This window comes from Sporolactobacillus sp. CQH2019 (assembly GCF_028765345.1).
In the GTDB taxonomy this organism is placed as follows: Bacteria; Bacillota; Bacilli; order Bacillales; family Sporolactobacillaceae; genus Sporolactobacillus.
Map to the genome: position 1 here is coordinate 1 of NZ_JARAJZ010000014.1, position 57,671 is coordinate 57,671.

General features: G+C 45.5%; 52 protein-coding genes, 1 pseudogene and 1 riboswitch (1 of these 54 running past the window's edge). Of the genes and pseudogenes, 31 read left to right on the forward strand and 22 right to left on the reverse strand.

Features of this window, described 5'->3' with window-relative positions:
• Positions 1 to 533: 533 nt before the first annotated feature.
• A riboswitch (Fluoride riboswitch) is annotated at positions 534 to 602 on the forward strand.
• A 58-nt stretch (positions 603 to 660) separates the two neighbouring features.
• The 4 genes from eno to OYT88_RS16985 all read left to right on the forward strand — a co-directional run bounded on the left by eno (position 661) and on the right by OYT88_RS16985 (position 3,310).
• Positions 661 to 1,926 (forward strand): phosphopyruvate hydratase, encoded by a 1,266-nt coding sequence (gene eno, locus OYT88_RS16970; protein WP_274401544.1) that lies wholly within the window; start codon positions 661 to 663, stop codon positions 1,924 to 1,926.
• A gap of 406 nt (positions 1,927 to 2,332) precedes the next feature.
• The gene (locus OYT88_RS16975; RefSeq protein ID WP_274401545.1) at positions 2,333 to 2,656 is read left to right on the forward strand and encodes a putative PII-like signaling protein; all 324 of its coding nucleotides are present in this window, start codon (positions 2,333 to 2,335) and stop codon (positions 2,654 to 2,656) included.
• A 22-nt stretch (positions 2,657 to 2,678) separates the two neighbouring features.
• Complete coding sequence (locus OYT88_RS16980) at positions 2,679 to 3,095, forward strand: fluoride efflux transporter FluC (RefSeq protein ID WP_274401546.1); 417 nt, start codon at positions 2,679 to 2,681, stop codon at positions 3,093 to 3,095.
• A gap of 53 nt (positions 3,096 to 3,148) precedes the next feature.
• Entirely contained in the window at positions 3,149 to 3,310 is a 162-nt protein-coding gene (locus OYT88_RS16985) for a hypothetical protein (protein WP_274401547.1), read from the forward strand.
• A gap of 247 nt (positions 3,311 to 3,557) precedes the next feature.
• On the opposite strand, the gene OYT88_RS16990 is transcribed toward OYT88_RS16985, so the two are convergent.
• Together OYT88_RS16990 and OYT88_RS16995 are read right to left on the reverse strand one after the other, a co-directional pair.
• A complete protein-coding gene (locus tag OYT88_RS16990; RefSeq protein WP_274401548.1) occupies positions 3,558 to 4,115 on the reverse strand; it encodes an NADPH-dependent FMN reductase in 558 nt (185 codons plus the stop codon).
• Positions 4,116 to 4,391: 276 nt separating this feature from the next.
• Entirely contained in the window at positions 4,392 to 5,813 is a 1,422-nt protein-coding gene (locus OYT88_RS16995; RefSeq protein WP_274401549.1) for an MFS transporter, read from the reverse strand.
• Between the two features lie 437 nt (positions 5,814 to 6,250).
• Here OYT88_RS16995 and iolB point away from each other — a divergent pair, with 437 nt between their 5' ends.
• The 12 genes from iolB (at position 6,251) to OYT88_RS17055 (ending at position 20,861) form a co-directional block, all read left to right on the forward strand.
• A complete protein-coding gene (gene iolB / locus OYT88_RS17000; protein WP_274401550.1) occupies positions 6,251 to 7,069 on the forward strand; it encodes a 5-deoxy-glucuronate isomerase in 819 nt (272 codons plus the stop codon).
• Positions 7,070 to 7,936: 867 nt separating this feature from the next.
• Complete coding sequence (locus OYT88_RS17005) at positions 7,937 to 8,716, forward strand: DeoR/GlpR family DNA-binding transcription regulator (RefSeq protein ID WP_274401551.1); 780 nt, start codon at positions 7,937 to 7,939, stop codon at positions 8,714 to 8,716.
• Positions 8,717 to 9,898: 1,182 nt separating this feature from the next.
• Positions 9,899 to 10,348 carry a DMT family transporter gene (locus tag OYT88_RS17010; RefSeq protein WP_274401552.1) on the forward strand — a complete coding sequence of 150 codons (450 nt, stop codon included), beginning with the start codon at positions 9,899 to 9,901 and terminating at the stop codon, positions 10,346 to 10,348.
• Positions 10,349 to 10,367: 19 nt separating this feature from the next.
• Positions 10,368 to 10,859, forward strand: a complete 492-nt coding sequence (locus OYT88_RS17015) for a DMT family transporter (protein ID WP_443217541.1) — start codon at positions 10,368 to 10,370, stop codon at positions 10,857 to 10,859.
• Between the two features lie 416 nt (positions 10,860 to 11,275).
• On the forward strand, positions 11,276 to 11,746 hold the full coding sequence (locus OYT88_RS17020; RefSeq protein ID WP_274401553.1) for a MarR family winged helix-turn-helix transcriptional regulator: 471 nt from the start codon (positions 11,276 to 11,278) through the stop codon (positions 11,744 to 11,746).
• 275 nt (positions 11,747 to 12,021) lie between these two features.
• Positions 12,022 to 12,564: a DoxX family protein gene (locus OYT88_RS17025; RefSeq protein WP_274401554.1), complete on the forward strand. Its 543-nt coding sequence runs from the start codon at positions 12,022 to 12,024 to the stop codon at positions 12,562 to 12,564.
• Positions 12,565 to 14,062: 1,498 nt separating this feature from the next.
• Entirely contained in the window at positions 14,063 to 15,511 is a 1,449-nt protein-coding gene (locus tag OYT88_RS17030; protein ID WP_274401555.1) for a sigma-54 interaction domain-containing protein, read from the forward strand.
• Positions 15,512 to 16,193: 682 nt separating this feature from the next.
• Positions 16,194 to 17,657, forward strand: a complete 1,464-nt coding sequence (locus OYT88_RS17035; protein ID WP_274401556.1) for a 4-hydroxyphenylacetate 3-hydroxylase family protein — start codon at positions 16,194 to 16,196, stop codon at positions 17,655 to 17,657.
• Positions 17,658 to 17,686: 29 nt separating this feature from the next.
• Positions 17,687 to 17,986, forward strand: a complete 300-nt coding sequence (locus tag OYT88_RS17040) for a NifU family protein (RefSeq protein WP_274401557.1) — start codon at positions 17,687 to 17,689, stop codon at positions 17,984 to 17,986.
• Complete coding sequence (locus tag OYT88_RS17045; protein WP_274401558.1) at positions 17,983 to 18,249, forward strand: SelT/SelW/SelH family protein; 267 nt, start codon at positions 17,983 to 17,985, stop codon at positions 18,247 to 18,249. Before OYT88_RS17040 ends, OYT88_RS17045 begins: the two co-directional genes overlap by 4 nt.
• Positions 18,250 to 18,254: 5 nt before the next feature.
• Positions 18,255 to 19,586 (forward strand): acetyl-CoA hydrolase/transferase family protein, encoded by a 1,332-nt coding sequence (locus OYT88_RS17050; protein WP_274401559.1) that lies wholly within the window; start codon positions 18,255 to 18,257, stop codon positions 19,584 to 19,586.
• A 336-nt stretch (positions 19,587 to 19,922) separates the two neighbouring features.
• Positions 19,923 to 20,861, forward strand: a complete 939-nt coding sequence (locus OYT88_RS17055; protein WP_274401560.1) for an aldo/keto reductase — start codon at positions 19,923 to 19,925, stop codon at positions 20,859 to 20,861.
• A gap of 588 nt (positions 20,862 to 21,449) precedes the next feature.
• Here the strand turns inward: OYT88_RS17055 and OYT88_RS17060 are convergent.
• Positions 21,450 to 22,502 carry an SDR family oxidoreductase gene (locus tag OYT88_RS17060; protein ID WP_274401561.1) on the reverse strand — a complete coding sequence of 351 codons (1,053 nt, stop codon included), beginning with the start codon at positions 22,500 to 22,502 and terminating at the stop codon, positions 21,450 to 21,452.
• Between the two features lie 1,180 nt (positions 22,503 to 23,682).
• On the opposite strand from OYT88_RS17060, the gene OYT88_RS17065 reads away from it, so the two are divergent.
• Complete coding sequence (locus OYT88_RS17065) at positions 23,683 to 24,591, forward strand: AraC family transcriptional regulator (protein WP_274401562.1); 909 nt, start codon at positions 23,683 to 23,685, stop codon at positions 24,589 to 24,591.
• Positions 24,592 to 24,747: 156 nt separating this feature from the next.
• Positions 24,748 to 25,617: a DUF2231 domain-containing protein gene (locus OYT88_RS17070; protein ID WP_274401563.1), complete on the forward strand. Its 870-nt coding sequence runs from the start codon at positions 24,748 to 24,750 to the stop codon at positions 25,615 to 25,617.
• A 152-nt stretch (positions 25,618 to 25,769) separates the two neighbouring features.
• Here the strand turns inward: OYT88_RS17070 and dapB are convergent, their stop codons facing one another.
• Positions 25,770 to 26,591 carry a 4-hydroxy-tetrahydrodipicolinate reductase gene (gene dapB / locus OYT88_RS17075; protein ID WP_274401564.1) on the reverse strand — a complete coding sequence of 274 codons (822 nt, stop codon included), beginning with the start codon at positions 26,589 to 26,591 and terminating at the stop codon, positions 25,770 to 25,772.
• A gap of 227 nt (positions 26,592 to 26,818) precedes the next feature.
• Here dapB and OYT88_RS17080 point away from each other — a divergent pair, with 227 nt between their 5' ends.
• The gene (locus tag OYT88_RS17080) at positions 26,819 to 27,451 is read left to right on the forward strand and encodes a GntR family transcriptional regulator (protein ID WP_274401565.1); all 633 of its coding nucleotides are present in this window, start codon (positions 26,819 to 26,821) and stop codon (positions 27,449 to 27,451) included.
• A 124-nt stretch (positions 27,452 to 27,575) separates the two neighbouring features.
• Here the strand turns inward: OYT88_RS17080 and lgt are convergent, their stop codons facing one another.
• From lgt to OYT88_RS17095, 3 genes are all read right to left on the reverse strand, one after another.
• On the reverse strand, positions 27,576 to 28,385 hold the full coding sequence (gene lgt, locus OYT88_RS17085) for a prolipoprotein diacylglyceryl transferase (protein ID WP_274401566.1): 810 nt from the start codon (positions 28,383 to 28,385) through the stop codon (positions 27,576 to 27,578).
• 80 nt (positions 28,386 to 28,465) lie between these two features.
• Positions 28,466 to 28,849, reverse strand: a complete 384-nt coding sequence (locus OYT88_RS17090) for a DUF1634 domain-containing protein (protein WP_274401643.1) — start codon at positions 28,847 to 28,849, stop codon at positions 28,466 to 28,468.
• On the reverse strand, positions 28,843 to 29,634 hold the full coding sequence (locus OYT88_RS17095; protein ID WP_443217543.1) for a sulfite exporter TauE/SafE family protein: 792 nt from the start codon (positions 29,632 to 29,634) through the stop codon (positions 28,843 to 28,845). Before OYT88_RS17095 ends, OYT88_RS17090 begins: the two co-directional genes overlap by 7 nt.
• Positions 29,635 to 29,859: 225 nt before the next feature.
• Between OYT88_RS17095 and OYT88_RS17100 the strand changes: the two genes are divergently transcribed.
• The 6 genes from OYT88_RS17100 to OYT88_RS17125 all read left to right on the forward strand — a co-directional run bounded on the left by OYT88_RS17100 (position 29,860) and on the right by OYT88_RS17125 (position 33,156).
• Complete coding sequence (locus tag OYT88_RS17100; protein WP_274401568.1) at positions 29,860 to 30,744, forward strand: LysR substrate-binding domain-containing protein; 885 nt, start codon at positions 29,860 to 29,862, stop codon at positions 30,742 to 30,744.
• 327 nt (positions 30,745 to 31,071) lie between these two features.
• Positions 31,072 to 31,641, forward strand: a complete 570-nt coding sequence (locus OYT88_RS17105; protein WP_274401569.1) for a class I SAM-dependent methyltransferase — start codon at positions 31,072 to 31,074, stop codon at positions 31,639 to 31,641.
• A 25-nt stretch (positions 31,642 to 31,666) separates the two neighbouring features.
• A complete protein-coding gene (locus tag OYT88_RS17110; protein WP_274401570.1) occupies positions 31,667 to 32,053 on the forward strand; it encodes a DUF302 domain-containing protein in 387 nt (128 codons plus the stop codon).
• 37 nt (positions 32,054 to 32,090) lie between these two features.
• Positions 32,091 to 32,453, forward strand: a complete 363-nt coding sequence (locus OYT88_RS17115) for a rhodanese-like domain-containing protein (RefSeq protein WP_274401571.1) — start codon at positions 32,091 to 32,093, stop codon at positions 32,451 to 32,453.
• A 148-nt stretch (positions 32,454 to 32,601) separates the two neighbouring features.
• Positions 32,602 to 32,868, forward strand: a complete 267-nt coding sequence (locus tag OYT88_RS17120) for a hypothetical protein (protein ID WP_274401572.1) — start codon at positions 32,602 to 32,604, stop codon at positions 32,866 to 32,868.
• 54 nt (positions 32,869 to 32,922) lie between these two features.
• Positions 32,923 to 33,156: a glutaredoxin family protein gene (locus OYT88_RS17125; protein ID WP_274401573.1), complete on the forward strand. Its 234-nt coding sequence runs from the start codon at positions 32,923 to 32,925 to the stop codon at positions 33,154 to 33,156.
• A gap of 368 nt (positions 33,157 to 33,524) precedes the next feature.
• On the opposite strand, the gene OYT88_RS17130 is transcribed toward OYT88_RS17125, so the two are convergent.
• A complete protein-coding gene (locus tag OYT88_RS17130) occupies positions 33,525 to 34,160 on the reverse strand; it encodes a plastocyanin/azurin family copper-binding protein (protein ID WP_274401574.1) in 636 nt (211 codons plus the stop codon).
• 666 nt (positions 34,161 to 34,826) lie between these two features.
• On the opposite strand from OYT88_RS17130, the gene OYT88_RS17135 reads away from it, so the two are divergent.
• Both OYT88_RS17135 and nifJ read left to right on the forward strand, forming a co-directional pair.
• The gene (locus tag OYT88_RS17135; RefSeq protein WP_274401575.1) at positions 34,827 to 35,093 is read left to right on the forward strand and encodes a metal-sensitive transcriptional regulator; all 267 of its coding nucleotides are present in this window, start codon (positions 34,827 to 34,829) and stop codon (positions 35,091 to 35,093) included.
• Positions 35,094 to 35,542: 449 nt separating this feature from the next.
• A pseudogene (nifJ, locus tag OYT88_RS17140) lies at positions 35,543 to 39,079 on the forward strand (pyruvate:ferredoxin (flavodoxin) oxidoreductase); the annotation flags it as partial.
• 601 nt (positions 39,080 to 39,680) lie between these two features.
• Here the strand turns inward: nifJ and OYT88_RS17145 are convergent.
• The 9 genes from OYT88_RS17145 to OYT88_RS17185 all read right to left on the reverse strand — a co-directional run bounded on the left by OYT88_RS17145 (position 39,681) and on the right by OYT88_RS17185 (position 48,613).
• Entirely contained in the window at positions 39,681 to 40,226 is a 546-nt protein-coding gene (locus OYT88_RS17145; protein ID WP_274401576.1) for a helical membrane plugin domain-containing protein, read from the reverse strand.
• A 15-nt stretch (positions 40,227 to 40,241) separates the two neighbouring features.
• Positions 40,242 to 41,381: an NAD(P)/FAD-dependent oxidoreductase gene (locus OYT88_RS17150; RefSeq protein WP_274401577.1), complete on the reverse strand. Its 1,140-nt coding sequence runs from the start codon at positions 41,379 to 41,381 to the stop codon at positions 40,242 to 40,244.
• Between the two features lie 26 nt (positions 41,382 to 41,407).
• Entirely contained in the window at positions 41,408 to 41,641 is a 234-nt protein-coding gene (locus OYT88_RS17155) for a sulfurtransferase TusA family protein (protein ID WP_274401578.1), read from the reverse strand.
• 56 nt (positions 41,642 to 41,697) lie between these two features.
• A complete protein-coding gene (locus OYT88_RS17160; protein WP_274401579.1) occupies positions 41,698 to 42,105 on the reverse strand; it encodes a DsrE/DsrF/DrsH-like family protein in 408 nt (135 codons plus the stop codon).
• Positions 42,106 to 42,292: 187 nt separating this feature from the next.
• On the reverse strand, positions 42,293 to 43,393 hold the full coding sequence (locus OYT88_RS17165) for a Ger(x)C family spore germination protein (RefSeq protein WP_274401580.1): 1,101 nt from the start codon (positions 43,391 to 43,393) through the stop codon (positions 42,293 to 42,295).
• The gene (locus OYT88_RS17170; protein ID WP_274401581.1) at positions 43,390 to 44,499 is read right to left on the reverse strand and encodes a GerAB/ArcD/ProY family transporter; all 1,110 of its coding nucleotides are present in this window, start codon (positions 44,497 to 44,499) and stop codon (positions 43,390 to 43,392) included. The genes OYT88_RS17165 and OYT88_RS17170 overlap by 4 nt, the downstream gene beginning before the upstream one ends.
• A gap of 31 nt (positions 44,500 to 44,530) precedes the next feature.
• Positions 44,531 to 46,048 (reverse strand): spore germination protein, encoded by a 1,518-nt coding sequence (locus OYT88_RS17175; RefSeq protein ID WP_274401582.1) that lies wholly within the window; start codon positions 46,046 to 46,048, stop codon positions 44,531 to 44,533.
• 14 nt (positions 46,049 to 46,062) lie between these two features.
• Complete coding sequence (locus OYT88_RS17180; RefSeq protein ID WP_274401583.1) at positions 46,063 to 46,284, reverse strand: hypothetical protein; 222 nt, start codon at positions 46,282 to 46,284, stop codon at positions 46,063 to 46,065.
• A gap of 292 nt (positions 46,285 to 46,576) precedes the next feature.
• Positions 46,577 to 48,613, reverse strand: a complete 2,037-nt coding sequence (locus OYT88_RS17185) for a KUP/HAK/KT family potassium transporter (RefSeq protein ID WP_274401584.1) — start codon at positions 48,611 to 48,613, stop codon at positions 46,577 to 46,579.
• Positions 48,614 to 49,202: 589 nt separating this feature from the next.
• Between OYT88_RS17185 and OYT88_RS17190 the strand changes: the two genes are divergently transcribed.
• Positions 49,203 to 49,826: a hypothetical protein gene (locus OYT88_RS17190; protein WP_274401585.1), complete on the forward strand. Its 624-nt coding sequence runs from the start codon at positions 49,203 to 49,205 to the stop codon at positions 49,824 to 49,826.
• 105 nt (positions 49,827 to 49,931) lie between these two features.
• Here the strand turns inward: OYT88_RS17190 and OYT88_RS17195 are convergent, their stop codons facing one another.
• On the reverse strand, positions 49,932 to 53,099 hold the full coding sequence (locus OYT88_RS17195) for an MMPL family transporter (RefSeq protein WP_274401586.1): 3,168 nt from the start codon (positions 53,097 to 53,099) through the stop codon (positions 49,932 to 49,934).
• A complete protein-coding gene (locus tag OYT88_RS17200; protein WP_274401587.1) occupies positions 53,096 to 53,548 on the reverse strand; it encodes a MarR family winged helix-turn-helix transcriptional regulator in 453 nt (150 codons plus the stop codon). The genes OYT88_RS17195 and OYT88_RS17200 overlap by 4 nt, the downstream gene beginning before the upstream one ends.
• A 435-nt stretch (positions 53,549 to 53,983) precedes the next feature.
• Between OYT88_RS17200 and OYT88_RS17205 the strand changes: the two genes are divergently transcribed.
• From OYT88_RS17205 to OYT88_RS21020, 3 genes are all read left to right on the forward strand, one after another.
• Positions 53,984 to 54,418: an Lrp/AsnC family transcriptional regulator gene (locus OYT88_RS17205; RefSeq protein WP_274401588.1), complete on the forward strand. Its 435-nt coding sequence runs from the start codon at positions 53,984 to 53,986 to the stop codon at positions 54,416 to 54,418.
• Between the two features lie 11 nt (positions 54,419 to 54,429).
• A complete protein-coding gene (locus tag OYT88_RS17210) occupies positions 54,430 to 55,029 on the forward strand; it encodes a LysE family transporter (protein ID WP_274401589.1) in 600 nt (199 codons plus the stop codon).
• 463 nt (positions 55,030 to 55,492) lie between these two features.
• Positions 55,493 to 55,558, forward strand: coding sequence for a hypothetical protein (locus OYT88_RS21020; RefSeq protein WP_443217544.1), 66 nt, complete (start codon positions 55,493 to 55,495; stop codon positions 55,556 to 55,558).
• Between the two features lie 567 nt (positions 55,559 to 56,125).
• Here the strand turns inward: OYT88_RS21020 and OYT88_RS17220 are convergent.
• The 3 genes in view from OYT88_RS17220 to OYT88_RS17230 are tightly spaced (at most 9 nt apart) and all read right to left on the reverse strand, a layout consistent with a single transcriptional unit that may run on beyond the window.
• Positions 56,126 to 56,539: a PTS sugar transporter subunit IIA gene (locus OYT88_RS17220; RefSeq protein ID WP_274401591.1), complete on the reverse strand. Its 414-nt coding sequence runs from the start codon at positions 56,537 to 56,539 to the stop codon at positions 56,126 to 56,128.
• A gap of 9 nt (positions 56,540 to 56,548) precedes the next feature.
• Positions 56,549 to 57,406, reverse strand: a complete 858-nt coding sequence (locus OYT88_RS17225; protein ID WP_274401592.1) for a PTS system mannose/fructose/sorbose family transporter subunit IID — start codon at positions 57,404 to 57,406, stop codon at positions 56,549 to 56,551.
• Positions 57,399 to 57,671: the final stretch of a PTS mannose/fructose/sorbose/N-acetylgalactosamine transporter subunit IIC gene (locus OYT88_RS17230; RefSeq protein ID WP_274401593.1), read on the reverse strand. It continues 498 nt past the right edge of the window; the window shows 273 of its 771 coding nt (coding positions 499-771); its start codon lies beyond the right edge, outside the window; the stop codon is at positions 57,399 to 57,401. The genes OYT88_RS17225 and OYT88_RS17230 overlap by 8 nt, the downstream gene beginning before the upstream one ends.

Here is a 57,671-nt window from a genome sequence, read left to right on the forward strand (position 1 = left end):
CGCCCCGAAAAAAGAAAGAATCGCCCTAAAACAGCGAACAATCGCCCTAAAATGGTCGCCATTCGCCCTATTCTGGCGGAGTATCGCCCCGTCAGGAGTTTATCGCCCCGAAAAAAGAAAGAATCGCTGTTCGCATGAAAATTCAGAGTGCCATAGACCGCCGCTTGTACAAACCGATCGCTTTTCAGAGGAATAGACGGCGCTTCCACGCCGCAGCTTGACTGGATGCATGAGTTGAGAGGATACTCATTTTTATTTTTAAGAATTTGTTTTTTGGGGAGTCCCCGGAGGCAGAAAGGAATGCACGGACCCATTGGGCAGAAGTCAACATATCCGCGGGCAGGCAACATGCGCTAACATCATGGAACAGTTGCTATAAGCGCAGCACAGGCGGGAAGCTGACAGTATCCGCTCCCAGGCCTGGAACTTTCTCACCGGGACGCAGGGCATGAAGAGGGAGAAGAGATACAGTGCGGAAGTGTCTCATTTAATTGCACTTGCTTTCTCCAGCCGTTGTGATACAATGACGTCATAAATAAAGAGGCGATGGCGTTCGCCGTGAAGTGTTGTTCATACTAACAGCTAATAACGTCTACCTTAAGTTCTTCCCGGGAAGGATTAAGGTAGACGTTTTATTTTATTTTCAAGGAGGATATTGTGATGACTGCAAAAATTGAATCTGTTAAGGCAAGGGAAATTTTCGATTCAAGAGGCAATCCAACGGTTGAAGTGGACATTCGCCTGAATGATGGAACACTGGGACGTGCAAGTGTTCCGTCCGGAGCGTCAACGGGCGATAAAGAAGCCGTCGAGCTCAGAGACGGTGGAAAGCGCCTGGGCGGCAAGGGCGTTCTTCAGGCGGTCGGGAATGTAAATGGCACCATTAAGGACGCTATAATCGGCCATTCACCGTTTGATCAGGAAAAGATTGATCAGCTGCTTTTGCAGATTGACGGAACGCAAACAAAAAAGAAACTTGGCGCCAATGCCATGCTTGGCGTCTCGCTGGCGGTTTGCCGGGCCGCGGCATTATCTGAAGGTATTCCGCTTTACCGTTATTTAGGCGGCATCGATATTCAGCTTCCCCGTCCTTTTTTCAATGTGATTAACGGCGGCAAGCACGCAGATTCGGGGATTGATATCCAGGAGTTTCTGATCACGCCCATTGGCTTCAATCATTTCCGTGAAGGTGTTGAGAGCATCGCTGATACGTATCATACTTTAAAGAGCATATTGGCGAAGAAGGGGCTCGCCACTTCGGTTGGAGATGAGGGCGGTTTTGCACCGCATCTCGAGTCCAGTGAGGCAGCAATTGAGACGCTGATTGAAGCGATAACAACCGCCGGGTACACGCCGGGAAAAGATATCGCGATAGCCATTGACCCGGCCTCGAGCGAATTTTATAAAGATGGGACCTATCACTTTGAAGGCAAACATTTAAGTGCCGATGATATGATCGGCTACTATGCAAATCTGATTCAGCGATATCCTATTGTTTCCATTGAAGACGGGCTCTCTGAACACGACTGGGGAAATTGGCCCGCGTTTACACAACGTCTGGGGGGGAGCGTTCAATTAATCGGCGATGACATTTTTGTTACGAATCCGGCTATTTTTAAGGAAGGAATCGAAAAGAAAATTGCAAACTCGATTTTGATCAAACTGAATCAAATCGGAACCGTGACAGAAACCATTGAAACGATTAATATGGCACGCCGTGCAGGGTATACAACGATGATCTCACATCGTTCCGGAGAAACGGAAGATACCTTCATTGCCGATTTTGCCGTTGGCTTGGCAGCCGGGCAGATTAAAACGGGTGCCATGGCCCGGACCGAACGGATCGCTAAATATAATCAATTTCTAAGGATTGAGGAAGAACTGGGGCAGGACGCCGTGATGACTCCCTTTCCTTTTAAAAAATAATCGGTTTGTATGTCGGCACTCGTTGAGACATTCAACAAGTGCTTTTTTTACTTGAGGAGGTGCCTGAGATGATAAGCGGCTCAGGATTGTTGCCGGCGGGCGATCAGAAAATGTCCGGATGCTGAATTCTTATCAATGCAGCGGCTGCCGCATTTTTTTCGGCAGAGGGATCCGGGATGGGCGCCCCGCCTCAAAAGAATGATTTTAAATGATCGCGCAGACACAGAACCGACTGTTAATCAGCGCTTTGCTTTCATTTATCCACATTTTGGAGATCCAGGCATGAAACAAGTGGGCATCTATCATCGCAAGGGCAAGATGATAGAGAAATTTAAAAGTTTCGTCCGGATAAAAACCTATCAGGCAGAATCAGGCGAGCCTGACAAAAGGGGGGGAAGGAAACGACATGGACGGACATCAATATTTTACCGTCAAGGTTTATACGAAAGAAGAGAATTCATGGTTCAGAAAAGAAGAATATGAAAAAGTGCTGAGCTTTTTTCAAGAAAGAAAAGCCTGCTGGACATCGGTCACTCAAGGATTGGTCGGCTATGGCAGAGACCGGGTGATTCGTAAACAAAGTATATTTTCATTCAGTAAAAAAACGCCGATTGTCGTTGAAACCGTTGTCCCTGCCGATCACCTGCCCGAATTATTGTCCGGACTGCGGAAATTGGTTAAAAATGGGGCGATTTTTACAACACCTGTCCAGTTGATTGTAAGTAAATAGGCCATGCCTGAGGAGGATATTTGTGTATTATATTTTACTGGTTGTTTTTAGCATTCTAGGTGCACTTTCAAGATATTCGCTTGAATTACTCATCCATTCACAATCCTTTCCACTGGCAACATTGCTGATTAATCTGCTCGGCTGTTTTTTGCTGGCTTTTGTAACGCGCTTTTTAAGCTGGCTGCCGCAATTATCGACACGTGTCGTATCAGCCATAGGCACCGGATTTGTCGGCTCGTTTACGACTTTTTCCACTTTTGCCTTCGAAACCTTTCATTTATTTCAGGCGGGAAGCTATCTGCTGGCTTTTTCTTATCTGATGATCAGCAGTATCGGAGGTTTTTTTGCCTGCTCGCTCGGCTATCAGACCAGTAAATTTCTTTTGATTTTGATTAGAGAAAAAAGATCGCTGCAGGACGCCCGTGATGATGCAGTGTAAGAAAATTCTCGCTCAATCGTACAAATACGACTCATAAACGGGAGAGAAAGTCTATGTTCAGATCTCGCTCGGCAGTAACCAAATTGATCGCACGGTTAATGGGGATAGGAGCAGCTGCAATTGCTGTGTCGCTGTTAAGATTAAAAGTGAACTGGTCAATCATCCTATTTGCCTGTATTCTTGTCATCATCCTGTTTTTTAAAGAAGGTCACTAATGTTTTCCTGAAATCGCGTCCCCCCTCCGTTGCCTCGTTTGCTTTTGGCGGCTGCACAGCTCTGACCAGGGGGATTTTTGTATCATTTTCTGTGTGTTTCGCTATGTTCAGGCGATTAGGTGATTATTGGTTTTGTGCGATCATTTTTTGTAATACTTTCCTTTACTATTTGAAACCGGACAGAAACGGACCCCCGTGCCTTGAACAGCACAGGGGTCCGTTTTATAATACAAGCCGTTGATTAGCCTTAATTATATCTCCTGATCAGTTCTACAAAAGCATCAACGATTGTCTGGAAGAATTTCAGCGTGTTTTCATTGGTAATTTTTCCGTTCTCATCAATTAATGAAGCGACATGGCCGATATAGGCTTCCGGCTGCTGCAGTGTCGGCATATTGAGGAATGTTAAAGACTGGCGCAGATGATGGTTCGCACCGAAGCCGCTTATTCCGCCGATGGACACGCTGACAATTGCAGCCGGTTTTTTATCCCATACACTTTGTCCGTACGGACGGGAACCAACATCCAGCGCATTTTTTAAAACGGCAGGAACGGACCGATTATATTCAGGCGTGACAAACAGCACCGCGTCGATTGATTGCAACGTTTTGCGAAATGTCTGCCAGGATTCGGGTACACGGTTTTCATCGTCAAAATCCTGATTATAAAAAGACAGATCGTCCAACTTAATAAAATTAACGTGATAATCTTTTGGGAAAAGAGGGGCTAATGTTTTTGCCACCAGCCTGTTGTAGGAATCTTTTCTCAGGCTGCCGACCAGAACGCCGATATTTTTACCTGCCATAGAATTCGCCTCCAAAATATAGTAGAAAACTCAAGTTCAGTTTATCACTTTTAAAATTTTTTTACTCAAATCGTTACTTTTCATGCTTGCCGGCCCTTGAGCCGATCGGCTGATCCATTAAGATCAGACGCGCGATCCGATCAAGATGCCCCCTTGCGGAATCATGCTGTTTTCCGGACAGCCGAATAGGCGCAGAGTGTGGAGCAGCCGTGTCAGTAAGATATCCGCCCCGTCTTTTGATGATCCGGCGTTAGACACAAGGAGCGGTCCGCAATCTTATTCCGTTCTTGAGCTCTCGAAATCGCGTCCCCGCCTTTTGTAAAATCCTGCGCAAAGGATGAAAAAAGATACAGCCGTGATGGCGATGAGCAATAGGAACATCTGATGATAGGCAAAGATTAAAGGGCGGGGCATGCTCATCGCCTCTTTTGCCGGCGTGTATGCATAAGCAAGCATGGCGAACAGCGAACTCATTACCGAAGCACCGACGGTCAGTCCGAGATTACGCCCAAGTCCGAGCATGGAGGAGTACAACCCCCTTTTTGAATCAGGGGCTTTCTGCATAACGACCGCATTGTTCGGTGTTTGGAAAAAAGCCAGCCCGCCGTTAATGATGATGATTCTCCACACATAGCCCCATGCGCCGCTGGCGGAAGACAGGAGGGTCATTGTAAAATCTCCGATCAGAATGGCGATAATGCCAAATCCCATCAGTTTCGCCGGCCCGGTGTGATGCATCAGCCATCCGGCCAGAAATCCGAAAAGAGTCGTTGCTGCGGGACCGGCGGAAAAAACAAGCCCGATCTGTGCATCACTTAAATGGGAGACCCCTTTAAGGAAAAAGGGGGCGATCACTTGAACGCAATTCAGATTGCTGTAAACGAGAATGCTGACAATCAAACTGGCTGTTAATAACCGGTCGCTCCATAAAGAGAAGGGAATTAATGGGTGCTGCACCTTCTTCTCAATTGTAAAAAAGGCAAAAAGAAAAATGACTGCACCCATTATGAGTAAAAAGAAAAGAAAATTGCCGAATCCTTTATTTTCGGCGAGTTGCAGTGCCGAGACAAACAGAAACAATGTTCCGATGAGTGCGAGTACACCCAAGTAATCAAAAGAATCCCTGCTTTTGGCAGAATCCGGCCGGTAAACTTTCATGAATAAGAGAGATAAAACGCCAAGAGGAACATTAATGAAAAAGATGGCTCTCCATCCGAACAGATCGATGAGCGTGCCGCCGATGGTCGGTCCAATCGCAAATCCGAGCGAAACCATCGCCGTCAGGATGGTCATCGCCTTTACAGCTGTCTTTTTATCGCATGCATCCTGTGCAATGGCGAAACTGAGCGCCATGATGATTGCAGCACCGATTCCCTGAACAAAACGAGAAAGCGACAGGATAACGATACTTGGCGACAATCCGCAGATAAGCGATCCGATTGTAAAGGCGGCCAGACCGATTCCATAAACTTTCTTTATATCGAACAGATCGCCCAATCGTCCGACTGCAACAATAAGGGACGTGACAGCCAGCATATAACTGATGATAACCCATTGAACTTCTGAAAATGTACTGTCAAACGCTTTCACCAATGTTGGCAAAACGATGTTGACGACACTGGTATCGAGTGAAGACATAAAAATGGCTAAAGCAAGACCGCTTATGAGAATATTCATCCGAGTGTTCGTTTTCATCATTAAGAATGCCTCCGGAATCCATGGAATGATTCATAACTTTATAACGCAACCGCCCATTAATAGTACCAGAAAAAAGCAATTAATGGTCATTTTGTGATTGATATTTGATAACTATTGATTGTATCAAGTGTGCTTTGTGGGACGGGAACCCGAAAATCAGGTGAACCGCCTCTTCAAAGACGTTTTTGCCCCGAATGAATTTATCTGCTTTTTGATTTAAATCTCTTGATATTTTGAATAGGCTAGAATAAGATATAAATATAATCAAAATATATTCAACATATAATAATATTTCTGCACTAAGATGAGGATTAATGGCATTTCTATCATCTTGTAAGCATGTAAGCAGTCAAATGGGTGTTAAATGAAAACGCGTACACTATTTTTGCATTTTTATTTACGGCTGAAAAAATCATAAATAAAAGGGAGTCTTAACTGTGGGGAAATTGCAGTATAAACCTTCGTCAAAAGAATTGGCGCCGGGTGTCACTCTGATTCAGGATGTCAATGAGACAAACTCCGAGCTCAGATATGTTTCATTCAAATTGCTTGATTTAAAGAAAAACGCCCGGTATGAAGAAAAATTGGATAAAAAAGAAGTATGTATCGTTGTCCTGACCGGCCGGGCAACCGTGAACGACGGCCGCCGGACTTTTTTCGGAATCGGCAAACGGCAATCTGTATTTGATAAAATACCGACAGACAGCGTGTATATTACAAATGATAAGACATTCAACGTAACGGCGGATAGCGATTGCCATCTGGCTCTGTGCTACTCTCCTTCGGAAAAGCAGCTGCCTACGCGGCTGATTACAGCCAAAGATAATTCAATTGAGCGGCGCGGTAAATATAATAATAAACGTCTTGTACAAAATATTCTTCCCGATAATGACCCTTCGGCAAACAGCCTGCTTGTCGTAGAAGTGTATACAGAACCAGGCAATTTTTCAAGCTATCCGCCGCATAAACATGATCAGGACAATCTGCCGCAGGAATCTTTCCTGGAAGAAAGCTATTACCATGAGATCAATCCGAAACAGGGCTTTGTTTTTCAACGGGTCTACACGGATGACCGCAGCCTCGATGAAACGATGGCAGTTGAAAACGGCGATGTGGTAGCAGTGCCGAGAGGCTATCACCCGGTCGGCGTGCCCGACGGCTATACATCGTATTATTTAAATGTAATGGCCGGTCCGACACGCATTTGGAAGTTTCACAATGATCCGGATCATGAATGGATTCTCAACCGTAAGTAATTGAGCGATTGTTTTTTTTCAATTACTGTGATACTTGCCGGATCAGAATTGTTGATGGTGGCGCGATCGGCTATTTCGACTGGCCTGCCCTCCCTTCGTCTTGGGACATATATTACGGCAGCGGCCGTATATGTTCTCCGCGCTCGGAACCATTGAAAAAAAACGATAGAGCCTGAAAAAATGCCGGTATTCTTTCGTTAAATTAAAATCAAATCATCACATATAAAAAATAAGAAGAAGAGCCGCTTGTTCATTTCCAGGTCCGCTGCCGATGAGAGGATAGAAATGTCAACATTGCGGCTTTTTTGTATGAATCGAATCATCCGGGAAATCTTAATTTTACTCTTCCATTTTTCGACACGCAGTGAAAGGTGGGAGGCATGACTGTAGATGATATCATAAAGTGTATCTATTCCGGGCCTCGAGGTTTTTATAAAAAAAATAGGACTTCTGCTGCAAGTTTATCCATGCAGTTGATTCCGGCATTTTTCAGTGCCAGCCTTTCAGCGACTTTTTCATCTGAATCCTTACGGGCTTCATGCATGTCACGGTCCCGGGCTCTCCTTTATACCGGAACATGTCACAGATAGATACTCATGGGCGGGAAAGCGGACTTCAGAGTCAATGTTCTCAAATGGAAGTTCTTGATCCGGCCTGTCATAGGGCTTAGGGTCTGTTTTATGGCCGACGGAGAGGACTCCCATTTCAGTCGAATAAAATGGGAATACCTGCATACAAGGATGAATGATTTTATAATCATTTCAAAAGTTTTAATAATATAAATGGATATATAATGAATATATTTTGATTAATAAAATAATAAGTGATATATTTACCATAGATAGATTAAATTGTATAGGTGGTTATATGAAAACAAAACGGTTACAGGAAATCGAGGATTATGTTGTCAGGCATGAAACAGTAACGCTGGATGAATTGTGCAAACATTTTGACGTCTCCAAGAATACAATCCGGAGAGATATAAATACAATCCTGAAAAAGGGAACGATTAAGAAAGTCTACGGCGGTGTTACGATTGCAGATCCCGGGCTCATTCCTTTTTCGGACCGCGATACGAGCAATCAGAATGAAAAGATAGCGATATCGCGCTGCGCCGCGCAATTTATAGAAGAAAATGATATCGTCTTTATCGATTCCGGTACGACGACGCGTCACATTGTAGAGTTTATTCCCTCTACCCGGAATGCAACGATTGTGACCAATAATCTGGATGTTATCAACAGTGCGTCCCAGCTGCCCAATCTTCGTATTATTGTTGTCGGAAATGTTTATAAAAGGGACACCAATTCTTTTATCGGTTTAGATGGTTGGGACGTGCTGGAGAAATTTAATATTGATAAAGCATTTATGGCTACAACAGGTTTGTCGATCTCGAGAGGATTAACGAATACGGATATACTTGAGTATTCGATCAAGAAAGAGATTGTTAAAAAGTCTCATGTACTATACGTTTTGGCCGATCACTCAAAATTCGATAAGTATACATTGCTCACTTACGCGGAATTGGATCGCGTTGATGCCCTGATTACCGGGGCACCGCTGAAGAATGAGTACGCTATTTATTGCAAGGAACACGATATTAATGTATATCAGGCGCTTGCCGAAGAAGAAGCAGAGGATAAATAAATCGACTTCTGCGGACGTTTAAAATAAAAAAATGTCGGAGAAAAGGCTTGATGATGCCGTTATTCATCTGTCCGGAACCCGTGAGTACAGTTGATCGTTGTTCTCCTTTTTATAAATAACCGGTAAAAGATCCGTCAGAATGGTAATGTGATGATCATGTTGTGGCACTATTGAGACGCAGATAAAAGGGAGAAATTTAATCGTGCCACTGGTCAGATTTGATCTTATCGAAGGACGCACGGAAACAGAATTGAAAACACTCCTTGTTAAGCAGACAGTTTTCCAGAAAATATCGTATTTGTTCAAAGCTGGTCATAACATCCTCTTTTACAAGCTATGCGTTTTAACTATATCCAGTATGCACGATATCAATTAGGCAGGCTCCGGAATAGGGTCTATTATTCATATAGATAAAAGATATATCATATTTTTTTGCCTTTTTTTATAAGGATCTAAGAACGCTGTTTAGTGATTCATGGACGGGCAAAGACCGAAGGGGTATCATGAATCGATGGTGCCTTCGCATTTCGGATTATTTAATATTGGTCATGTAGAAGCGGACGGTTTTCTTCCGATATTTTATAATTATTAAGTTAGACAGGACGGGAACGAGGCTCGACTTTCAGTCCCGGAACCGGCGTTAAGAAGAGACGACTCAGATGCATGAAACCATGTATACGAGCCGCCTCTTTTGAGGTAACATTCATCAATGATGACGCGGTCGTTTGAACGGCGCAGCTAAATCATCAATTCCCAACTTCGATTATTTGTGCTAGTATTCGGGGTATTACGTACCGTTTTGAAATATGGCAGCATGAATCAGTATTGGCGGGAATGGTTCGGATATGTCCCGTCCCTTTGAGGTTATCAAGCTGAATGCGGATTAAATGGAAGGTCTTATATTTAAGGCTGCTTATGAAGCGATCGACTTGCCGGTGAGTCGCACTCGGCGGTTTGTGTGATGAGTAGTGTGTATTGTTGTTTTTAAAATTATCTTCATAAGAACTGCTCAGCAGATGTGTTTCATTATTCATGTAGCTGGATGGAATCGGCCCGGTATTTCGATAAGAAATGCACGGCTCTGTCCGCCTGAAGACGGAGGGCTTGGGGAGAAATACAGGGTCCAAATAATTTTAAAAGTAAGATTTCCAATCATTGGTTCACAAGGAGTATTGACTGCTGATGTTGATTTTATTATTGCTTTTCGGCCTTTTTGCCGGGATGGTCATTCCGCTTCAAACATCGATTAATTCACGGCTTGGTTTACGATTAAAATCTCCGTTTATTTCATCGGCTGTCTCGTTCTTTGTCGGTATGGTTTTCCTGTTCATCGTTTCTTTAATCGCCGAACCGTATTTTTTTTCCGAGGGCGCGCACCTTTTTTCCCTTCCTTTGTGGATGCTTATCGGAGGCGGATGCATCGGCGTTGTCTATTTGACTGCGAACATCCTTTTGCTGCCGCATCTGGGTTCGGCATTAACGGTCGTTGTAACCTTGCTGGGCCAAATGATCATGGCGCTTGCCATTGATCAATTCGGCTGGTTCCGTGTTCCGGTTCATGAGTTGAACGGTCCGAGGCTTCTGGGTATTTTGCTCATGTTGGCCGGCGTTTTTGTGGTGGAAAGATTCTGATGATTAGGGAGTCTGTCTTGTGAGAAAAAAAACATCGTCCGTTCATATCTTGCTCTTTATGTTTTTGGGAGTACTGGCAGGGACGCTGTCGCCTGTTCAGACATCGATTAATGCGGAACTGAGAGACGCGATTCACGCACCGCTTGCCGCGGCGTTCAATTCTTTTTTTGTGGGAACGATTGTGCTGATTCTTTTGATCTCTATTCTGGAACGGCGCCGATTATTCCGCAAAGATGTGATCCGCAAAGGAAAGGAAATCATCTCGAAGAGTCCGAAATGGATTTGGATCGGCGGATTATTAGGCGCTATTTTTGTATCGGCAAATATATTTCTCCTGCCTGTCGTCGGTGCTGCGCTCACCGTCGTGCTGACTTTCTGCGGCCAGATGGTCATCGCATTGATTATCGATCACTTCGGATGGTTCCATGTTCCGAAACGTCGGGTTAACGTGATGCGTGTTGTCGGAATGATTCTGATGGTGGCGGGGATCTTTTTCATTCAGCATTTCTGAGCAGGCGACCAGCAGTACGGCCGTTCACTTAAGATGCGCGAGCGGAGCTGCCGGAGGAACTAGGCGAGGGGCCGCCGGGAGAAGGCGTCGATTACGCCGGTGTCCGTTCCGAATGTTTACCGGCGAGGCGGGCTTGCTAAAACGGTTCGCTGCCCGCACGGCCCTGTACCTTGATTCTGCCGCACCGCTGCACCGGCCGCGGCTTTTTCTGGTTTTTCAGGGGTGAAGAATCGCGATGCAGTTCAGTCTTAAGCGTTACCGGATTTTACGCTTCCCGTTTAAGCAATATTTACAAATTTTTCGGGTGTTTCAGCCATGGACGGGTACCCATATGATATACTGCAAATAAAGCAAAAAGTACTTTGTTGAGCGTTCCTTGCCTGAATGAATATTTTTACTTTGGGGATTCTGTGACTATGAAAAATGATCAAAACCTGATGGAAATAATAGAGACCTATTATCAGCTGCTTAATTTAGACAGCGACAGTGATAAAGAAAAACGGTGGATGGCGGAGCATGTTTCTTTTAAATGGCCCCGGCTGACGACGCTGCATATGCATGTGCTTGCTTATATCTATACGCACCCGGACACCAATGGCAAATCCATCTGCTGCGCCTTGAACATTCTGCCAGGCACACTTTCGAAAATTACGAATCGGCTCAAAGAGGAAAAACTGGTGGACATTGCACAGGAAATGAATGATAAGAGAGGGCGCGTCTATCGGACAACGGCGCGCGGCAATGAGGTCTCCACGGTTCACGAAGGGCTGCATAAACTAAAAGATGCCCGCTTAGAAGACATGCTATTAGAATTTTCTGCGGATGAATTGAGGATTATTAAGAAATTTCTTGACAGAATCCTGCAAGTGGAACTGAAGAAATATTAAGGTGCTTCCATCCAGCTGCTTTCCCCTTTTTTGGCCTGCACACTCAGGCTTCCTTCCATGATCTGTTGAACAATCTGTTACCCTTTTGTGAAATTTAAACGAAACGTGCGTGACATTTTAAAGAAGAAATGTTTTGAGGCTATTTTGTTTGAAGGAACGACACTATAATTAAATTCGTAATAATTACATTCCATGGAAAGCAATTTTGGATAATCCGCTTTAACGAAGCCGCGATTGCCGCAAAATTGCAGACTATGCTGAGGAGTGAACTAATTATGGTACATTGGTTAAGAACGAATAAGTATGCATCTATTGTTCTGCTGCTGATCCGTCTGTATCTTGGCTACGAATGGCTTCTTGACGGATTTGCTAAGCTGTGGGGAAATGAAAGCCCATTCAGTGCAGCGGGATTTATGCAAGGCATCCTTAAGAATCCTGTTCTTAGTCCTGAGAAAACGGTTTTGTATCCGGTCTATAACGGATTCATCAAAAACATTGCGCTGCCTCATGCGCAATTGTTCAGTTTTCTTGTGTCCTGGGGTGAATTTCTGATCGGAATCGGATTAATCATCGGCGTCCTGACGACGGCGGCTACCTTCTTTGCTCTGTTCCTGAATTTTATCTATCTGTTTGGCGGCACGGTTTCAGTCAACCCGCTCTACATCTTGCTCGGATCGATTTTGCTGTACAGCGGCTTCAATAGCGGCAAAATCGGCGGGGATTACTGGGTCATCCCGTATATTCGCCGTTTCGCGCGCGAGAAACTGAACTGGGGAAATCATGAGGACACCGTGCAGCCGTCCCGCAAAGCTCAATGATCCGTCAGTACATTAGCGCACGTTGAAATAATTTTTAATTTTTATGTTTATAGCGGACTGATGCCGGTTCTGAGGCGGCACCGGCCCGCTTTATTTTGCTTTTGGTTGTATAAGCGGCCGGTGATTACGAGTACTGCGCCTGTCCGGCAGCGCAGGGCCTTGTCTGCACTTATGGCCCGACGAAAGCATGCAAATAAAGCCTTTGCTGCTTATTCAGGACAGGCGGTGTTGCGCAGTAGCCTCGCACTGTGCGGCATCAATAGGAATGAAGTGAAAAGCTGTAAAAATATGGAATACTGAATTTTTGCTACACTGATTCAGCCGGATTAGGAGGTGGTTCCGGCGCCATTGGGGCACAACAACCGATAAAGTTACTGCGCCGACCGATAGACGGGGTGCGCCGACCGATAAAGTTGCTGTGCCGACCGATAAACGAGGTGCGCCGACCGATAAAGTTGCTGTGCCGACCGATAAACGAGGTGCGCCGACCGATAAAGTTGCTGTGCCGACCGATAAACGAGGTGCGCTTACCGATACACATTCCTGAAACAGGCTGTTTAACGTTTCGGTGCAAGTTCAGCTGCATTCGGTGCGACTGATAGTTTTTCTCAGTTCCGACTCTACCTTTTTTGATCGGGTGCAGTTCTCTAAATCCGATCGGACTGTGCATGGAATTCGTCAACTAAGCAATAAATCTTTTTCTTACAGTTTATAATGTCGGGACAGGAGAGAACCCTTTTGTTATGAAAACCAGACTGAATCCAGGAACAATGCGTAAATAACTATTTTGACATGGAGATTAAATTCAACGGAAGCATGCGGCTTACATTGCTCCGATTGAACAACTTTATTCGTATTTATCTTTATCAGCCGGAGCCAGGTTTACGAGCATTCATACGCCCGTTCCCGGACAATTTTGTTTTTGGCCCGGAGACAATCATGAAGATGACAAACTTACAAGCAAAAACAGGCTGATCAGCAGATATCAAAGGGTAACAGCCACGGACTGGCTGTTTTGTGGCTATTATTAATATTGGCTATATAAAAAATCCATTCGTAAAAAAAACTAAATTGTTCTGATTATTGTCGGTGCTATTATATAACAGGAAGTAGGTAAATCTTATTAACAGAGGAATTGTATATTGCAAAAGAAAGACTGAAAGGTTTTATAATACAATTTGTGAAAAAGAGAACAAGTATGTCTGCTAAAAATTTTAAGATCAATGACGCACTGTTTTGTCCGGTCGTTCAAGCTTTTGTCAACCATGCGAACAGAGGTACACATTCATTGCCCGGGACAGCTATAAGTGGAATGGCGTTATGATCGCGCAGCGGCATCGAGCGTTTGAACAGCCGGATTGGCGGCTCGCTGAACTTTGAAAAAACAGTTCGGGGCTGAAGGAAAAGAAAACGCAGGGTGCTTGAGAAAGCAGATTCATAAACATTTTTGGCTCCGGGCCTTGTGATTGAGCAAAAGGCATTTGAGGGAGGCCATATCATGAAGGGAGAATTTGCTTGTCCGCCCGGCGCGGCGGAACTTGATTTTTTTAAAAATTTTAAAGACGATCCTGCCAAATTGATAGCCATACTTGAAAATTCTTTCGATGGAATCTATATAACCGACGGGAATGCCAATACCATCCTGATAAACTATTCTTATGAGATTATATCAGGCCTTACAAAAGAAGAAGTTATGGGGAAAAATATGCGGGATCTTGAACGGGCCGGCGTCATCTCAAAGTCGGCAAGCCTGATTGCGCTCAAGAGCGGCAGAGCCGCCACGCTGGATCAGGAGTTCAAGACAGGAAAACAAGCGGTCGTGACCAGCACACCGATTTTTAATCATAATAAGCGGATCGTCATGGTTGTTACAAATGTCCGCGATGTTTCCGAACTCTATCGTCTGAAGGAAAAGCTGGCTCAAAACGTTAAGCTTAATCAGCACTATCAGACCGAAATCAAGATGATCTGGAAACAGATTCTCGGCGATACGAACCTGGTAGCGAAGGACAGGAAAATGCTGGATTTGCTGCGTGTGGTCAAGCGGGTGGCCATGCTTGATACGGAAGTGCTGATTCTCGGGGAGACCGGGGTCGGCAAAGAAGTCATTGCTAATTATATACACCGGAACAGCCCGCGCTGTAAAGAACATTTTATTAAAGTAAACTGCGGAGCGATCTCCAAAAGTCTGATCGAAAGTGAACTTTTCGGGTATGAAGGCGGCGCATTTACCGGCGCGAACAAAGAGGGAAAACCCGGACTGTTTGAAGTGGCCGACAAGGGCACGATTTTCCTGGATGAGGTGGGCGATCTGCCGCTGAATATGCAGGTCAAGCTGTTGCGCGTGCTTCAGGAACAGGAAATACTCAGGGTAGGTTCCAGCAAACCGGTCAAAATTAATGTGCGGATTCTGGCGTCCACCAACCGTAATTTGAAGAAAATGGTTGCGGCGGGGACCTTTCGATCCGACCTCTATTATCGGTTGAATGTGTTTCCGGTCGTTATACCGCCGCTGCGCGAGCGGAAAGAAGATATTCCCGCCCTGGCAGAGAGCATGCTTGAGTCTTTTAATAAGAAATACGGGAAAAGCAAGAAGCTTACGAAAACCGCAATGGCGAGACTTAAAGAATATCACTGGACCGGTAACGTACGGGAACTGAAAAATGTGGTTGAACGGGCTTTTATTATGAGTGAGGAAGACACAATCACTGCCGCATCGCTGTCGCTTCGCACGCCGAGAATACCCCGGCCGGCTGATAACGGTGAAGGGATCGATTTAAAAAAGATACTTGAAGAAATTGAAAGCGAATACATTGATCACGCCTATGAAAAATATCATAATGTACGTGCCGCTGCCAGAAGCCTTCGGATGGATCCTGCCACATACACCCGCAAGCGGAAAAAATATTCAGGAAAAGTTCCGGCTCGGGAAAAAAGCGTGTTGTAGAATAAAACGAAACAGTACAAGGGAGAAAAAAGCGATCGTGAAAACGCGTTAAAATCGCCGGTCGGCTTGGGGTTTCTGATATCTCAGCGCGGCAAGGGCGGGATATGGGAGTCAGCCGCCCGGCGGCTGACCGTCAACCTGTCTTTTTCACGGATGTCCGGCCGATGTTTGTGATTCGGATAGACATACGGAAAAGCCATTCAGTACGTGTGGGCTGAGAAGAGCGGCTGAACGGTGAACAGCAGGGGTTCTTCTTCTCTCCGCTTATGAAGGCTCGATCCTTTTTTGATTTCACAGAAAGGAAACCGTCTTGTGACTGCGGGATTGCTGCCGTTGTCACTGTTTTAAAAATAAAACAATGATTTAAAAATGAAACACCGCTTAAACACGGTTAATCCTGTTTATGGCGGCCTTTTTATTTTTACATCCATTTTAAATTCGCAACGGGGAACACACTGCTTTTGGGAGATAAAAAAGAGGATATGCCGGGTTTAGGCCGTGATTCGGCACTTTTTTAGTGCTGTGCCTCATTTGGCATAATGCTTGCTTATGTAGTGTTGGAGGGAGAACACAGGTGGGACTAATTTTCGGAGGAGGAGGGAGTAAGCGGGAGTCCCGTCAGAAAGCTGTTTGATGTTTTCCCTGATGTTAAAAATAACAGGAATGAAAGGAGAAAATTGTCATGACACTGAAAACCGGGGAAGAATACATTGAAAGTATTCGCAGATTAAAAACACAGGTTTATTTATTCGGGAAAAAAGTGGAGGTTCCGGTGGACAACCCCATTCTGCGCCCTTCGTTGAATTCTGTCAGGATGACGTACGATCTCGCACAGAAACCGGAATATGAAGACTTAATGACGGCGATATCACCGGAGACCGGCCATCGGATCAATCGTTTCACCCACATTCATCGCAATACCGAAGACCTAGTGAAAAAGGTAAAAATGCAGCGGCTGCTCGGCCAGCAGACGGCGGCTTGTTTTCAGCGCTGCGTGGGGATGGATGCATTTAACGCGGTTTACAGCACGGACTATGAAATAGATAAAAAATATGGCACCAGTTATTTTGAAAATTTTAAAAAATTCATGGTTTATGTACAGGAAAACGATTTGACCGTTGACGGCGCCATGACGGATCCTAAAGGCGACCGTTCATTGGCGCCGCATGCCCAGCCTGATCCGGACATGTATCTTCATGTTGTAGAACGCCGTCCAGACGGCATTGTCGTAAGAGGTGCCAAGGCGCACCAGACCGGGGCGCTCAACTCTCACGAAATCATTGTCATGCCGACGATTGCAATGAAACCTGAGGATAAGGACTATGCGGTAGCTTTCGCCGTTCCGATCGATACTCAAGGTATCTTTATGGTTATCGGGCGTCAGTCGTGCGACACACGGAAAATGGAAAACACGGAAATCGATGTCGGAAACAGTGAATTCGGCGGAGTGGAGGCGCTGGTCGTGTTCGACAATGTGTTCGTGCCCAACGACCGGATTTTCCTAAACGGCGAGGCTGAATTTGCGGGTGTACTGGTAGAGCGCTTTGCCGGTTACCATCGCCAGAGCTATGGAGGCTGCAAAGTCGGAGTCGGCGATGTGCTGATTGGTGCGGCGGCCACTGCGGCCGATTACAACGGCGTACCTAAGGCCAGCCATATTAAAGACAAGCTTATTGAAATGACACATCTCAACGAGACACTGTACTGCTGCGGGATTGCTTGTTCGGCCGAAGGCAGCCCGACCGCTTCGGGCAACTATCTGATCAATTTGCTGCTGGCCAATGTCTGCAAACAGAATGTGACCCGATTCCCGTATGAAATTGCCCGCCTTGCGGAAGACATTGCCGGCGGACTGATGGTCACTGCACCTTCCGAAAAAGATTTGCGCGACGCAAAACTGGGCCCATACGTTAAAAAATATTTTAAAGCAAATCCGGAGGTTTCCACCGAAAACCGGATCCGCATTCTGAGACTGATCGAAAACTTGACTCTCGGCACGGCAGCCGTAGGATACAGGACAGAATCGATGCACGGTGCGGGGTCTCCTCAAGCCCAGCGGATCATGATTGCGCGTCAAGGCAATCTGCCGATGAAGAAGGAGCTGGCGAAAAAAATCGCGCATGTCAAGGAATATGCGCATGCGTAAAAAGTCAATCACTTCATCGGGGGTGGCAAATGATGGAAAACGAAATGATCGAGAAAATCGAAAGAACCCTGGACGAGAAAATCCGGCCGGCGCTGGCATTGCATAAAGGAAATGTGAAGATCGTTAACCTGAAAGGAAACGTTTTGCGGATGAGGATGCTGGGCGCGTGCCGTGGCTGTCCCTCCGCCACGCTGACGCTTGAATCCTTGATTGAAGATGAGGTACGGACCGCGTTTCCGAAAATAAGGAAGGTTGAATTTGAGAGCGGAGTCAGCGACAGCCTGATAAAACAGGCACGTTTCCTCATGGAATTCCGGCGTGCGCAATGAAGATACGCGTCAAGTTTTGCGGAGGCTGCAATCCTCGTTATGACCGCGGAGAAATTGTCCGGCAGCTCCGCACGGATTTCCCCGATATTGATGTTGTATTTTCCGGGGAAGCAGAGGCGGATCTGGTCGTGGTCATCTGCGGCTGCGAAGTGGCCTGTGCCGATCATGCCGCCCTGCACGGCATACTTGGGAAAATAATACTTGTACGGGCGGAGGATTATGCAGGACTCCGCCGCCTGCTTATTTCACTCAAAGGAGTGTGAGCCCTATGGATTGGAAAACGCTGTATAAAGACAAACTGATGACGGCCGGCGAAGCTGTCAAACGGATAAAATCCGGAGATCGGGTGGTTGTGAGCCACGCGGTCGGCGAACCCAGAACACTGATCAGCGCCATGGTCGAAAATGCTGATCAATATAAGGGCGTGGAAATTGTGCACATGGTTGCGATGGGAAATTCTCCGTACTGCCGGCCGGAGATGGAAAAACATTTCCGCCACAATAGCCTGTTTGTCGGCGCATCCACGCGCCAGGCGGTTGCCGATGGCAGGGCGGATGTCACACCGGTATTCTTTTCGGAAGTTCCGGAACTTTTTCGCACTACTCTGCCGGTCGACGTTGCTCTGGTGAATCTCTCGCCGCCGGATGAGCACGGCTATTGCAGTTTCGGCGTATCGGTTGATTACTCGAAACCTGCGGCTGAGGCGGCAAAATTGGTGATTGCCCAGGTAAATGCCAATATGCCCCGTACGTTCGGTGACAGTTTTATTCATATAAGCGAACTGGACTGTATCGTTGAGGCGGATGATCCGGTCATCGAACTTCCGCAGGGAAAGATCGGCGACGTTCAGCGGGCCATTGGCAAGAACTGTGCATCTCTGATCAACGACGGCGACACCCTCCAGCTTGGGATCGGTGCGATACCTGACGCGGTTATGCTGTTTCTGAAGGACAAAAAAGACCTGGGCATTCATTCGGAAATGTTTTCAGACGGCACCGTTGAATTGATGGAAGCCGGAGTGATTACTAACAAACGCAAGAATTTTCATCCGGGCAAAAGTGTCGTTACCTTCTTAATGGGTACAAAACGGCTCTATGACTATGTCAATAACAACCCGTCGGTGGAGATGTATCCGGTGGATTTTGTCAATAATCCGTACATCATCGCCGAAAACGACAATCTCGTTGCCATCAACTCCTGTATAGAGGTTGATCTTACGGGGCAAGTGGTTTCCACAAACATTGGCTTAACGCAGTTCAGCGGCGTGGGCGGACAGGTCGATTTTGTCCGCGGCGCGCAAATGAGCCGGGGCGGCAGATCGATCATGGCGATGCCGTCAACGACGAAAACGAAACGGGGCACAATTTCCAAGATCGTTCCATTAATCACTGAGGGTGCGGCGGTGACAACCAGCAGGGATGAAGTGGATTATGTGATTACCGAATACGGCATCGCCAAATTAAAAGGGAAAACCTTGCGCGATCGCGCGCGGGCACTGATTGAGATTGCCCATCCCGATTTCCGTCCGGATTTGATCGAAGAATATGAAAAACGTTTTCACAGCAAATTTCAGGACGCCCCGCATAAAGCCTATGCCTGACGCACCTTATTGACCGGCAGCGTCTTTCACGGCCAATCGAATCACAGAAAAAGATATTGAAAGAAGCGCACAGCTGCAACGGCAATGAGACGGCGACATTGTGCGCTTTCAATTTATGCTGCTCCGGTATCCGCGCGGAAAAAACAAAGGCTTATCTGCTTTCATTTCGTCTAAAGAAAGTTGATCCATTAAGGGACCGACCACCCGCGGATCGTTCATCGGCCTTTCTTTTTCTCAATCAAAGCACTTTGTACCGCTGACAGGCATAAAAACGGATTTTTATCAGCCGCTGTGCTATATTAATGGCGATAGACATGTTAGCGAGGGGGCATAATGATGGACAAGGTGACGATTGGAAAAAGCCGGGTCAAGACGGTACCGCTTGGACTGGGCACGAACAAAGTAGGCGGGCACAATCTGTTTGCCAATCTGTCGGAAGCAGACGGCCGGGAAGCGGTCCGCGCCGCGCTTGAATCGGGTATTCAACTGCTTGATACGGCGTTTATATACGGCAAAGGGCGCTCCGAAGAATTAATCGGCGAAGTCATTGCCGATTTTCCGAGAGATCAGGTGATCATTGCCGATAAAGCGGCCCACGATCTCTCAAGCGGCGAAGAAGTTATGAATAATGACCCGCAATTTCTGAAAAAATCGGTGGACGATGCACTCAAACGACTGAAAACAGATTATATCGATATCTTCTATATTCATTTTCCGGATGAAGAGACGCCGAAAAGCGAAGCGGTCGGCGCTCTTCAGGAAATGCGCGAAGCGGGGAAAATACGGGCAGTCGGCATTTCCAATTTCACGCCTGAACAGGCGAAGGAAGCGAACCGGGACGGATATGTCGATATCGTCGAGAATTACTACAGCCTGATTCACCGCGATGAGGAAGAAAGGCTGTTTCCCTATTTGAGAGACGAGCACATTTCTTTTGTACCGTACTTTCCGCTCGAATCGGGGCTGCTCAGCGGCAAGTACAGAAAAGATACGACGTTTGCCGAAGGTAATCCGCACAGCAGGGATAAAAGATTCAACGGCGCATTGTTCCAAAAAACGATGGAAGCGGTGGATACGCTGCGCCCGATTGCCGAACAGCATCAAGTGGGCGTGCTCCAGATCGTGCTGGCGTGGTATCTGGCCAATCCTGACTTGACCGCCGTGATTCCCGGTGCCCGCAATGCCGCTCAGATTCCGGGTATTGTGCAATCGCTGGAAGTCAAACTCACAAAAGAAGAATACGACTTGATTGATCGAAACTTCAAGACTGTCTGATGATTGCTGCCGCCATGGCGGCAGAGATTAGAAAAGGCGCTTCCGCATTTGGGCGGAAGCGCCTTTTCTGGGCGCAAGGATGATGCTCATTATTCGGCATGCGGGGAAGAAAAAAAGGAATCGGATTCGGCCCGGTATCGAATCCGTCGAAAATGCTGCGGAGGGCGCCTTGTTTGTGTCTGCAGGAAGCCCGATTGCTCAGGCCTCCCGCCGGATTATCGGGTACCTGAAACTCAACCGCTTCAAGGCGGGCGCTACGATTAATTGNATGCTGCGGAGGGCGCCTTGTTTGTGTCTGCAGGAAGCCCGATTGCTCAGGCCTCCCGCCGGATTATCGGGTACCTGAAACTCAACCGCTTCAAGGCGGGCGCTACGATTAATTGGAGGATGATCCCGCAAAAGCCGGTGACATTTTGAGTGCTTTTCTTGTTTCTTTATCTCTAACGGAACTGTCCAACGAAAGAAAACCGTGCCGCCCATTGTTCACAGGATTCTTTGTTTACTGGTCTGTCTGTTTGTTCTCATTAGTGGAAACATGACGGATGAAGTGTTGATTTTTCGCATACGGCTGATCGTCGGGCTGATCGATCAGAACGGCAAAACTTTTTCTTCCTTGAATTCGTCAAAGAGCCGGAGAAACATTTCTTCACTGCTCTCCACTTCGTGAAATCCGAATTTCCGCAGTTTGGTCGTGTCCGACATGACATCGTAATCGCAGTTAAAAATAAAATCGCCGAATCCCCAGGATGCCAGTTTCTTATATGGAATCGGGCGGAGGCGATATTTATCGACTATGCGCGACCAGAGCGGCTGTTTGTCGGCCATGACCTGCGCAAGCGGTATCGGCTGAGGCGAAGTGATTCGCATCTGAAAGCGGTCCGCAATGATTGGCCAGAGATTCTTCCAGCGGAAAAAATCGCCGTTGGTCACATTGAAGATTTCAAACGCACATTTTTCTTCCGTGGCTGCCCACGCCGTGCAGCGGGCGAGCAGCCCGGCATCGGTGACCTGAGCCAGGTATGGATAAGCTTTTCCGGGGAAGCGGAGTGGCAGCCCCAGCTCTTTCGAGATTGATGCATAGGTGCCGATGACCATGGCAATATTCATCGGATTTCCGAGCGAGAATCCGCAGACGACATCGGGGCGCAGGATCGTCCAGGACCAGGATTTTCCCTTTTGTTCTTCCTGCATATAATCTTCCTGATCATAATAAAAATTCGGCGGCATATGGCGGGGATCTGTTTCTTGAGCAGGGGTCTTAAATGGACCGAGGTGAACGCCGTACGCCTTGACACCCTGCATTAAAAGCACGCGTTCCAAAGCCGGCGAGGCCTGTTCGACTGCGTTCAGCACATTTCTGAACATGGCCAGATTGATCGAAACCTGCTGTTCCGGATCCGATTCATAATCCTGATAAGCCGCGTAGATGATATGGGTTACCTGATCCAGGCCGCTGAATTTTTTGCTCAATTCCTCCGGCTGCAGCAAATCTGCTTCAATATAACGGACCCCGTCGGATTTTTCCGGCTTTCTTCTCGAAACGCCGATGACGTCCCAGTCCTCCAGATTTTTCAGATGAGAGACAAGGTATCTGCCAATGACTCCGGTTGCTCCTGCAACGAGCGCTGTTTTCTTCGCCATCATTCACCCTCCGATTCAATTCTCTTATTGATGGAGCTCTAACGTTTCATTTTACTTACCTCTTTTGGTATACCCAAAAAAGCAGCAGGCGTCAAAAGAATTGTTTCTGTCCGTGAACTAAATGGAAATAAATTTCCAACAGTCTTTTTATACCTATGAGAAATGAGTGTCTGCTCAATTTATGTATACAGACGTGCCATGTTGTGAACATCGTCAATTTTTCTGAAAGGCCAATCATGCTCAGGGACGGGTATGACATGCGCAAGTGCCGCTCGTTTTTTGATCCGCCGTGTATCCACATGAAAAGTGCTGAAAATTGCCGGTAAATATGGAGATATAAAAAGCAGATCGCCGTTTATCATCAGCAGCGTTCAAAGATTCAACAACTTTGGGATGAGCAGGAGGGATCATCATATATTCTTATTGCGTATTGATCGGGAAACACTTAGAGTTAGCTATGGGAAGGGAATGACTCATGGATATAGTCCAGTCAACGTTCGGGACACCTTAATTAATAAGCGAATTCTCCGAATATTTAAGTTTGATGTCTTCAGCTTTTCGCCGCAATGCAGGAGAGGTACTCAAACCGCACATTACCGCCATGTCCGCAGAAATTAATTGGATTCGGTTTTTATTGCATGTGTAAGGAAGCGGAATGAGTATTGCCGACCTCAAACAGTAAATGGCAAGGAGAAGACGGCGCAGCCATTTCCAGGACCTGCAATTACTAAAGACGGCGCAGCCTGAATTCCGGACTCAATTCAATAAAGCGAAACGTCCTCTGCAAATATTAATTGGATAAAATAGCTGAAGCGCCAGGTCCCGCTCCGGCCCTTTCACAACTGGGGCGCGAGTGCTGGGCATCCTCCCGATTATAAAAGTATTATTCAAGTCCCCTATGATGTTCTGCAAAAGACTGAGTGAGAAAGAGTAAGGGTTCGGATACTGGCATTCCCAACTTAAACGTAAAAATATAAAGGCTTGTAACAATATTTCTCTCTGGAGTGTAGGAGGATCATGTAAAATGACAGATGAACCATCGGAAAGCAAAATGATCAAAAAACATATTGGGTAATATTACGAAGGATAAATTTTGGATCTGTTCAACGTGAGCCGGACATGCGATTAACGGCCGTCATTTATCGATTAAACTGCAGACAAAAAAAGGATGATCTTCTCAATGATACACTATTTAAAAAAGCAAATGCTTGCCGATACGGAATTTCCGTTCCATATCGGTATCGATAAGTACAGGAGCGGTGAATCCTGCAGATTGCACGATCATGATTTTACCGAACTGTTTTATGTAGCAGGCGGTGAGGGCGTACACCGCTATAAGGATCGGGAGACTTATCTCGGGCGGGGATGTGTGCTGATCATTCAGCCCGGGGTAGAACATTCCTATCAAGTAGCAAAGGGTTCGTATCTGAGAATTTATCAAGTTGCATTTTGCCAGGATCTGCTGGGCGGTGAATGGCCGGCTTTAGATCATGCGCTGAGCTATATTGATCCCTTTTTTATTGACCCCTCCATTGTAGGAAAAAAGGATTTCATCTCATATTTTACCCTGATTCCGAGTCAACGATTTGAACTGCTGATGCTGCTGGAAAAGATGTACAGCGAATACGACCAAAAAAAGTGGGGGTATCACTGTTTGATCCGCCTGCAGTTAATGGAACTGTTTGTCTATCTCAGCAGATGGACAAATGCCGGATCTCATCAGCCGGGAGATCCGGTTATCATGAAGCAGGATTTATATCAGGAGGTTTGCAAGTATATCAAGCAGCATTATATGAATCCGATCACTCTGGAACAAGTGTGTACTTATTGCGGAATAAGTCAATCAGCGTTTACACGCAATTTTAAGAGAGTAACCGGTCTTTCGTTTATTGAGTATCGCAATAAGGAACGTATTCAGGCGGCTAAAGATTTGCTGATCACAACAGACTTGACGATTATGATGATTTCTGCAAAAGTCGGTTTCAGCAATGTCAGCAATTTTGATCGGGTGTTCAAGCACTTTGAGGGCCTTTCCCCCTTGGTCTATCGAAAGCATCTCACAGCTTCTGATCGTAGCGCTTTTGTCTAATAACATTTATCATTGTACATTTTTTCGTCAAATACTAACTATTATATAGCAGATAAGTAAATTTCCTTGGTAAATTAGCCCAGCTATTTTCTGCCGTCCGTTCTAAGATAAAAAAGTAAGTTACTAAGAATTTATCCGGAAAGCGGGGGTAAGAAATTGGCAACACCTAATGTTTTCAACACATTTCATTTTCTGGTACTGCATTTCCCGATCGCTCTGATTGTCGTCAGCTTTCTTTGCGATCTGGTTGCATCGTTCGTCAAAAAGTCGAAATGGAACGCAACTCTGAAGAGAGCAGGATTCATGACACTGATTGCGACGTCGGTAATGGGCATTGTAACCTGTCTTGCAGGACTGGTTGCCGCAGAATCGCTTGGCTTGATGGCGCAAATCGGAGCGCATGCGACGAAGGCTATTATTTTTACTATTTATGTCACGCTATTGGCGGTTATCAGAATCGTTTTTTTCAAATCAACAAAGAAAGATTTCGGCGACAATTTGTTCTATCTGATCTTCTCGCTGATCGGTGCCATTTTGGCGTTCACGCTTTTTAAAGTTTATCGTTATCCGCACTGGGGCGTTCTGCAGTTCACCGTTCCGCTGATTATTATCGGCTTCCTTGCCGATCTGTCTGCAGTGATCTGGAAAGCAAAGAGCTGGGCGAAGAGTTTTCAGGACATCGGCTACAGCTTTCTTATTCTCGGTACGGTTGCGATTATTGCAACTGTCATTACCGGCTACATGAGAGCTGCAGAAATGCCGGCTCTGGCCCATGCCGCTGTGAATCCTGTGAAGTATAATCGGGCCGCCCTTGAGCTCCATGAAACCTGGGGTGTCATATCGATGATCGCCTTCATTATTCTCAGTGCAGTCCGTTCATACTTCCATTTTCACTTTGAGGCGAAAGATCTGCTTAAAGGAAAAACCGTTTACATTGTCGGTGCCGTTGTTTGCATCGCGATTATCTCGTTTGCCTCTCACCTCGGCGGTACGGTAGCGCTGTTCCCTGAATTATTCGGGAAATAAGCGTTTCGCCGGAGATCGGCAAAAGTTTCATAAGTGAGCTTCATAAGGGTCAAATAACTCATATCCTTTTAACTGGGTGTGAGTTATTTGATCGCTATTTTATGCTAACAGCATCGGCTCTTCTAGGATTGCCGTCTGATTGGCTGCAGCTGTCAGCTTTCACTGGCGAGTTCGCTGCTTTTATCGCTGTATTCGTGAAGGATTTTTTTCAAATTAAGAACATCTTTCATTTCATAGTATCCGGTTTTGTGATTAATAAAATTGATTGCTTTAATGGCTCCCTCAGCAAAAACTTTCCTTGAGGAGGACTCGTGACTGATTTCTATTCGATCATGTTTTCCGACTGCCAGAACCGTATGTTTACCAATGACACCGCCGGCACGAATCGCACTTATTGGAATTATTTTTGGGGGTAATCCTGACGAAGTAAACCCATCTTCTATTTCGTCCGAAATTTTTATCGCAGTACCCGAGGGTGAATCTTTTTTATCTTTATAATGCATTTCTACGACTTGAAAATCGTAGTTATTGAGTATTGCGGCTGCAATGTTGCTTAAGATCATGATGACATTGACACCTAACGTAATATTCGGGGCATAAACGATTCCGTTTTTGTATCGGTAGCACGTATCCTGGATCCTATTGATATCTTCTTCAGAAAAACCCGTTGTGCCTATGACCATATTCGTTTTCATCTCAGACAATATTGCGATATTTTTCATGGTCGATGACGGGCTTGAAAAATCAACGACTACATCGGGGCGGGTCTGAAAAATAATAGATTCTATGTCATCGGAAGTACTGATTATTACATCGGTTTTCTTAGTTTTAAGCAGATCGCCTAAGCGCATTCCCTTTTTTGGACTGTTTGGGCTGCATATTGCCGCTACGATTTCCATATTCCTTTGATTTAATATACCGCTTGCAAGATATTTTCCGGTTTTGCCCAATCCTATTAACGCGACTCTAATCAATCTAAAGACCTCCAGTATTTACTGATTTGATAAGTAACAACTTAAGTATATCATATAAATTGTTGCATGCCGTTCACTTTGAATAATAGGGGCCCATTTCAGCGATCTTTGCTGATTTACATCGCACAAAATATCATTTATACTGGTTGTTGATTAAGAAACCATCTTTTGATTTTTAATAAAGCGGAGGGGTATTTTCTTCAGGCAACTCCTGAAGTAAATTTAACATGTCAGCACAATACACAATGAAATCTGTCTATCAGAAGATAGCCATTGATATCGCCAATAGAATATTAAACGGTGATTTTTCGGTCGGTGATAAGCTGCACGGGAGGTCGTCTCTTTCAAGTCTTTATAAAGTTTCACCTGAAACCGTGAGAAAGGCCGTTATGCTTTTAAATGAGATGGGTATCGTAGAAGTCGTCAAGGGCAGCGGCATCATTATTAAATCCGTGGATAACTGTTTAAAATTTATAAATAAGTTTAAGAATATAGATGTTATTAATTCATCCAAGAGTGAAATTTTAGATCTACTGGATGAAAAAACATTATTGGACAAAAAAATTGAGACCAAAATTAATGAGATTGTCGATTATTCGGACAGATTTGCTAATACCAGCCCGTTTATGCCGTTTGAATTTAAAATATATGAAGATTTTGATATTGTCGGAAAAACGATATCCGAAAGCAATTTCCGGAAAAATACAAATGCCATCATAGTGGGTATAAAAAGGAATGGCAAATTAATGCTGTCTCCGGATCCTTACAACATATTTAAAAAAGGGGATACTTTGTTTGTTATCGGCGAGGAAGATTCCTATAACAGGGTGAAGCAGTTTCTTTATAAACAAAACAGATAAACAGACAAAATAATCAGCGCCGGGGAAAAAACAGGACTGCCGGAAGACAGGACTAGAATTCTAGAAGCATATAAAGTCTGGGCCAGGCACTCTATGATTTGAAATCAGTCCGAAAAACAGATAGTCAGTCAAAATAGCGAACTTTTGCATCGTTTCTTATTCGCCTGTAAACGATCAATATTATGCATAAAATGATCAGCAGAATAGAAACGACTTGTGCGATCCGCAGGCTGCCGGTCAGCATCAGACTGTCGGTGCGCAGCCCTTCAATATAAAAGCGGCCGACTGAATACCAGATAAGATAAGTTAAAAAAAGTTCTCCGCGTCCAAGGTTGGCTCTTCTTAGTATGATTAAGAGAATGAAGCCGAGAAAATCCCAGACGGATTCATAGAGAAAAGTCGGAACGTAATAAGTTCCGTTTATGTACATTTGATTGATTATAAAATTCGGCAGATGAAGATTTTCAAGAAAAAGTCGTGTGGTCGGGCCGCCGTGGGCTTCCTGATTCATAAAATTGCCCCATCGTCCGATTGCCTGGCCCAGTAGCACACTGGGTGCCGCAATATCCGCCACTTTCCAGAACGGCACACGGCGTACTTTGCAGAAGACAAGTGCTGTGGCGACCGCCCCGATGAGCGCACCGTGGATGGCAATGCCGCCATCCCAAACGGCAATGATTTCAGAAGGATGTCCTGAGTAATAGTTCCATTCAAAAGCGACATAATAGATTCGGGCGCATAGAATTGCAATCGGCGCCGCAAAAAGAATCAGATCCACAAACAGGTCCTTTGGCAATCCGCGTTTCCGTCCCTCTTTCATGGCCAGTAAAAGCCCCAGCAGGGCGCCGCAGGCAATAATGATCCCATACCAGTAAATGTGGATCGGACCGAGTCTGACAGCGACCCGGTTCAGCGGCTGAATAGATAGATTCATGATACGATTCCTCCGTTTGCGATGTTCATTTTCAATTCGTTCTGTTTATCTTAAAGAGACCTAAGCCTAAGGAGCAGCGGTTACCCCGCTTTGCCAATCGTGAAACTGATGATCAGGATTGAGAAGACAATGAGCGTAATCAAGGTATAAAGGTAATCTTTTTTAAGCAGAAAGGCAATAATGGAAACGCCCACACGAAAAACCGGCGTGAGCATCAGGAGCAGCAGCCCAGTCAGCGTAACACCGTAAGGCCTGAACGAGATAAAACCAAGCAGAATATCTTGAACATGTGTCGGGTAGTCATTTTTCGCATATCCTGTATCGCCTGTAACAAAAAACAGCAGCAATCCGCAGATAATCAGCACACTGCTGAACGTTATGCCGATTCTTAGCGTCCGGCCGATCATTATTTCCACAATATCTGTCTTTTTCTCTTGTTCCTGCATCCGGGGACGATTCACCATTTCCACCCCAATCCTTCAAGGATCATTTGAATGGCAATATAAGCAATGACCGGGACAAAAATAATCCGGATCGTTTTACTTTTCATTTTTTGCATGAGCTTCGTACCGACGACCGCACCTGCCAGCACACCGATCGCAATCGGTCCCGAGATTCCCGGATCGATATCGCCTCTCATTAGATAAACGCCCGCGCTTGCCGCCGCGGTGACGCCCATCATAAAATTGCTCGTCGCACTGGAAACTTTTAAAGGAAGCTTCATGAACAAATCCATCGCCATGACTTTGAAACTGCCGCTGCCGATTCCGAGCAATCCGGAAGCAACGCCCGCCCCGTACATTACGCCGAATCCGGCGGGGACATGGGCCGCATGATAGGCAACTTCCCGTCCGAACCGCTGATCGAAATAACTGCCGTTCAACTTGAATTTATCTGCGATTGTTTTCTGGGCATTCGCTTTCGGCTTTGCCGGTTTCTTCTTTTGCAGCATAGCCAGTGCCGAATAGAGCAGGAAGAGCCCGAAAATGATATACAAAAAGCTGGACGGGATCAATCCGCCGATAAAGGCTCCGGAAATCGCGCCGATCGTTGTCGCAATTTCCAGAAACATGCTGATCCGCAGGTTGGTAATCCCGTCTTTAATATAGGCGATCGCCGCTCCGCTTGATGTGGCAATCACGGCGATCAGACTGGCGCCGATCGCATGGTTGATATCAATGCCGAGCAGCAGGGTCAGAATCGGGGTGATAATGGTTCCGCCGCCAAGTCCCAAAATGGATCCGAACATTCCGGCGAACACGGCAACGAGAATCAAGGTGATGACAAGTAATGACAAAAGATCATCTCCGTTGGCAATTTTTTTCAATGACTCCCTGACCATTGCCGGCGGTCATCCTGGCCGTTGGATTGACATGAATGGTCCCCCAACGTTAACAAGTTTATGACTTGCCTATTAATAACGGAAATATTATTATTTTATTATTATCATAAGCAATCGGTTATGGAGGATAAAATGACATTCAGACTGCTGCAAATCTTCGTTGCTGTTTGTGAAAAATTGAATATGACTGCCGCCGCCGAATCGCTTTTCATGTCGCAGCCTGCTGTCAGTCAGGCGATATCCGAACTTGAAAGGCATTTCGGTGTCAGGCTTTTTGAAAGGCTGTCCAAGAAGCTTTATTTGACAAAAGCCGGAGACAATCTCTTGTACTATGCGCGTCATATTATTCAAATGAACAGCGAAGCAGAGAAAAAAATGCGTTCCATCAGCAAGAGAAGTTGCATTCGCATCGGGGCCAGTGTCACGATTGGTGCCTGTATACTGCCGAAACTGATTGTGAAATTCAAAGAGAAGAATCCGGATAGCACAATCGAAGTGATTGAAGACAACACCCCGAAAATTGAGAGGCTCATACTGAGGGATCAGCTGGATCTGGCACTTGTCGAGGGAGAAACCGCGTCGCCGGACATCGTCAAATCATCTTTTATGAGGGATGAGCTGCTGCTCATCTGCGGCGCCCGCCATCGATTTGCCGCGATGCCTTCGGTTTCTCCGCATGAGCTTGAGATCGAACCGTTCATTGTTCGCGAGAAGGAGAGCGGAACGCGCCAAAAGTTTGAAGCAATGATGTCTGACGCAAATCTGTCCTGGCATGCTTCCTGGACATGCAATAATGTCGATTCCATTAAAATGGCCGTCGCTGCGGGCCTCGGCATTTCGGTTGTCTCAAAGTTCTCTGTAGAAAATGAAGTCGCTTCCGGCACTTTATGCGTTAAGAAAATTGACGGCCTTCATTTCAATCGTTATTTTAAAATCATTTACCATAAAGACAAATACCTGACCTCAACCATGCAAACATTTATCAGGCTGTGTCGCTGCCCGGATCGGTACATGTGACAGTAATGCCTGAGTTTTACTGCCGCTGGGCCGGCTTCGGGAAGGAGACGGCCATAACATTCCGGGCAGTCATTTTTGTGGATTTCGTATACCCATATGGGTATAATAGCTGTTGAGGGATAGCCAGCGCTTTTCATTTTCAGTTATACGTATACGGGGCGGCATCAGAAAATACGGAAGGAGACGGGTACCAGGCAGGCTATTGAAATAAAAATGTGAGAAAGCGCCGGGCTTTCTGATGCCTTATTTTGCCTTCATAAGTTTCCGTCACGTCACGATTGCCGTGTTTTTTCAATAAATGGCTTCGATCAAAAAAGGAGGTTTTCCATGAGCCGCGGACGTCGTTTTCATCCGGAAAAAGCGGATCAATTATTAGATCCGCGCCGGAAAGAAAAGTACCCGCCGGAGAAAATTTTAGCGCTATTAGAACTGCGGGAAGGGGATGTGGTCGCCGATTTGGGTTCGGGCAACGGTTTTTTCACAGTTCCGATTGCTAAAAAAACCGGGACCACGGTTTATGCCGTTGACATTGAACCGATGATGCTCGAAGGATTAAGGGATTATGCTAAAAGAGAAAACGTACACACGATCCGGACGATCAGGTCCGATTTGGTCCAAATCGCATTGCCTGACGGCTCTGTTGATAAAATTTTCAGTTCTTTAGTGATGCATGAAGTTTCCGATTTGGACGCCATGATGAGAGAAATGAAAAGAATTGCCAGAGCTGATTGTAAGATTCTCATATTAGACTGGGAAGCGAAAGAAGGGCATGAAGGTCCGCCCTTAAGTGTCAGAATTCCTTCAGAGAAGTTAAAATCCTTTTTTGAAAAAAATAATTTCTCTGTAAAAAAACAAATGATTAACTCAGATGTTTATGCTCTAATGATGTCTATTTAAAATGATAAGCGAGGCGGGGAGAATCATGTTCCACATAACAATGGATTCTTCAAAGGGACTTAAGGAGACCATCGAATCCGTTACTGAAAAACTGAAAGAAGAGCAGTTTGGCGTACAATGGGTGTTTAATGTCAATGAGAAATTGTCGGCAAAAGGTTTCGAACTTGGGTCGCAATACAGAATACTGGAAGTCTGTAACCCTAAAGAAGCCCATCGGGTATTGAGCCGGAATCCGCTGGCCAGTTATTTTCTGCCCTGTAAGATTGTCGTCTATTCGGATAAAAGCGGAAAAGTCAAGGTAGGCATGCCGAAACCGACGGCTCTGATAACGATGACCGAGGATGATCATTTAAAAGATATTGCGGCCGATATTGAAAATCGGCTGGTCCGCTGTATTCAAAGCAGCCTGTAAAAAGCTTCTTTGACGGCTTAATTTAAGAGGTGTCGAAATGCCTGACTGGGTTATCTCTATTATTTTGGGCTTAATTATTGTATGGCTTATCTTCAAACGTACAGGGCCCATTAAAGGTGTAAGAAATATAACGACGGAAGAACTGAGACGTGAATTAAAAAATAAAGGGAAACAATTTATAGATGTCAGAACGCCTGCTGAATATAAGGGGAACCATATTCGTGAATTTAGGAATGTTCCATTGAATCAATTGCCGCAGAAACTGGATCAGTTTTCAAAGGATAAGGAAATTGTTGTTATTTGCCAAAGCGGGATGAGAAGTGCCAGAGCCAGTAAAATTCTAAAACGAAACGGTTTTGAAAAAATCACAAATGTTAAAGGCGGCATGAACGCCTGGTAAAAGAAAAGAGTGTATCATTTAGAAAGATGGTACTCCGCTTATCGACCGGTACCCCCGGCTTATCGGTCATTGCAGGCGATTTATCGGTCGGTACAGAGAGTTTATCGGTCGTGGCGCTCGGTTCAACTGTCACCGGGAGTTTATCGGTGTGGCACTCCGCTTATCGACCGGTGCCCTCGGCTTATCGGTCATTACAGGCGATTTATTGATCGACAAAGGCAGTTTATCGGTCATTGCAGGCGATTTATCGGTCGGTGCAGAGAGTTTATCGGTCGTGGCGCTCGGTTTATCAACCGTCGCCAGGAGTTTACCGACCGTCGCGGAAGTTTATGGATCGCGGAAACGCCCTTCGTCTTTCGAGAGATTGACGGTCAGGAAAAGTCGATCATCATTTGATGGAACAGCAGGAAAATAAGCTAAAAAGATACGCATAAAAATAAAAAAAATTTTCTAAAGGAGATGCAGGCACATGAACGAAATCACCGTGTATACCACAAGTACTTGCCCTTACTGCCATATGATGAAAAGTTTTCTAAACAAACAAGGGCTGCCCTTTAAAGAGGTGAACGTTCAATTGGATCCGGCGGCAATGCAGAAAATCGTTTCCGCAACCGGACAATTGGGCGTGCCTCAAACCCAGGTTAACGGCCAGTGGGTGGTCGGCTATGATCCGGACAGGGTCATGAGATATGTCCAGGCATAAGTATCTGCATGGCCGGCTCTGTTTTAGAAAGCCAATCCCGTTTTGTTAAAGGGTCAGACGGGGAGACCGGGCATCGGATGGGACCTTCGGCAGTGATTCACCAAGGATAAACAGACTGTTAAAACGGATCCGTATCCCGCCGGCTTGACGGGATACGGATCCGTTGTCTGTACAGCCTGTTTTAATAGCAGATCGGATGGTTTGCTAAACATTCTACTCCTAAAAATGAGTTTCTTCATCTTTAGGAAGATAATCTTTGAGCTTTCAGAAAGTAGGGAATTCTTCTATGCTTGCCGTCTGTGTGACCGTGGGGACAGGCGGATCATGAGTGAGCGAGGTCGTCCCCCTTTAATAATCAATTGTATTATTTATTCAACGATCATTTTCCCGTACATTCCCTTGGCGGCGTGGCCAGGATACTGGCAGATATAATAATACTGTCCGGGCCGGTTAAACCGAAACGCGGTTTGTCCGACAGGATATTGCTGATTATGAGCTTCGGGAAGAGGGGGTATTATCGAATTTCCGACTGCCGCCCCATCCATCATTGCCATTTGGTCATAGGGCGGAACGGCTGTAGTGACTTCAAATCCATGAGGGACATCTTTATCCTGATTGTCAAACTGCAGAGTAACAAAGGCATTTTCAGGAATATAAATCGTCGGATTCGCCATATTATCGATGACAAATTTTCCGTCATTTTTTCCGGTGCCGCTTTGAATGATTAAGTTCACCTGATTATGGGAATATGTGATTGTACTCTTTCCCCTATCTATTTTTGCCTGTCTTAAAGACCGTGCTGTTTGGTTTCCGATGTTCTCTGAGGACGTCACCTGATCATTTAAATAAAGCCGGTTCCCCTGCATCATATTTCCCATACGATAACCCCATGGATTTTGTGAAAACCAGCGCATGAAAGGATAACTGCTGTCCGTCCGGCCAATCCAGATACCCGCTAAAAGCAATACAGCGGCAAATACAATGATAAATAGCCATTTCTTCAATATAGTTCCCCCATTTCTATTAGTCTGTTCATGTTCATTATACCCGCATGGGTATAATGAATCCATAAATTGCATCATGAGCAAAACAACCTTGGATTAATCTTTCTTCAGCCCGTGAGAGGGATTAATAATTCTGACAGGGCTGCAGGTCGGGGATCATCAGCTCTCAATTGGATTCTACTGTTATGACGGTGGCGCAGCCCTCCGAAAATGAGCTGCGTGTATCTGCTATCAGACCATTCGCCTTTTTCCAAAGCTGAATCCTGTACCGGATATACTGGCAGGGGTATAATGATTGATGGACACTTTCTCATCGATTTTCAATACCATACTTTAATTCGGAAAGTTTCATTTAAGTGATGGGCGCGGCAGGATCCTGCTGATTAAGCGGAGAGAAAATGAAGCGTTGTGTATGAGAAAGAAGAACAGTTCTTCTTTGAAACTGAGGGCTTCCTTACAGGACGGGTTTACGATAAAAATATTCGAGCCGGCAGATAAGATAGGATCGGGATGCTGATCATGACATTCACGACCATGCCGCAGCGATCGAGATACTAATTATGGATGGCTCCCGGAACAGTTTACCGATGGTGTTCCATATCCGTTACTTGACGTTCCTAAAAAAATCGGCTAACATACCCTCGTAAGTATGAAAGGAGCCTATTTATGGACTATACACCGCAAATGAAAAATCGTTTGAAGCGAATTGACGGACAGGTTCAGGGAATTTTACGGATGATGAATGAAGGGGCGGACTGCCGGAATGTTGTCATGCAGATGACGGCGGCACGAACGGCGATGGACCGCGCGCTTGGCCTCATTGTCGGGAAAAATCTTGAAGAATGCCTGCGCAGGCAAATTGAAAACGGTGAAGGATCGACGGAACAGTTAATTGATGAAGCTGTGCAAATGCTGGTTAAAAGTCGTTCATAACGATGCATTATGATAAATGAGACTCATCGGATCCCGATGATCATTCTGAAAATAATGATTGAAGATTTTGTGAAAAGTTTAAAATAATTTTCGCACCTTCTCTTTCATTTGTCCTCTCACGCCCTCATTTCCTTTACCCCGTCGGGAATATCATCCTTCAGATCCGCTGTCCGCCCAAATGCCTCCTTTAGTGCATAAGCGCGGATGATTTCAATTAAAAAATAGATTACGGAAATATATCATGTTATAATATACTAATAGAATGTAAGCGCTGTTCCTATAGAGATGGTCACCGGAACGAGCTGTTCCGGACAGATAACGATCATCAGACTCGGGAGGATTAGAAAATTGTCCTGTCATTTTCATGCAAACAGTCCGTCTTTCAAAGGAGTCTATCCGCGAGAGGGACGGACCATGACTATAACGATTGGGTAAGGGGTGCGTAAACAATGAAAGTAAAAACAACGATGGATGGTAATACGGCAGCGGCCCATATTTCTTACGCATTCACTGAAGTTGCCGCCATTTATCCGATTACTCCGAGTTCGCCTATGGCTGAACTCGTTGACGAGTGGTCGGCGGCCGGCCGCGAAAATCTTTTCGGCAGCCCGGTGAAAGTCGTCGAATTACAGTCTGAAGGCGGTGCGGCGGGAGCCGTGCACGGTTCTTTGAAAACGGGGACATTGACTTCAACTTATACGTCCTCACAGGGATTGTTATTGATGATCCCGGACATGTATAAAATAGCGGGCGAGCTGCTGCCGGCTGTTTTTAATGTTGCGGCCCGCGCCGTTTCCGCGAATGCTTTATGCATTTTCGGCGATCATTCGGATGTGATGGCCACACGCCAGACCGGCTTCGCCATGGTTGCGGAAAGCAGTGTCCAGGAAGTCATGGATCTATCGGCTGTTGTCTATCTGGCAGCTCTTGAAGCTTCCGTACCTTTTGTGAATTTCTTCGACGGGTTCCGAACCAGCCATGAAATTCAAAAGATTGATGTGATTGATTACAGCGATTTAAAGAAACTCCTGAATAAAGATGCGGTGAACGCTTTTCGAAAAAGAGGGATGAGTCCGAATCATCCGGTGGCAACGGGCTCCAGTCAGAATCCCGATATCTTTTTCCAGCAGCGGGAAGCCGTTAACAGTTATTATGATAAAATTCCCGGAATTGTAAAACATTATATGAATGAAATTAATCAATTGCGCGGAACAGACTATGATCTGGTCAATTACTACGGCTCTCCGGATGCGACGCGTGTTGTCGTTGCCATGGGCTCTGTAACGCCGGTCATTGAACAAACGATTGATTATCTTCGTGAAAAAGGAGAGAAGGTCGGACTGCTCAATATTCATTTGTACCGTCCTTTCCCGACAGAAATTTTTCTGGAAAAGCTTCCGAAGACCGTAAAAAGGGTGGCTGTTCTGGATCGGACAAAGGAACCAGGAGCAACCGGTGAGCCGCTGCTTCTGGATGTTCAAAGTGCTCTCTATGAAAGTGCTCTTCGGCCCGAGATTATCGGCGGGCGCTATGGTTTAGGATCAAAGGATATCGTACCGTCGGACATCTTAAGCATTTATGCGCACCTTGAGCAGAAAAAACTGAAAAAGCGTTTTACGATAGGGATTGACGATGATGTCACGCACTTGTCGCTGCCCAAACTGCCCGACATGGATCTGACACCGGCGGGGACTTTTCAGGCCAAATTCTGGGGCTTCGGTTCGGATGGAACCGTCGGTGCAAACAAGGCAGCGATTAAATTAATCGGCAATCACACAGACTTATATGCTCAGGGGTATTTTTCCTATGACTCGAAGAAATCGGGCGGCTTAACCGTTTCCCACTTGCGTTTCGGCAAAAGGCCGATCCGTTCGACTTATTTGATTCAACATGCCGATTTTGTTGCCTGCCATACGTCGGCTTACCTGCGTTCTTATGATTTGCTGCAGGGTTTGAAACCGGGCGGTACGTTTCTGCTGAACACGATTTGGGATGATGACCGGCTGGACGCCCATTTACCGGCGGAAATGAAAACTTATTTAGCTGAAAACAAGATCCGTTTTTATACAATTAATGCGATGTCGTTAGCCGGACGCATTGGCTTGGGACGGCGCATTAATACGATCATGCAAACGGCCTTTTTCAAATTGACCGATATTATTCCGTTTGATCAGGCGATCGAATTGCTGCGCCAGTCTGCTGTAAAAACTTATGGCCGCAAGTCGATGGCCGTTGCTCAGCTTAATGTCGATGCGATTAACGAGACGGTGACATTATTGCATGAAGTGAACGTACCTGACTCTTGGGCCGATGCGGAAAAAAGTGAGAGGAAAGAAGCCGTCGCTGCCGGCACACGTCCGAGCTTCATCATGAATATACTGGAGCCGATGAACCGTCAAGAGGGAAACCGTATTAAGGTCGGCACCCTGCTGAAGGAAAACATGGCCGACGGTTCCCTGCCGTCCGGCACATCGGCCTATGAAAAAAGAAATATTGCCGTTGAAGTGCCGGAGTGGAATGCCGAAAATTGTACTTCCTGCAATTTCTGTGCGTTCGTTTGTCCCCATGCTGCCATCCGTCCGTTTTTAGCGGATGATGATGAAATGAAAGGGGCGCCTGAAGGTTTTCTTGTCCGTACGATGCGCGGTGCGGACGGCCTGAATTATCGTCTCCAGGTTTCCGTTGAAGATTGTACAGGCTGCGGTCTGTGCGTTCAAGCTTGTCCGCGATCAGGCAAGGCTTTATCGATGCAGCCGGCGCAAACGCAGAAAAAACAGACGGCGAATTGGGCCTTTGCCATGACGTTGAAACCGAAGGACAATCCGGCAAAAAAAGAAAGCATTCAGGGATCGCAGTTTGAGCAGCCGCTGCTTGAGTTCTCGGGAGCCTGCTCCGGCTGCGGCGAAACGCCTTATATCAGACTGCTGACACAACTTTTCGGAGACCGGATGATGATTGCCAATGCGACGGGCTGTTCCTCGATTTGGGGCGCTTCGAGTCCCGCATCTCCTTATACTAAAAATAGCAAGGGCCAAGGGCCGGCCTGGTCCAATTCTTTATTTGAAGATAATGCTGAATTCGGTTTCGGCATGCAGCTGGCGTTAAGAACACGCCGTGAGCGTCTGGCTGGACACATTCGCGAAGCATTGAAGGGCGGAGAGGTCAGCACTGCTTTGAATGAAACAATGCAAGCATGGTTAGAGCATATGAATGACGGGGAAGGGACCCGTGAACGTGCCGAGCAGCTGGCGCATGATTTGGTGCGCGAAAAAGAACAGGTCCCTCTGTTAGAAGAGATCTATCAGGACAAAGATCTTTTCATCAAAACCAGCCAATGGATGATTGGCGGCGACGGCTGGGCCTATGATATTGATTTCGGCGGTCTCGATCACGTCCTTGCCAGCGGCGAAGATGTCAACATCCTTGTGATGGACAATGAGGTTTATGCCAATACCGGCGGTCAGTCTTCTAAAGCCACGCCGGCTGCCGCTATTGCTCAATTCGCTGCCGGCGGGAAGCGGACGGCCAAGAAAGACTTGGGTATGATGGCGATAAATTACGGCAATATTTATGTGGCCCAGATCGCGTCCGGCGCCAACATGAAGCAGACAATCAGGGCGCTGACCGAGGCTGAAAAATTTCACGGACCTTCCGTTGTGATCGCCTATACCCCCTGTATCTCTCACGGACTGAAGGGCGGCCTGACGAACGCGTTGAAAGAAGCTGCCGCGGCTGTCAAGACGGGTTATTGGTCGCTTTACCGTTACAACCCGGAGCTGGCCGACGAAGGAAAAACGCCCATGCAGCTTGACTTTAAAAGACCTGCTTTCGATCAGATGATTGATTTTATGATGACGCAGACCCGTTTCTCAGCTTTAAAACAAGTTAATTCAGACGTGGCCGACCGGCTTTTTGCCAAAACGAGAAAGGACGCGGAAAGAAGATTTTTCAATTACGCGCGTCTGGCCGGTCAGGAGGAAAAAATCAGATCCGGACTGGCACCATCCGTTCATGAATAAAATGATTTTAACCAATTAATCAACAGCCATATGAAAAAGTTCTTTACTGAGAAGTCGCCAGTGAAGAACTTTTTTTGTCAGGATATTGCTTTCACAACGATTGCTGGTATTTAGGCTTATTTGGATGGCCGTAAGACCAGAAGGGGAACCGTTCCTTTGGCCATCTGGAGACAGAATATAGATTTTCGCTGCCCGTGAAGCCGGATAAAGTTCCACAAATTCGGCTTGCTGACGCTGGCCGATCATCTGATGAAGAAAGCCGAAAGAGATTTTGCCCGTGGAAAAGCTATTTTCCCACAAAGAAGAACCGGAGAGAAGTTTTTTACAAATTTCTCTCCGGTTCTTGAGCTTTTAGCAAATTGCCGGTCGTTCGCTACCTTTTCCCTTTGGACTGGCTGTCCGCTATCTATAGGGAAGAACTGAAAGATGCAGTCTCTGAATTTGCACAGAGAACTTCGAAGGTACCTGCAGAGAATCGGCGGATGAAAGCTAGTCCATTGTTTTCTGTTATTCATTTGACTCGGGAAGAAAACCTGGCGAGAAGCGTGAATTCTTTCTTTCCGGATCGTCACGCACTTTTCGGGAGTTCTTCCAAAAAGGCAAGAAGAAAGCTTAGATCTTGCCTTATATTAGGATCGGATAATGCACGTATGATTTTAAAAAGACTCATTGGTTTTTGGCCTGTCCGACTTTTTTTGGCAGTATCCAGTGCGGCGATCATTCCATCGAATGGAATTTTTTGCGCCAGATCGTCTGCTGTCTCTACGCCCCTGATGATTTTTTCGGCAGCTCCGGTGATCATTGGACCGGTTACTGATTTTTTCATAGCGTTGATCATTTCGCTGAGCTGGAACAAAGTATCCAGAGCTCCGCTTTCTTCAAGGCGTTTTGCTTTGTCCAGTATCTTTTCCAGACTTTCGCTCAACTCGGGCAGTTTCTTCATCAAATCAACTGTCTCAGGCTGGACAACGTCGTCCGCGAGTTCGATCATCCGGACGGCTTTCGCCGCCGTATCCTCGATCATTGGTGTGCTGACCGACTGCATTGCACCATTAATCAGACCCTGAATTTTTTCCGTGGTTTCGTTAGATTCCCTTTCAGATACGCTCTCCATCGAAAGTCATCCTCCTTATAGAATCCCTCTGGCATTGAGCCAGTATAACTCATTATATACAGCCTTAAACCAATGTATAAATTCGGAGGTGGCGGCCGGTTTGGGGGGATTCTTATAATCAAATGCAATCATACTTGCGTCGTGCAGGCTGTTTTCCAGGAAACAGGCTACTTTTCCATCATAGACAGCTGTCTCGGGACGGCCTTTAATCCGATTCATAAGGTTCGGAACAACTGTCTCCGTCTCATAGTGTGCCGTTGAACCGGCTTTGCTGATCGGAAGATTGGTTGCGTCACCAATGACATACACACAATCGGAATTTTCCATTTTCAATGTGTGACGATCTGTAGGGATAAAACCGTCTTCATCGCCTATGCCGGAGTCGATAATCACTTGTGCGCCCGTATGAGCGGGGACCGAAATCAGAATATCATACGGATGTTCTTCTCCATCCATAGTTATTGCGACTTTTTCCTTGGGGTCGACTTTTTCAAGATTGAAAAAGGTTTCGGACAGGATATGGCGTTTTTCAAATTCGGGCTCGGCCCATTTGGACACAGGTTCCAGAGAATGTAATCGGTTTATCGGATAAGTATATTTTAATTCGATCTTGTCCCGGACACCTCGTTTCCTGAAATACTCATCGAGCATTAAAACAAGCTCCAGCGGCGCGACAGGACATTTATGGGGCACATCGACAGTTATCAGAATTCGTCCTTTTTCTATATTTGCCAGCTGGTCACGTAATTTGATCGCGCCATCCAATGTATAGAAATTGCTGGCTCCCTCTGCCAATCCCGGAAGACTGTTAAAATCAGGACGTGATCCAGTTGAAATGACTAAATAATCATAGGGATAATGATTTTGCTTGGATTTCAGTACCTTCTTTTTCACATCGATTTTTTCGATACGATCGGTGATCAGCACGACATTGCGATGAACGATGCTGCTTTCTCTGCGGATAAAATGCTCGGGTTCTTTTTCACCAAGGGCTATATACATAAAGCCCGGTTGGTAAATGTGCTGATCCGTATTCGAGATTAAAACAACTTCTGCTTTTTTTGCTTTAATCTCATCCCCAAGCTGACGGGCAAGCCGATTGGCGGTCATTGTGCCGCCCGCCCCCCCGCCAAGAACAATAATTCTTTTTGTCACAAAAATTCCTCCCCGGATTTGGCGAATTATCTCATTTTACGAACGGCTATATAGTAATCTTCTCCGTCTTCTCTTTCGTTCGCAATCTCGTGACCCATTTTTTTCACCCATTCAGGAATGTCAACTTTAGATCCGCTGTCTGTCGAAATAACCTCAATCACATCACCGACAGACGCTTTTTTGATTCCCTTGATCAGCTCCATTAACGGGCCAGGGCAAAAAGATCCTCTTGCATCGATTTGTTTCGTAACTTTAACCATAATCAAATTCCTTCCTTTCTGAAACGTTTCTTGCTTATCCAGCTTTAAAAATCTGTTTACATTGTAATAACCTGTGCATTCTGAGACATTCCCAGAAATTTGTTGACACCGATCACGTCATCAAATACATCGATCATATCTTCTTTCTTCCATCCCATTAAATCCATGGCCATTGCGCAGCCGTAAACAGACATGTCGCCTAATTCTTTCCCGTTTTTGATGAGTTCGTTGAATAAAGGTATTTTCTTTGATAGCATTTCTTTGCCTACAGTGCCTGTTTTAAAATCCTGTTTGTTCACTGTCTCTTTTTTAAACGCTTTCAAAGCATTCATTGTTATAAAAAAGCTGACTTTCATCCCCGACATGGAAGCGACGGAACCGACCAGGGAGCCGGCATGCAGCTTTTCAAGATCCTCTGACATTAAAATAATCGCTAAAGATGGTTTCTGTTGTTCCTGAGTCATAATCAATTCCTCCTATGTGATCAATTTCCCTTACAAATCTATTATACATATAGGGGTATAGGTATAGAAGGGCTGTTGTATGAAATTATTATGAATAATAGATGGCGATATGATGGCAACGCCTTCATTTCCTGCTTCTAAAAAGGCTGGTATTCGTTCCTTTAAACCGGCTATTTTCGTGATACTCTTACATGGAGATGCCGTTCTGGGTGATGGTCAGGGAGACGTGACAATGAAACTGCGCGTTTTTGTAGCGGTCCGGCCATGATTTCCCGTGAAAATAGCGTGTATAACTTCTGGTCAGATCGCCTAGTCCCAGCGGGTCGATTCCTTTTTCCTGAAATCGTCTCACCATGGCGCATGCCCTTTTTTCAAGATCCTGTTCAATTTTATGCTCAAGGGCCTTATTCGGTCCTTCCTTGAGCAGGCCGGGAGCTATCTGTCTGACCTGCGCCTTGATCTGGACAGTCGCATAAATTTCGGGCCGGAAACTGTTGCCTTTTTTAACAGAGTATTGATGTCCGGTACCAATATTCCGAAGCGCGATATGCTGATTCGATGAGTACTGGTAGTCAAAGAAGCCCTGATTAAACGGTTCATACAGCATTTTAAAAATATACGTGTCATTTTCAGGAACAGACATTGCCATTTTTCCCTTTTTGAATAAAGCAATGCCGTCCATCTCAAGATGTTTTCCTCTTTTCTTAATCATCGGCATAAACGGATCCATATACGATCCGAAATAGCTGTATAAAATACTGTGCAAGGAACTGGATGGATAATTCTGCGCTTCACTCTGTTCGATCAGATTCGTTAAATAATCGGAAATGGGCAATTGTGTCTGATAGCTGCCGGTCAGCATCTGATTCGCGTTTCCGTCTGTAACGGCCAGATACATATCACCTCCCGTATCAGCATCGCGCATACGGTTCTCAATCGTTTTTTCAAGCCCGTGTTCCGCCATTTTCTTATCACACAGCATAATTCTGATTTTCCCGACCCTTGCCGGACGCTGACTTGCCTGCTGGAATCTGTCAACCAGGGATTTGCCGTCATAGGTCACACCCGACACGGAGCGCATGGTCGTCGTCATCGGCGGAGTACCTCCTCCGCTTGTGCCGCCGTTCGATAGGTTATTTTGGAAAACAACGGTGCCGTATACTTTATTCTGACCGATGTAATCATAACTTTCCGCTTCGATGATGAGAATCCTGTCAATAATGCTGGTTGGGAGGCACCCGCTTAGGAAAACGAGCACCATTATTATGGCAATCAGTTTTTTTTTCAAGAGCTTTTCTGCCTCACTTTGCCGCTGATCCACTGAATGAAGAAAAGACACGGAATATAGGCATACATAAAATAGAATGCCGCCTGCGTATAAAGTTGATTCAGCAGGATCAAATCTCCGCCGTTCTTCGGGATCTGGCAGAGAACGACGAATATGATCAAGACAAGGATTAACGCAATTTTTTGTTTGATTGGAAAAAGATGCTTAATCCCTCTCGAAATAGCCCAGACTGAAAAGGCAATACTCGGCAGCAGGATCCAGAATATAGAAAAAATGCCGATGATATCGAAGTGTGAAAACAGAGGGAAATTAATTCTTTTCCAATAAGTCGTAATGGGCCAGAGGAGTTTCTGCAACTCCGGCTGATTGAAGTATAAGAGGCCTAAAAGCATGATGGTCAGGTAAGTATAAGTAGATGTCAGCAAAGCAAAATATCCCCACTTTCTGGCTGCTTCCGGCTTTTTGATAAATGGGTAAAAAAACAGAATCATTTCGAAGCCGCCGAAACTTTGGGCAGCGGTAATGAAAGATTTCAAAACCATAAGCGGCGATGTTTCGAAAAGGGGCAATAAATTGAAAAAGTGGGCATATTGCACAGCGAAGGCATTGGTGGGCATCATAATGACTAAAATAATGAAACTCATAAAACAAATGCCGCCGATGACCCGGATGCCTCCGAGCACGATGTACCACAATAACAGACAAAAAAGGATGGAGAATTCCCAGACGGGCAATTGCGGAAAGATCCAGACATTGATGACCTGAAAGTAGGTTCTCAAAAAGGCCACTCCGTGAATGGCTATATAAACGAGAGCCAGGAAGTTAAGCAGGCCGCCGATCCATTTGCCGAAAAGGCGCTGATGAATGGAGAAAAGGTCAGGCCTCCCGAATTTCCGCTCCGTTTCGAGCAGGCGGAAAATGATTGCCATGATCGCGAGTGTAAGGAATCCCGATAATATCACCGTGATCCAGGCATCGCGGCCCGCTTCGGCCGGAATGGTCCGCAAAAAGGCGAGCAAACCGACCCCCATCTGCATCGAAAAGGGGATGAAAAATGCACTGTTGGGAGGAAGCTGATTTGTTTCGCTAATTTTATCCTGCAACAAGGGCCTGCCCCTCCTTTTTCAACAAAAAGTCTTATGATTCATCAATATCTCGAGAAGGCTTTCCCCGTTTTTCCGTACTTCTGTTCCGATTTCTTTTGGCCGCGTCGCCCGGGCGAAGGAACAGGGGGCGAGTGGTCTGATAGTTACTGGGTGCTCTGAAAATCGAATCCATCAGGTCGGTCACTCTTAAGGGATAATAGGGCTCCAGAAAGGGCCGGCCAAGCGAGGTCAGCCTCAGCAAATGGGCGAGAAGGAGGGTCAGGCAGAATGCAATCCCAAGCAGGCCCAGTAATTGAGCACTGAGAATGAAAGGGAAGCGGAGAAAGCGGATCGTTGTCGCCATCCGGTAGTTGGGTGTAATAAAGGAACCCAGTGCCGATATGGAAACGATGATCAGCAGGACGTTGCTGGTCATGCCCGCCTGAACAGAGGCCGTGCCGATGACAATACCGCCGACTATACTCATTGTCTGCCCGACTTTTGTCGGCAGGCGGGCGCCCGCCTCGCGAAGCAGCTCGATCATGACTTCTAGAATCAGTGCTTCAGTAGCTGGGTCAAACGGAACGAGGCTTCGCGAAGCGATCAGGGGACCGAGTAAATTTTCCGGGATAAGCTGATAGTGGTAGGTAAGAAGCGCGACATAAATCGCTGATGATAAAGTGGACAGACCGACAGCCGCGACTCTTAAGATACGGTAAGCAGTTGCCAGATACCAGGGCAGAAAGTAATCATCGATCGATGAAAAAAATTTAGTAATACTTGATGGTAAAATGATCGCGTTTGGCGATCCGTCGATAAAAACAGCGATTTGCCCTTCATAAATAGCTGTTGCCGTGCGATCGGGACGCTCGGAATCAATAAATTGCGGAAAGGGAGATTGACTGTTATCTCCGATCAGTTGTGCCAGCAGGATCGTATCGGTCAGATCGGAGACTTCCAGATCCCGCAGCCTTTGCCTGACCGTATGGACGTTTTCGTCATTCGCGATCCCCCTGATATACATCGTGCAGACACGTGTCTTGCTGATTTTACCGATCCGGATTTCTTCGATACGGAATTGGGGGATGGGGAGGCGTTTTCTCATCAAATTAATATTTGTGTCGATCGATTCGACAAACGATTCTTTTGGCCCCATCACACTTGTTTCTGTTTTCGGTTCGCCGATCTGGCGTCCCTCAACGTTAGTCATCGGTATAATCAGGCATTCGGCGTCCGATTTGTTTTTTTGAATAATGATGTATCCCTTAAGCAACCGATACTGAATCGTCGACAAATCCGTTGTTTTAAGTATCTTTTCGATAGGAAGCCGTTTTTGAATGTCATTGAGGCTGTCGACATCCTGTTCATACAGGAAGGAAAGGACATCCCGGTGCACATAGTCGACATCGACCAATGTTTTAAAAAAGGAGATCCAGCAGCTGAAATGATTTCCACAGTGCTCGAACTGGATAAAATCCACATTATCTTTTATCTGATTATATAAATCCACAATGGTTTTCGGCTCGACATGTTGAGCGGCTTCTTTCAGCCTTTTCTTTTTCCAGAACATAACGGGGAGGCCTCTCATTTCGGATTGTGTTCGCTCAATTTTTTCTCATTCTCTTTTATTTCGTTCAGCTCATCGTTCTTTTCTTCTAAAAAAATGACAGTCAGAGGGACAAGGGTGACCCAAAAAATTAAGCAATAGATCATGATCGCGGACCAGGTGTCCAGTCTGAGCAATATAAAAATAAAAAAAAGGATGAGGAGGAAAAAGTAACTGAGCATTAGCCAAACGGTCTGCATCGGGCATCTCCTGATCTTGTTCAGATTCCTGCACAGTTTGTTTGTACAGATTGATTAATCAATCGTTAGCATGCCCCAAAAGATGCAGGTCATTCACTGCCCGGCGGCCCTAAGGCTGCAGAAATAAAAAATGTCCCACAATGGTGGGACATGCATGATGAGACCGGTTTCCATTATTTTTGAGCGGACATTCAGCGTTCGAAAACGACCAGAACGTTTGCTTGTTTGCTCCGGATCCGGCTTTTCATTTTATCATTGAACGGAAAAAGCAGGCCGGGGGTCGTAAAGCCTCCTATTTCTCTGTGTTTTTCACGGAATGACGGACTTCATTCTGAGATAATCGCAGAACTTCAGGGTCGTAAAGGACTAACGGTACGGCTTCTTCGACAACTTCACTGAATCTCAGCCCATACCAGACGGCCGGAGAGGTCGTCCTATTCTGCAGAAAAATCCGCCCGCCGATTAACAACCGGTCGAAATGCTTCATCTCCGAATTTTCTGCCGACAGGTCCATCAATTGTTGATTGGTAATCACAAATTTGAAATCGCCGACCCGCCTATTTTTAAGTGTCGTGTATTTGGGATATTGTGTATCGATAACATCCTGATCAATGAGATCATTAATGATTTGCCGAATATAGACGTTGACATGCTGTGAATTTTTAAATCCGAGATAAAGCTGAACGCTGATGACATTGCGCGTGCCCAGCATATCCACCGTGTATGAGCGTTTATACGGCTCATCCGTTTCATTGACGGTAACAAACCAGTAAACCTTTGCCCGCTTAGGACGTTTGTCCAGAATGGAGTAGGGAACGGTCCGTTTGACGCGATAATGCGGTCCGATTTTTGCCATATAAACTAAATTCGTCGTATAAAGAGGCTCCGTTTCATCATTGCTCAACTGGATCAGCTGTTTTCGATAATCCAATAATGAAACGTATTCGCTCGTCCGTTCATATTTCTCACGTTGTTTATTGCCGTAATACCAGACCACCATAACGGACAGGATTAAGAGGGAAATTAAAATCGTCAGGTACCCGCCATGGGTAAACTTAACGAGACTTGCCATGAGAAAAAGTGTTTCGATAAGGCCGAAAAATAAAACCATACTGAAGGCCAGGATCCGATTCGTTTTCATTCTAATAAATTCGAAAAGCAATATCGTGGTCATCAGCATTGTAATCGTGATCGCCAGCCCGTAAGCGGCCTCCATATGCTGCGACGTCTGAAACAGCCAGACAATGCTTAGTGTAACCAGGCACAGTAGCCAGTTGACAGCTCCAATATAGATCTGACTGCGAACCGAGCTAGGATGTTTAATCAATAATCTCGGTAGGAATTTTAAGCCGATCGCTTCATTTACCAATGTGTAGCTTCCGGTAATGAGCGCCTGAGAAGCAATAATTGCCGCTAAAGTAGCGATGATAATGGCAAATAACCGCATTTGCGTCGGCAGCATTTCATAAAAAGGATTAATATTTTGCAAATGACGATAGGCGGCGTCCCGGTAATGGCCGATCACCCACGCGCCCTGGCCGAAATAGCTGAGTGTCAGCATCAGATAGACAAACACCCAGCTGCCGTAAATATTTTTCCTGCCGACATGCCCCATATCGGAATAGAGAGCTTCCGCACCGGTTGTGGCCAGAAATACACTGCCTAGGATAAAGATACCGACTTTATTTACGGGGCTGAATAAGATATGAATAGCATAATACGGAGATAATGCCTTTAAAATTTCGACATGCTGCAGTAAATTGAACAGTCCGGCAAAACCGATAAAAGCAAACCAGATCAGCATGATAGGTCCGAATGAGCGGCCGATGACTGCTGTTCCGAACCGCTGAATTAAGAACATGCCCAGCAAAATGATCGTGACCGCTAAAACGACGATCAGCTGACTGTTGCTTAACGTCAGCGAGCCGATCCGTTGCCCTTTTAAACCTTCAACCGCCGAGGTCACAGTCACGGCCGGAGTTAAAGTGCCGTCCGCCAATAATGCCGCACCGCCGATGAGCGCTGGGATAACCAGCCAGCGCCCCCGATTGCGAATCAAGGCGTATAAGGCAAAAATGCCGCCTTCATGTTTGTTATCCGCACGCATCGCGATGCCGACGTATTTGATCGTTGTAATGATCATCAGTGTCCAGAATATTAATGAAACCGAACCGATAATATACTCGGGCACGGCATCCTGCATTGTCCCTGCATCGGTGACAATGGCATTCATCGTATACAAAGGCGAGGTGCCGATATCGCCGTACACAATACCGAGAGCGACCAGCATGCCCGTGAAAGAACAGCGTTGAAACATTTTATTCTCCATATATTAAGCCCCTTCATCGTCTCATCAAAAAAAGTTTAGTCAACTTGTCGCATTGAGTCAAGTTTTTCTTTGCAAACAAGGATGCTCCGGTTCTAAAGAAAGGCCTGAAAATCCTAATAAAGCGGCAAAATATTTTAAAGCTCCGGAGAATGCAATTTTTTTCATGCTTATGATCCCGCCGCTCAGGACGCTCCTGGTCCAGTCGCTTCTGATCAGCAATCTTTGGCGACGGCTTCTGCCCTTGATGATCAGAAAACCGGTTTGGTCGTACTTTTAACGTTGACAGGCTTTAATTGCAGCGGCTAGGGCGGTCTCATGCCGAATCGTGCGGGCGCGGCGCTTATGTCCGGCCTACACTCTTATCTTTAAAAATTTTTGCTTATAACACAAAAGAACGGCTGCCCCGTTAGCTGAGGCATCCGTTTTTGTATCCTTCTAATTTGTTGAACTTGCTATTCTATGTTTTCTGGATGAAAACTGTTTTCTCCCGCATCCGATAAACAGTGGTTATTATCTCACTTGAAAACGGTATCAGTTCGGTGACTTTCCCGTATGCAAGTTGCACCGAACCGCCGGGAAGTCGCACCAAATGCGGGCCAAGCCGCACCGAACAAGAGCGGTCGCACCGAATCTGGGCCAAGCCGCACCGAATCACCGAAATGTCGCACCGAATCAGGCCCAAGTCGCACCGAACCGCCGGGAAGTCGCACCAAATGCGGGCCAAGTCGCACCGAATCACCGGGAAGCCGCACCGAATGCTGCCAGGGACGCACCGAACGAGAGCGGTCGCACCGAATGCAGCCAGAGGTGCACCGAATCCGGCCAAGCCGCACCGAACCGCCGGGAAGTCGCACCAAATGCGGGCCAAGCCGCACCGAACCGCCGGGAAGCCGCACCGAATCTGGGCCAAGCCGCACCGAATCACCGGGAGGTCACACCGAATCCGGGCCAAGCCGCACCGAACCGCCGGGAAGCCGCACCAAACGGGAGCGGTCGCACCGAATGCAGCCAGAGGTGCACCGAATTCGACCAAGCCGCACCGAACCGCCGGGAAGTCGCACCAAATTCGGGCCAAGTCGCACCTAAATACCGAAATGTAGCACGAACGAGAGAGGTCGCACCGAATCACCGAAATGTCGCACCGAATCTGGGCCAAGCCGCACCGAATCACCGAAATGTCGCACCGAATCAGGCCCAAGTCGCACCGACTTAGTTTACTAAGAAAAAAGTTCCTGTTTTCCTGGACAAAGTCTGCGGCCTTGCAGGTTGCCTGAACTCTGATACAGGTTAAGTTTCTCACATGTCAATTCACGGAACTTTATTCGTTTTCAGTGTTTCCGGCTGCTTCTCCTCTTTTAAAAGGCCACCAGTTTGCCGATCCGAAGATCCGGACCATGACCGGCATGAACAGCGGCAGCATGAGGACATTATAGATAATAATTCCGGTGATGATGATTGTAGCAATTTCGGTCAATTCCGAGACGCCTGCAGGAATCATAGCGGCGAATGTGCCCATTAGAATAAGTGCCGCGGACATGATCACGGATCCTATATTCGTCATGGAATCAAGCATAGCCTCGCGAATCGGAAGTCCCCTGTTCTCATTAAACCGGTCCATCAGGAATATGCTGTAATCGACACCGAGCGCGACAAGAATCACAAATCCGAAAAACGGAATGGCCCAGTTGACGCCGGCATAACCGAGAACATGCTGGAAAATAAACTGGGCAATGCTCATGGCCGCGTAATAGGTGACTGTCAGCGAACCGATAATGTACGCTGGCATGACGAAGGAACGCAGCAGCACAATAAGTACGATGCCGATGCCGATCAGCATCCAGCGAACGGTTTGCCCATAATCTTTACTTGAAATCTGACTGAGATCATTGAAGTCGCTCGTCGTTCCTCCGATTGCCACTTTTGCGTTCTCTAAAGAAGTGTTTTTGATGGTGCGCTCCACCGTCGACTTGATCGGATCAATTTGGTCGATGGCAGTCAGCGAATAGGGGCTGACATCGAAAACGACATTCAGTTTTGTGATTTTGCGATCCTTTGACATATAATTGTTAATCGACTGCACGAATGACGGGTTTTGCAGCGCCTGATTGGGAATATAGAAACCGCTCAGTTCACCATTATTCGTCGAAAGTTGTTTCACAAATTGGTTGGTCTCATCCAGTCCGCCCGAAATCCGGTTGAGGCCGTTTGCGGAGGTACCCAGTCCGTCCGTCAGCTGTTTCATTTGGCCGCCCAGATCTGAAAATCCATTTTTTAATTGTGTCTGGCCGTTAATCACTTGATCAAATCCGCCGGACAGTTTAGGGATGTTCCCGGTTGCCTGCTTCAGTCCGTCGCTGAGCCGATTAATGCCTGCAATGACTTGCTGCAATCCGTTATTGTACTGCTGCTGTCCGGCCACTAATTGTGCCAGGCCGCTATTGGCCGTTTTCATATTATTGTTTAAAACCGCTAATCCGCTGTCCATCTGGCTCATCGCGGAAAGCAGCCCCGGCTGGCCGCCCTGACCGTTCAGCATCTGATTCAATCCGCCGTCCGTGCCCTTTAAGATTCCCAATGCCTGCTGATATTGAGGGGTTTTCACGACGGAGGGATCAGTTTGTCCAAGCGCTTCTAACGAACTGATTGCTGCGGATAAATTGCTGCTTATCGATTTTAATTGTTGCACGCCGCTGTTAATGCGGTGATAGTTCGTGCTGATCTCACTCAGTCCGCTTTGAAGCTGCTGATAGCCGCTTAATAATTTCTGCTGATTTTGCAGGAGTGTTTCGGCACTTGTCTTCAGTTTCTGCAATCCGCTTGCTATATCCTGGGAATTGGCATGGCCGCTGTCCATGCCCTGCTGGATCTGTGTGAGACCCGCCTGCAGCCGGATAACACCGTTCTTCAGCGATTCCGTTCCCGAGACGAGTTGATTGATACCGCCGGTGGCCTGTTCCAGTTCCGGCTGCGATTTTTTCAATTGACTGCTGGCACTGTTTAGACCGGAAGCAATTTTCTGCACGCCATTATTAGTCTGATCCAGTCCCTGACTCAGTGTCTGCGCCTGGCTGGGAACCAGGAAGTCTTTAATCAGACTGCCTTCGGGTTGAGTCGCGCTGAGGACTGTCTTTACATGATCCATTTTTTCAACATTTTGTGTGATCGCCTGGATGGTTCCCAGGTATTTCTGCTGATTCATATTTTCATCGTTTTTCAAAACGATGGTTGTCGGCATCGATTCTCCGGGGTTAAAGTTCTGGGATATGAGATTAAATCCTTTGACGGCATCATACTTATCGCTCATTTCGCCGACTGAGTTGAACGACTGTGTTCCGTTATACATGAGGAAGAGCGGAACGATAATGACGGCAACAATGATCAGGGAAATGAACGGGCGTGTCCATGCAAAATGTCCCACCCCTTTCCAAAGGCGGCTTTGGCTATGGCTGATATTCTTATTCATTGGCCAAAATAGCCGGGTCCCTAAAAGAGACATCAAAATAGGAACGACGGTGACTAATGACAAAATAAGAAAGGCGATGCCGACAGCGACACCGACTGCCGATCTGTAAATATTGAACGTGGAAAATCCGATTGTCGCAAACCCGATGAATACCGTTAATGAACTGAAGAACACCGTTCGTCCGCCGTGCTTAATGGTTTGAATGACCGCTTCGTCAATTGTTTCATGAAGAGGAATCTCTTCTTTAAAGCGATTGATCAGCAGGATGCAATAATCTGTTCCGATACCGAAAAGAACTGCCACCAGAAAGATCTGAGTAAAAGTGGATATCGGGAAATTAAACCATTTAGACAAGAAGGCAACCACTGACTGAGAAGCCAGGAAGGACAGGCCTACGGCGACAAGCGGAATAAACGGTGCAATCGCCGAGCGGAATACGATGAAAAGTACCACTAAAATAAAAATGATCGTTAAGTATTCGGTTTTGTGCAGGCCGTCCTGTGAACTCTGGACGGTGTCATTTGTGATCATCCAGTCACTTGTATAATGATGTTCGACCGGTACGTTTTGAACAGCCTGATTCAGCTTTTCCGTAATTACTTTTTGATCCTTGTTCTCCAGGTCTAAATTCAGACTGATGAGCATGGCCTTATTATTTTTTGAGATCAATTGACTTTTCAGGCTTGGCTGATCGTAAACGTCGAGTATATCGGTAATCGCCAGTTCCTTTTTTTGATCTTTTAACGATTGAATCCCTTTTTTAATCTCTTTTTTATCGGTCTCCGATAAACCGTGCTTATCATAAAACACTAAAACGGCGGATGAGATGTTGCCCGTTCCAGCCTGTTTTTGCCATTGGTCCAAATAGTCGCGGGCCTGGGAGGAGGAATATGAATCCGGAATAGATGCGGCCCCTTTGTCATGAATTAATTGAGACATATTAGGCTGTGTGATCGCTAATAAGGAAATGACGACGATCCAAGCGGCGATAATCCACCATTTTGCTTTTAAAATCAGTCTCATTCTGCGGTTCCTTTCATCAGCTGTATTTTTTCATCAAAAAAATGATTGAGCCGCTTATTAAAGATAAAAAACTGCTCAATTTCTTCCTCTGTGAAAGAATTAATAATTTCCTTGACCAGGGCGTTGATCCTTTGCTCACAGGCCTCATATAAGTGTTTGCCTTTTTCGGAAAGAGAAAGGCAGATTTTTCGGCGGTCTGTTTGTGTCTGATCGCGAACAATCAGTTTTTTATCTTCCATTCGGCGGATTAAAGTGCTGATTGAACTTTTATTGACATAAAGAACGTGAACCAGATCGGTCGCTGTGATTTTTCTTTCTTTATAGATATAGCGAAGCGCACAGAATTGATCATAAGTCAGTTGGTCGGAAAGCTCGTTTTTCATCAGCAGCCTTCCCTTTTTATGAATGTTGTAATCCAGTGAAATATATTGTTCCGCAAGATCATGCAATAAATTACACCCCCTCTGATACCTTAAAGTTAGACTGTCAAACAGTTTACGCATCAAACTATAATTGATGATGGCAGGTTTGTCAAATTGAACCGGGCAGGGATTGCTGAACCCGTATTTTGGAAATCATAAGCACGTGAAGAGCTGCCTTGAGGCGGAGGAGCTTAAAGACAAGTATTGCTGAAAACTGAATCAGAAATAAATTGGAAATCAGGAAAAAAGGAGAAGAGGAGGGAACCGGCAGGGAGGAAAAAGAAGGGAATCGTGTTAATTCTTTTAATCTCCGGTTTCCAGTAATCGCAAATGATTTAATATTTTAAAGCAAAATGAACTTTTATGTTTATAATATTAGTATATTATTGTTTTTACCTTTTAATATTTATGAAAATGATATAATTAATTTAAATTTGAAAGAAAACGGGGACGGGTGATCAGATGGATCAGCTGGATGCAGATATTTTAGCGATGTTACAGAAAAATGCAAGAATACAACTCTCTGAGATTAGCAGGCACATCCATCTAACAATACCGGCAGTTTCAGAAAGAATGAAAAAACTGGAAGCCAAGGGAATAATCGAAAAGTACACCATTAAGTTAAATCATGAAAAGATGAATGATAAGTTATTGGTTTTTATTTTTGTAAACATTGAAAGAACGGAGGATATCGAAGGATTCAGAAGGGCAGTCAGGCTCTTGGATCATGTTTTAACCTGCCATCATCTGGCAGGTGAGTATGACTATTTATTAAAAGTGATTTGCAGGGATACTAAGGATTTGGAAACTTTCATTTCTTCGCAGCTGAAAAAAATAAAAGGGGTCCGAAAAACGAACACAATAATCGCACTTTCAAGCATTAAAGAAGAGATGTAGGAGTGATTCAGGTGGATTACCTAGCGGGATTCACGTTGGGGCTGATGCTTCAACTGTCTGTCGGACCGGTATTTTTCACGGTGCTGCATTTATCCATCAAAAGGGGATTTACGGAAGGGATTAAAATGACCTGCGCCGTTGCCTTAGTTGATGCTTTTTATATTTGTTTGTCTTTTACTTCCATATCCGTTCTGCTTCGCATGCCGGACATAAAAATGATGATCAGTTTCTTCGCTATGATCGTCCTCATCTATTTTGGCGTAACCTTCATAAAGAATGCCCGAAATAAGTCAAACAAAGCAGTAGCTTTTGAGGGAAATAGCTTCAGCTATGGGATCAAAATAACGCTTATGAATCCATTAACCATTGTATTTTGGTCGGGGACATTTGGCTCATTGATATCGTCAAATAAACTCGCCGGTTTTGCTTCAGCCATGATCTATGCGTCGGGTTGCGTCACCGCCACGCTTTTCTTTTTAGGATTAACAAGTTTATCGGGAAAATATCTAACCTGGCTGGTCAAAGCCAACAAACTAAGATATATAGATTATGCAATAGGCAGCAGCCTGATCGTGTTTGGAGTGAAAATGTTTTGGACAAGCTTCAATTAAAGTATTGCCTCGTACGTAACTGATCCATAATATTGCAGGATACCTGCAGGAGGGCGCTTTTCTTTATTGAGAAGATAAAGCGAAGGGATAACTTCAGGCTCTTTGTAAAGCGGGTTATTTCTCTTGACGGCAGTGGCATTTAGTCGGTTTCCGGTTTGCGATTTTCGGCGTCATAGCTGACAACTGCTTCCGCAATATTTGAAAAGAGACAGTGAAGATGTGCTGCTTGCTAATCCGAACCGTTTTTTTATGGAAACAGGATTGGTGCAGTGAACATTGCCGGTGTATTCATTTTTGCCGATTATAATAGAGTTAAGGGAGGACCGGTTCGTGCATCAGGAGAAAAGAATGGTACGCATTAAACAGCTTCAGCTTCTTGAAGATAAGCAGGAGCTGACGACGAAGGAAATCATGAATATTTTCATATTTCACGAGATACGGCACACGACGGGATATCATTCTGCTGACGGAAAGAGGAGAGGCAAAACGTACACACGGAGGTATCCTGTCGATTAATTATTTTGGTTAGTCATTCGATTCTGCCGACGGATATCCGGAATTCTTCATGAGCGCCTTGACAATTTTCCGTCCCAATTGCCAAAGTTTATTTCTCTCGGCCGTTTACTCACTTTTATCAGGATAGTTGTTTTTCTTAACGATTGTCCGTGTTGTTGTACAGGCCCTCTTTTACAGGCTAGGAAATATATGATCAAACCTTGTATTCCTTAGTTCTGCCGACTGCAATCGCTCCGCTTATTCCTTCGGATAATAAGGGAAAATCAACCGTACTGCTGTTAAAACGTCCTTGCAAGTTGTTCTTGGTCAAACCTTTGCGAACAAAATAAAATTCTGTTACACGCCCATCAATTAAAATTTTTCATATCCTGTATAAGGAACTTGGAAAACAGAGAAAATTAAAAATCAAGACTGTCCTTTAAACAGCAGGACAATCTCGTCAATAAATACAAACAATTATTATCATCATTTTTAGATTGGGATAATGCCTTTTAATAACATGTTTTCAATTTATAAACTGATTAATATTTTCTTTAGAAATGTATTTATTACTACAAAAAACCTTTTCATCAATTATTTATCAAACTTTTTCCTCATTGAATCTTTCTACTATGTTAACAATCCCGTCTTTTCCAGTTTCTTCGGCCTGTTTAATTAACGTGTCACATCGGCTTGTATTTCTATTGATTAGGAATTCGAGCAGCATCGGAAGATTCACACCACAAACGGCGCTTAAAGCAACTCCCCTTCCTAATAACATAGCTACTGCATTGGAAGGCGAACCTCCGAGCAGATCAACGAATAGAACCGTTGGGTTATCATTATCAAATTCCTGAATTTTACATTCCAGTTTATCAACAAGACTGTCCAACGACATTTGCGGACTAAAAACCAACGGGGTTAAATTTTCTTGTTCCCCTAAAATCATTTGAACGGAATTTATTAAGCCCCTGGCGAACTCTCCGTGAGTCATAACTATAACATTTATCATCATGAAAGCACCTCACTCGAACAGATGGATTAAAGAACCAATGGCGGCGATAATAATAGTAAGAAGTAATAATTTTAATATAGATATTTTTTTCTTATCATGTAAATACCAGAGAAGTAAAACGTACGCGAAAGGTAAAATTCCCGGCATTAAGTTGTTGAGTACGGATTGCAAAGTAGTTATTGATTTACCCGTTCCCCACTGGATAGGGGTAGCAATCTTGACGAATGAAGCCGAAAGCCCTCCGACAACTGTTAATCCCAAAATGGACAGGATGCTTGTCGCTTTATCAACTGTTTCAGGGGAGAATAGTGACGAACTAATGACATTTGTCCCTTCTTTAAAGCCGAATTGCACTCCCCACATATTTATCACAATCGTTAAAGCCATCCAGCCAAGTGCAAAAATAATAGGGCCCAGAACATTCCCAGTCAACGCTAACCCCATACCGAAACTCAATAATAAAGCATTACCTGTACTGCCAAAGAGTGAGTCACCTATTGCTGCTATTGGACCCATGAGTCCTGTTTTTATTGCATTAAAGAGATCATCCGGTATATCTTCTCCATGTGCTTTTTGCACTTCCATTGCAGCAACTGCTCCGACAAGAAGCGAGCCGAGTGATGGCTGTGTATTAAAGAAAACCATGTGGCGCTTTAAAGCCTCTCCTAATTCTTTTTTCGTGTGGGTGACCTTTTTTAAAATTGGAACCATACTCCACGCAAAAGCAACATTTTGCATACGTTCCCAGTTGAATGCGGATGTATTTGAAAACATCCATCTTAATCCGACTTTGTACACATCTCTTTTGGTAATTGTTTGATTTTCCTGGTACTCCGTAGTATCTGAATTTCTAACTTCTTCAGACATTTTTGCTTTCTCCCTTCTTATTAGTAACCATTAAGTTTACCATTGCAAGTGAAATACCAATCAATGCAACTGTCAAAATTGGGAATTTCAGCAATGCAACCGCAATAAACCCGATGATAAAGTAGCTGATTAATGTAAATTTTGACATTAACATTTTTATGAGTACAGCCATTCCTAAGGCAGGGAGCATACCGCCCATAACGGTTATGATGCTTGTTAGCCAGGAAGGTATAAAATGAACAATATTTTGTGCTGCTCCAGCACC

Excerpts from the sequence above, each read along its gene's own strand:
- OYT88_RS17080 (WP_274401565.1), top strand. The coding sequence starts at position 26,819 with ATGTCAGCACAATACACAATGAAATCTGTCTATCAGAAGATAGCCATT.
- OYT88_RS17225 (WP_274401592.1), bottom strand. The coding sequence starts at position 57,406 with ATGTCTGAAGAAGTTAGAAATTCAGATACTACGGAGTACCAGGAAAAT.
- OYT88_RS17205 (WP_274401588.1), top strand. The coding sequence starts at position 53,984 with ATGGATCAGCTGGATGCAGATATTTTAGCGATGTTACAGAAAAATGCA.
- OYT88_RS17060 (WP_274401561.1), bottom strand. The coding sequence starts at position 22,502 with ATGGCGAAGAAAACAGCGCTCGTTGCAGGAGCAACCGGAGTCATTGGC.
- OYT88_RS17010 (WP_274401552.1), top strand. The coding sequence starts at position 9,899 with ATGTTGATTTTATTATTGCTTTTCGGCCTTTTTGCCGGGATGGTCATT.
- OYT88_RS17090 (WP_274401643.1), bottom strand. The coding sequence starts at position 28,849 with ATGGTGAATCGTCCCCGGATGCAGGAACAAGAGAAAAAGACAGATATT.
- lgt (WP_274401566.1), bottom strand. The coding sequence starts at position 28,385 with ATGAATCTATCTATTCAGCCGCTGAACCGGGTCGCTGTCAGACTCGGT.
- OYT88_RS17005 (WP_274401551.1), top strand. The coding sequence starts at position 7,937 with ATGAAAACAAAACGGTTACAGGAAATCGAGGATTATGTTGTCAGGCAT.
- OYT88_RS17025 (WP_274401554.1), top strand. The coding sequence starts at position 12,022 with ATGGTACATTGGTTAAGAACGAATAAGTATGCATCTATTGTTCTGCTG.
- OYT88_RS17040 (WP_274401557.1), top strand. The coding sequence starts at position 17,687 with ATGATGGAAAACGAAATGATCGAGAAAATCGAAAGAACCCTGGACGAG.
- OYT88_RS17055 (WP_274401560.1), top strand. The coding sequence starts at position 19,923 with ATGGACAAGGTGACGATTGGAAAAAGCCGGGTCAAGACGGTACCGCTT.
- OYT88_RS17175 (WP_274401582.1), bottom strand. The coding sequence starts at position 46,048 with ATGTTCTGGAAAAAGAAAAGGCTGAAAGAAGCCGCTCAACATGTCGAG.
- OYT88_RS17145 (WP_274401576.1), bottom strand. The coding sequence starts at position 40,226 with ATGGAGAGCGTATCTGAAAGGGAATCTAACGAAACCACGGAAAAAATT.
- OYT88_RS17125 (WP_274401573.1), top strand. The coding sequence starts at position 32,923 with ATGAACGAAATCACCGTGTATACCACAAGTACTTGCCCTTACTGCCAT.
- OYT88_RS16985 (WP_274401547.1), top strand. The coding sequence starts at position 3,149 with ATGTTCAGATCTCGCTCGGCAGTAACCAAATTGATCGCACGGTTAATG.
- OYT88_RS17110 (WP_274401570.1), top strand. The coding sequence starts at position 31,667 with ATGTTCCACATAACAATGGATTCTTCAAAGGGACTTAAGGAGACCATC.
- OYT88_RS17020 (WP_274401553.1), top strand. The coding sequence starts at position 11,276 with ATGAAAAATGATCAAAACCTGATGGAAATAATAGAGACCTATTATCAG.
- OYT88_RS17190 (WP_274401585.1), top strand. The coding sequence starts at position 49,203 with ATGCGGGCCAAGCCGCACCGAACAAGAGCGGTCGCACCGAATCTGGGC.
- OYT88_RS17135 (WP_274401575.1), top strand. The coding sequence starts at position 34,827 with ATGGACTATACACCGCAAATGAAAAATCGTTTGAAGCGAATTGACGGA.
- OYT88_RS17035 (WP_274401556.1), top strand. The coding sequence starts at position 16,194 with ATGACACTGAAAACCGGGGAAGAATACATTGAAAGTATTCGCAGATTA.
- OYT88_RS17050 (WP_274401559.1), top strand. The coding sequence starts at position 18,255 with ATGGATTGGAAAACGCTGTATAAAGACAAACTGATGACGGCCGGCGAA.
- OYT88_RS17045 (WP_274401558.1), top strand. The coding sequence starts at position 17,983 with ATGAAGATACGCGTCAAGTTTTGCGGAGGCTGCAATCCTCGTTATGAC.
- OYT88_RS16975 (WP_274401545.1), top strand. The coding sequence starts at position 2,333 with ATGGACGGACATCAATATTTTACCGTCAAGGTTTATACGAAAGAAGAG.
- OYT88_RS17105 (WP_274401569.1), top strand. The coding sequence starts at position 31,072 with ATGAGCCGCGGACGTCGTTTTCATCCGGAAAAAGCGGATCAATTATTA.
- eno (WP_274401544.1), top strand. The coding sequence starts at position 661 with ATGACTGCAAAAATTGAATCTGTTAAGGCAAGGGAAATTTTCGATTCA.
- OYT88_RS16990 (WP_274401548.1), bottom strand. The coding sequence starts at position 4,115 with ATGGCAGGTAAAAATATCGGCGTTCTGGTCGGCAGCCTGAGAAAAGAT.
- OYT88_RS17095 (WP_443217543.1), bottom strand. The coding sequence starts at position 29,634 with ATGTTCGGATCCATTTTGGGACTTGGCGGCGGAACCATTATCACCCCG.
- OYT88_RS17065 (WP_274401562.1), top strand. The coding sequence starts at position 23,683 with ATGATACACTATTTAAAAAAGCAAATGCTTGCCGATACGGAATTTCCG.
- OYT88_RS17030 (WP_274401555.1), top strand. The coding sequence starts at position 14,063 with ATGAAGGGAGAATTTGCTTGTCCGCCCGGCGCGGCGGAACTTGATTTT.
- OYT88_RS17160 (WP_274401579.1), bottom strand. The coding sequence starts at position 42,105 with ATGACTCAGGAACAACAGAAACCATCTTTAGCGATTATTTTAATGTCA.
- OYT88_RS17180 (WP_274401583.1), bottom strand. The coding sequence starts at position 46,284 with ATGCAGACCGTTTGGCTAATGCTCAGTTACTTTTTCCTCCTCATCCTT.
- OYT88_RS17155 (WP_274401578.1), bottom strand. The coding sequence starts at position 41,641 with ATGGTTAAAGTTACGAAACAAATCGATGCAAGAGGATCTTTTTGCCCT.
- OYT88_RS17100 (WP_274401568.1), top strand. The coding sequence starts at position 29,860 with ATGACATTCAGACTGCTGCAAATCTTCGTTGCTGTTTGTGAAAAATTG.
- OYT88_RS17185 (WP_274401584.1), bottom strand. The coding sequence starts at position 48,613 with ATGGAGAATAAAATGTTTCAACGCTGTTCTTTCACGGGCATGCTGGTC.
- OYT88_RS17220 (WP_274401591.1), bottom strand. The coding sequence starts at position 56,539 with ATGATGATAAATGTTATAGTTATGACTCACGGAGAGTTCGCCAGGGGC.
- OYT88_RS17195 (WP_274401586.1), bottom strand. The coding sequence starts at position 53,099 with ATGAGACTGATTTTAAAAGCAAAATGGTGGATTATCGCCGCTTGGATC.
- OYT88_RS17115 (WP_274401571.1), top strand. The coding sequence starts at position 32,091 with ATGCCTGACTGGGTTATCTCTATTATTTTGGGCTTAATTATTGTATGG.
- OYT88_RS16995 (WP_274401549.1), bottom strand. The coding sequence starts at position 5,813 with ATGATGAAAACGAACACTCGGATGAATATTCTCATAAGCGGTCTTGCT.